This window comes from Actinomadura sp. NPDC048955, assembly GCF_040649435.1.
In the GTDB taxonomy this organism is placed as follows: Bacteria; Actinomycetota; Actinomycetes; order Streptosporangiales; family Streptosporangiaceae; genus Spirillospora; species Spirillospora luteofluorescens.
This window is the reverse complement of record NZ_JBEZJI010000021.1, coordinates 55,073-110,950: the sequence shown is the minus strand read 5'-3', so window position 1 is coordinate 110,950 and position 55,878 is coordinate 55,073. Positions and strand designations below refer to the sequence as shown.

At 71.3% G+C, this 55,878-nt stretch carries 51 protein-coding genes, 4 tRNA genes and 1 pseudogene; 21 read left to right on the top strand and 35 right to left on the bottom strand.

Annotated features, from left to right (window positions below):
• Window positions 1-178: 178 nt before the first annotated feature.
• The 3 genes from nusG to AB0C84_RS21355 form a co-directional block, all read right to left on the bottom strand.
• Entirely contained in the window at window positions 179-1,039 is an 861-nt protein-coding gene (gene nusG, locus AB0C84_RS21365) for a transcription termination/antitermination protein NusG (RefSeq protein WP_339155499.1), read from the bottom strand.
• 80 nt (window positions 1,040-1,119) lie between these two features.
• Window positions 1,120-1,374, bottom strand: coding sequence for a preprotein translocase subunit SecE (secE, locus tag AB0C84_RS21360; protein WP_179845898.1), 255 nt, complete (start codon window positions 1,372-1,374; stop codon window positions 1,120-1,122).
• Between the two features lie 122 nt (window positions 1,375-1,496).
• Window positions 1,497-1,569: transfer RNA gene (locus AB0C84_RS21355), tRNA-Trp, on the bottom strand.
• Between the two features lie 255 nt (window positions 1,570-1,824).
• Between AB0C84_RS21355 and AB0C84_RS21350 the strand changes: the two genes are divergently transcribed.
• The gene (locus AB0C84_RS21350) at window positions 1,825-3,036 is read left to right on the top strand and encodes a pyridoxal phosphate-dependent aminotransferase (RefSeq protein WP_361068870.1); all 1,212 of its coding nucleotides are present in this window, start codon (window positions 1,825-1,827) and stop codon (window positions 3,034-3,036) included.
• A gap of 184 nt (window positions 3,037-3,220) precedes the next feature.
• On the opposite strand, the gene AB0C84_RS21345 is transcribed toward AB0C84_RS21350, so the two are convergent.
• From AB0C84_RS21345 to AB0C84_RS21335, 3 genes are all read right to left on the bottom strand, one after another.
• A complete protein-coding gene (locus tag AB0C84_RS21345; RefSeq protein WP_361068867.1) occupies window positions 3,221-3,979 on the bottom strand; it encodes a hypothetical protein in 759 nt (252 codons plus the stop codon).
• A 3-nt stretch (window positions 3,980-3,982) separates the two neighbouring features.
• Window positions 3,983-4,492, bottom strand: coding sequence for a SigE family RNA polymerase sigma factor (locus AB0C84_RS21340; protein WP_179845895.1), 510 nt, complete (start codon window positions 4,490-4,492; stop codon window positions 3,983-3,985).
• 132 nt (window positions 4,493-4,624) lie between these two features.
• Window positions 4,625-5,611: a hypothetical protein gene (locus AB0C84_RS21335; RefSeq protein WP_361068862.1), complete on the bottom strand. Its 987-nt coding sequence runs from the start codon at window positions 5,609-5,611 to the stop codon at window positions 4,625-4,627.
• 281 nt (window positions 5,612-5,892) lie between these two features.
• On the opposite strand from AB0C84_RS21335, the gene AB0C84_RS21330 reads away from it, so the two are divergent.
• Complete coding sequence (locus AB0C84_RS21330; protein ID WP_361068859.1) at window positions 5,893-6,954, top strand: adenosine deaminase; 1,062 nt, start codon at window positions 5,893-5,895, stop codon at window positions 6,952-6,954.
• 28 nt (window positions 6,955-6,982) lie between these two features.
• On the opposite strand, the gene AB0C84_RS21325 is transcribed toward AB0C84_RS21330, so the two are convergent.
• From AB0C84_RS21325 to AB0C84_RS21300, 6 genes are all read right to left on the bottom strand, one after another.
• A complete protein-coding gene (locus tag AB0C84_RS21325) occupies window positions 6,983-7,696 on the bottom strand; it encodes a GntR family transcriptional regulator (RefSeq protein WP_361068856.1) in 714 nt (237 codons plus the stop codon).
• Window positions 7,697-7,776: 80 nt separating this feature from the next.
• The gene (locus AB0C84_RS21320) at window positions 7,777-8,358 is read right to left on the bottom strand and encodes a TMEM165/GDT1 family protein (RefSeq protein ID WP_179845892.1); all 582 of its coding nucleotides are present in this window, start codon (window positions 8,356-8,358) and stop codon (window positions 7,777-7,779) included.
• A gap of 219 nt (window positions 8,359-8,577) precedes the next feature.
• Window positions 8,578-9,645, bottom strand: coding sequence for a UDP-N-acetylmuramate dehydrogenase (locus tag AB0C84_RS21315; protein ID WP_258943698.1), 1,068 nt, complete (start codon window positions 9,643-9,645; stop codon window positions 8,578-8,580).
• Window positions 9,646-9,762: 117 nt separating this feature from the next.
• Window positions 9,763-10,188, bottom strand: a complete 426-nt coding sequence (locus AB0C84_RS21310; protein WP_179845890.1) for a MaoC family dehydratase — start codon at window positions 10,186-10,188, stop codon at window positions 9,763-9,765.
• Window positions 10,188-10,625, bottom strand: coding sequence for a MaoC family dehydratase N-terminal domain-containing protein (locus tag AB0C84_RS21305; RefSeq protein WP_179837730.1), 438 nt, complete (start codon window positions 10,623-10,625; stop codon window positions 10,188-10,190). The genes AB0C84_RS21310 and AB0C84_RS21305 overlap by 1 nt, the downstream gene beginning before the upstream one ends.
• A gap of 378 nt (window positions 10,626-11,003) precedes the next feature.
• Window positions 11,004-11,708, bottom strand: coding sequence for a TIGR00730 family Rossman fold protein (locus AB0C84_RS21300; protein ID WP_361068851.1), 705 nt, complete (start codon window positions 11,706-11,708; stop codon window positions 11,004-11,006).
• A 298-nt stretch (window positions 11,709-12,006) separates the two neighbouring features.
• Between AB0C84_RS21300 and AB0C84_RS21295 the strand changes: the two genes are divergently transcribed.
• Complete coding sequence (locus AB0C84_RS21295; RefSeq protein WP_361068848.1) at window positions 12,007-12,573, top strand: NUDIX domain-containing protein; 567 nt, start codon at window positions 12,007-12,009, stop codon at window positions 12,571-12,573.
• A 368-nt stretch (window positions 12,574-12,941) separates the two neighbouring features.
• Here AB0C84_RS21295 and rpmG read toward each other — a convergent pair whose 3' ends face one another.
• The 4 genes from rpmG to AB0C84_RS21275 form a co-directional block, all read right to left on the bottom strand.
• On the bottom strand, window positions 12,942-13,106 hold the full coding sequence (gene rpmG, locus AB0C84_RS21290; protein ID WP_026404241.1) for a 50S ribosomal protein L33: 165 nt from the start codon (window positions 13,104-13,106) through the stop codon (window positions 12,942-12,944).
• Window positions 13,107-13,223: 117 nt separating this feature from the next.
• A tRNA-Met gene (locus AB0C84_RS21285) sits at window positions 13,224-13,297 on the bottom strand.
• 293 nt (window positions 13,298-13,590) lie between these two features.
• Window positions 13,591-13,663, bottom strand: a tRNA-Thr gene (locus tag AB0C84_RS21280).
• Between the two features lie 80 nt (window positions 13,664-13,743).
• Window positions 13,744-14,871, bottom strand: a complete 1,128-nt coding sequence (locus tag AB0C84_RS21275; RefSeq protein WP_361068845.1) for an acyl-CoA dehydrogenase family protein — start codon at window positions 14,869-14,871, stop codon at window positions 13,744-13,746.
• 79 nt (window positions 14,872-14,950) lie between these two features.
• Between AB0C84_RS21275 and AB0C84_RS21270 the strand changes: the two genes are divergently transcribed.
• Window positions 14,951-15,982, top strand: coding sequence for a hypothetical protein (locus AB0C84_RS21270; RefSeq protein ID WP_179845886.1), 1,032 nt, complete (start codon window positions 14,951-14,953; stop codon window positions 15,980-15,982).
• 42 nt (window positions 15,983-16,024) lie between these two features.
• Here the strand turns inward: AB0C84_RS21270 and AB0C84_RS21265 are convergent, their stop codons facing one another.
• On the bottom strand, window positions 16,025-16,753 hold the full coding sequence (locus AB0C84_RS21265; RefSeq protein WP_361068841.1) for a hypothetical protein: 729 nt from the start codon (window positions 16,751-16,753) through the stop codon (window positions 16,025-16,027).
• 567 nt (window positions 16,754-17,320) lie between these two features.
• Here AB0C84_RS21265 and AB0C84_RS21260 point away from each other — a divergent pair.
• The 4 genes from AB0C84_RS21260 to AB0C84_RS21245 are packed head-to-tail and all read left to right on the top strand — an operon-like array spanning window position 17,321 to window position 20,231.
• Entirely contained in the window at window positions 17,321-17,968 is a 648-nt protein-coding gene (locus AB0C84_RS21260) for a class F sortase (protein WP_361068837.1), read from the top strand.
• Window position 17,969: 1 nt separating this feature from the next.
• Window positions 17,970-19,400 carry a glycosyltransferase family 2 protein gene (locus AB0C84_RS21255; protein WP_361068834.1) on the top strand — a complete coding sequence of 477 codons (1,431 nt, stop codon included), beginning with the start codon at window positions 17,970-17,972 and terminating at the stop codon, window positions 19,398-19,400.
• Window positions 19,401-19,403: 3 nt separating this feature from the next.
• Window positions 19,404-19,568 carry a hypothetical protein gene (locus AB0C84_RS21250; protein ID WP_179845884.1) on the top strand — a complete coding sequence of 55 codons (165 nt, stop codon included), beginning with the start codon at window positions 19,404-19,406 and terminating at the stop codon, window positions 19,566-19,568.
• 54 nt (window positions 19,569-19,622) lie between these two features.
• The gene (locus tag AB0C84_RS21245; protein ID WP_361068830.1) at window positions 19,623-20,231 is read left to right on the top strand and encodes a cadmium resistance transporter; all 609 of its coding nucleotides are present in this window, start codon (window positions 19,623-19,625) and stop codon (window positions 20,229-20,231) included.
• 122 nt (window positions 20,232-20,353) lie between these two features.
• Here AB0C84_RS21245 and AB0C84_RS21240 read toward each other — a convergent pair whose 3' ends face one another.
• The 3 genes from AB0C84_RS21240 to AB0C84_RS21230 form a co-directional block, all read right to left on the bottom strand.
• Window positions 20,354-20,521 carry a hypothetical protein gene (locus tag AB0C84_RS21240; protein ID WP_258943688.1) on the bottom strand — a complete coding sequence of 56 codons (168 nt, stop codon included), beginning with the start codon at window positions 20,519-20,521 and terminating at the stop codon, window positions 20,354-20,356.
• A gap of 743 nt (window positions 20,522-21,264) precedes the next feature.
• Window positions 21,265-22,053 carry a GNAT family N-acetyltransferase gene (locus tag AB0C84_RS21235; RefSeq protein ID WP_361068826.1) on the bottom strand — a complete coding sequence of 263 codons (789 nt, stop codon included), beginning with the start codon at window positions 22,051-22,053 and terminating at the stop codon, window positions 21,265-21,267.
• A gap of 1,288 nt (window positions 22,054-23,341) precedes the next feature.
• Window positions 23,342-23,860, bottom strand: a complete 519-nt coding sequence (locus AB0C84_RS21230; protein WP_361068823.1) for a hypothetical protein — start codon at window positions 23,858-23,860, stop codon at window positions 23,342-23,344.
• A gap of 910 nt (window positions 23,861-24,770) precedes the next feature.
• On the opposite strand from AB0C84_RS21230, the gene AB0C84_RS21225 reads away from it, so the two are divergent.
• Both AB0C84_RS21225 and AB0C84_RS21220 read left to right on the top strand, forming a co-directional pair.
• A complete protein-coding gene (locus AB0C84_RS21225; protein WP_361068820.1) occupies window positions 24,771-24,941 on the top strand; it encodes a hypothetical protein in 171 nt (56 codons plus the stop codon).
• A gap of 415 nt (window positions 24,942-25,356) precedes the next feature.
• Window positions 25,357-26,562, top strand: a complete 1,206-nt coding sequence (locus AB0C84_RS21220; RefSeq protein WP_361068817.1) for a phospholipase D-like domain-containing protein — start codon at window positions 25,357-25,359, stop codon at window positions 26,560-26,562.
• A gap of 140 nt (window positions 26,563-26,702) precedes the next feature.
• On the opposite strand, the gene AB0C84_RS21215 is transcribed toward AB0C84_RS21220, so the two are convergent.
• Window positions 26,703-26,787: transfer RNA gene (locus AB0C84_RS21215), tRNA-Tyr, on the bottom strand.
• Window positions 26,788-26,914: 127 nt separating this feature from the next.
• Here AB0C84_RS21215 and AB0C84_RS21210 point away from each other — a divergent pair.
• Window positions 26,915-27,403: a YajQ family cyclic di-GMP-binding protein gene (locus AB0C84_RS21210; protein WP_179845865.1), complete on the top strand. Its 489-nt coding sequence runs from the start codon at window positions 26,915-26,917 to the stop codon at window positions 27,401-27,403.
• 95 nt (window positions 27,404-27,498) lie between these two features.
• Here the strand turns inward: AB0C84_RS21210 and htpX are convergent, their stop codons facing one another.
• The 7 genes from htpX to AB0C84_RS21175 all read right to left on the bottom strand — a co-directional run bounded on the left by htpX (window position 27,499) and on the right by AB0C84_RS21175 (window position 34,842).
• Window positions 27,499-28,353, bottom strand: coding sequence for a zinc metalloprotease HtpX (htpX, locus tag AB0C84_RS21205; RefSeq protein ID WP_179845864.1), 855 nt, complete (start codon window positions 28,351-28,353; stop codon window positions 27,499-27,501).
• A gap of 77 nt (window positions 28,354-28,430) precedes the next feature.
• Complete coding sequence (locus AB0C84_RS21200; RefSeq protein WP_361068812.1) at window positions 28,431-29,915, bottom strand: NADH-quinone oxidoreductase subunit N; 1,485 nt, start codon at window positions 29,913-29,915, stop codon at window positions 28,431-28,433.
• On the bottom strand, window positions 29,915-31,423 hold the full coding sequence (locus tag AB0C84_RS21195; protein ID WP_361068809.1) for an NADH-quinone oxidoreductase subunit M: 1,509 nt from the start codon (window positions 31,421-31,423) through the stop codon (window positions 29,915-29,917). The genes AB0C84_RS21200 and AB0C84_RS21195 overlap by 1 nt, the downstream gene beginning before the upstream one ends.
• Window positions 31,420-33,300 carry an NADH-quinone oxidoreductase subunit L gene (locus AB0C84_RS21190; RefSeq protein WP_361068806.1) on the bottom strand — a complete coding sequence of 627 codons (1,881 nt, stop codon included), beginning with the start codon at window positions 33,298-33,300 and terminating at the stop codon, window positions 31,420-31,422. Before AB0C84_RS21190 ends, AB0C84_RS21195 begins: the two co-directional genes overlap by 4 nt.
• The gene (nuoK, locus tag AB0C84_RS21185) at window positions 33,297-33,698 is read right to left on the bottom strand and encodes an NADH-quinone oxidoreductase subunit NuoK (RefSeq protein WP_361068803.1); all 402 of its coding nucleotides are present in this window, start codon (window positions 33,696-33,698) and stop codon (window positions 33,297-33,299) included. The genes AB0C84_RS21190 and nuoK overlap by 4 nt, the downstream gene beginning before the upstream one ends.
• Window positions 33,698-34,261 (bottom strand): NADH-quinone oxidoreductase subunit J, encoded by a 564-nt coding sequence (locus AB0C84_RS21180; RefSeq protein WP_361068800.1) that lies wholly within the window; start codon window positions 34,259-34,261, stop codon window positions 33,698-33,700. Before AB0C84_RS21180 ends, nuoK begins: the two co-directional genes overlap by 1 nt.
• Window positions 34,258-34,842: an NADH-quinone oxidoreductase subunit I gene (locus AB0C84_RS21175; protein ID WP_361068796.1), complete on the bottom strand. Its 585-nt coding sequence runs from the start codon at window positions 34,840-34,842 to the stop codon at window positions 34,258-34,260. Before AB0C84_RS21175 ends, AB0C84_RS21180 begins: the two co-directional genes overlap by 4 nt.
• A gap of 258 nt (window positions 34,843-35,100) precedes the next feature.
• On the opposite strand from AB0C84_RS21175, the gene AB0C84_RS21170 reads away from it, so the two are divergent.
• The gene (locus tag AB0C84_RS21170; RefSeq protein ID WP_258943660.1) at window positions 35,101-35,775 is read left to right on the top strand and encodes a helix-hairpin-helix domain-containing protein; all 675 of its coding nucleotides are present in this window, start codon (window positions 35,101-35,103) and stop codon (window positions 35,773-35,775) included.
• 20 nt (window positions 35,776-35,795) lie between these two features.
• Here the strand turns inward: AB0C84_RS21170 and AB0C84_RS21165 are convergent, their stop codons facing one another.
• The 4 genes and pseudogenes from AB0C84_RS21165 to AB0C84_RS21150 all read right to left on the bottom strand — a co-directional run bounded on the left by AB0C84_RS21165 (window position 35,796) and on the right by AB0C84_RS21150 (window position 38,807).
• On the bottom strand, window positions 35,796-36,749 hold the full coding sequence (locus tag AB0C84_RS21165) for a complex I subunit 1 family protein (RefSeq protein WP_179845857.1): 954 nt from the start codon (window positions 36,747-36,749) through the stop codon (window positions 35,796-35,798).
• Entirely contained in the window at window positions 36,742-37,308 is a 567-nt protein-coding gene (locus AB0C84_RS21160; RefSeq protein WP_258943659.1) for an NADH-quinone oxidoreductase subunit C, read from the bottom strand. Before AB0C84_RS21160 ends, AB0C84_RS21165 begins: the two co-directional genes overlap by 8 nt.
• 617 nt (window positions 37,309-37,925) lie before the next feature.
• A pseudogene (locus AB0C84_RS21155) lies at window positions 37,926-38,369 on the bottom strand (NADH-quinone oxidoreductase subunit B family protein); the annotation flags it as partial.
• 66 nt (window positions 38,370-38,435) lie between these two features.
• Complete coding sequence (locus AB0C84_RS21150; RefSeq protein ID WP_179845854.1) at window positions 38,436-38,807, bottom strand: NADH-quinone oxidoreductase subunit A; 372 nt, start codon at window positions 38,805-38,807, stop codon at window positions 38,436-38,438.
• 356 nt (window positions 38,808-39,163) lie between these two features.
• On the opposite strand from AB0C84_RS21150, the gene AB0C84_RS21145 reads away from it, so the two are divergent.
• The 5 genes from AB0C84_RS21145 (at window position 39,164) to AB0C84_RS21125 (ending at window position 46,611) form a co-directional block, all read left to right on the top strand.
• Entirely contained in the window at window positions 39,164-40,231 is a 1,068-nt protein-coding gene (locus AB0C84_RS21145; RefSeq protein ID WP_361068790.1) for a hypothetical protein, read from the top strand.
• Between the two features lie 258 nt (window positions 40,232-40,489).
• The gene (locus AB0C84_RS21140; protein WP_361068786.1) at window positions 40,490-42,031 is read left to right on the top strand and encodes a hypothetical protein; all 1,542 of its coding nucleotides are present in this window, start codon (window positions 40,490-40,492) and stop codon (window positions 42,029-42,031) included.
• A 427-nt stretch (window positions 42,032-42,458) separates the two neighbouring features.
• On the top strand, window positions 42,459-44,300 hold the full coding sequence (locus AB0C84_RS21135) for a 2-oxoacid:acceptor oxidoreductase subunit alpha (protein ID WP_179845851.1): 1,842 nt from the start codon (window positions 42,459-42,461) through the stop codon (window positions 44,298-44,300).
• A 70-nt stretch (window positions 44,301-44,370) separates the two neighbouring features.
• Window positions 44,371-45,402: a 2-oxoacid:ferredoxin oxidoreductase subunit beta gene (locus AB0C84_RS21130; RefSeq protein WP_218906824.1), complete on the top strand. Its 1,032-nt coding sequence runs from the start codon at window positions 44,371-44,373 to the stop codon at window positions 45,400-45,402.
• Between the two features lie 438 nt (window positions 45,403-45,840).
• Window positions 45,841-46,611: a hypothetical protein gene (locus AB0C84_RS21125; RefSeq protein WP_361068782.1), complete on the top strand. Its 771-nt coding sequence runs from the start codon at window positions 45,841-45,843 to the stop codon at window positions 46,609-46,611.
• A 10-nt stretch (window positions 46,612-46,621) separates the two neighbouring features.
• Here AB0C84_RS21125 and AB0C84_RS21120 read toward each other — a convergent pair whose 3' ends face one another.
• On the bottom strand, window positions 46,622-47,449 hold the full coding sequence (locus tag AB0C84_RS21120) for a YceI family protein (RefSeq protein WP_361068779.1): 828 nt from the start codon (window positions 47,447-47,449) through the stop codon (window positions 46,622-46,624).
• A gap of 71 nt (window positions 47,450-47,520) precedes the next feature.
• Window positions 47,521-50,115: an MFS transporter gene (locus AB0C84_RS21115; protein WP_308206537.1), complete on the bottom strand. Its 2,595-nt coding sequence runs from the start codon at window positions 50,113-50,115 to the stop codon at window positions 47,521-47,523.
• Between the two features lie 120 nt (window positions 50,116-50,235).
• On the opposite strand from AB0C84_RS21115, the gene AB0C84_RS21110 reads away from it, so the two are divergent.
• The 4 genes from AB0C84_RS21110 (at window position 50,236) to AB0C84_RS21095 (ending at window position 55,567) form a co-directional block, all read left to right on the top strand.
• Window positions 50,236-50,844: a TetR/AcrR family transcriptional regulator gene (locus AB0C84_RS21110; RefSeq protein ID WP_258943653.1), complete on the top strand. Its 609-nt coding sequence runs from the start codon at window positions 50,236-50,238 to the stop codon at window positions 50,842-50,844.
• Window positions 50,845-50,933: 89 nt separating this feature from the next.
• Window positions 50,934-53,408, top strand: a complete 2,475-nt coding sequence (locus AB0C84_RS21105) for an alpha/beta fold hydrolase (RefSeq protein WP_361068775.1) — start codon at window positions 50,934-50,936, stop codon at window positions 53,406-53,408.
• Window positions 53,405-54,235, top strand: coding sequence for an ABC transporter permease subunit (locus tag AB0C84_RS21100; RefSeq protein WP_179845845.1), 831 nt, complete (start codon window positions 53,405-53,407; stop codon window positions 54,233-54,235). The genes AB0C84_RS21105 and AB0C84_RS21100 overlap by 4 nt, the downstream gene beginning before the upstream one ends.
• A 699-nt stretch (window positions 54,236-54,934) precedes the next feature.
• Window positions 54,935-55,567 (top strand): hypothetical protein, encoded by a 633-nt coding sequence (locus tag AB0C84_RS21095; protein WP_179845844.1) that lies wholly within the window; start codon window positions 54,935-54,937, stop codon window positions 55,565-55,567.
• A gap of 3 nt (window positions 55,568-55,570) precedes the next feature.
• Here the strand turns inward: AB0C84_RS21095 and AB0C84_RS21090 are convergent, their stop codons facing one another.
• Window positions 55,571-55,753: a DUF397 domain-containing protein gene (locus AB0C84_RS21090; RefSeq protein ID WP_361068927.1), complete on the bottom strand. Its 183-nt coding sequence runs from the start codon at window positions 55,751-55,753 to the stop codon at window positions 55,571-55,573.
• Window positions 55,754-55,878: the final 125 nt, after the last annotated feature.

The following is a 55,878-nucleotide window of genomic DNA, read 5'->3' as shown; positions in this document are numbered from 1 at the left end:
CCCGCGTGCGCGGGCGCGAATCCGCGTTCTCACGAGCGCGGCGACATCGTCGGGGCCATCCCCCGCGTCGCGCGGGGGTCGTCGATGTCCCGCGTCCGAAGACCGGGACAAGGACCTGAGCGTCCCCGCGTGCGCGGGGACGACCCGTTCAGGATACGACCTGATCGAGGCGGCTCGGTCAGATCTTGGAGACCTGGTTGAACGAGAGCTCGACCGGCGTCTCGCGACCGAAGATCGAAACCAGCACCTTGAGCTTCTGCTGCTCGGCGTTGATCTCGTTGACGGTCGCGGGGAGGGTGGCGAACGGACCGTCCATGACGGTGACCGACTCGCCGACCTCGTAGTCGACGGTGGCGGGGGCCTTGGCCTGCTCCTTGGCGGCCTTGGCGACGCCCTCCTCCGGCTCGGGGGCCAGCAGGTTGGCGACCTCGTCCAGGCTGAGCGGGGACGGCTTGTTCAGCAGGCCGACGAACCCGGTGACGCCGGGGGTGTTGCGGACCGCGGCCCACGACTCGTCGGTGAGCTCCATGCGGACGAGGATGTAGCCCGGCAGGACCTTCTCGTTGACCTTCTGGCGCTTGCCGCCCTTGATCTCGGTCACCTCGTGCTGCGGGACCTCGATCTGGAAGATGTAGTCCTCCATGTTGAGGGTCTGCGTCCGGGTCTCGATGTTGGTCTTGACCCGGTTCTCGTAGCCCGCGTAGGAGTGCACGACGTACCAGTCGCCCGGCTGGAGCCGGAGCTGCATCTTGAAGTCGGCGTAGGGGTCGACCGGCGGCGCGGCGGCGGCCTCGTCCTCCCCGGCCTCCTCCTCGGCGTCCTCGCCCTCGACGGACTCGGCGAGCTCGGCGGCGCCCTCGGCCGCGTCCGGCGCGGGGCCCTCGCCTTCGAGCTTCGTGTCCGCGGGCTCGGCGTCGCCGGCGGAGACGACCGCCTCGGCCGTCTCGTCGGCGGGCTCAGCCGCCTGGTCGGCCGCAGCAGCCGCAGCGGACTGGGCCTCTTCAACGGCCTCGTCGTAGGGCTGTGAGGACTCGGACACGGTCAACTCTTCTCTCGGTCTGCGGTGATGGACTTGCGAAGGTACGGCGGGGCCCGGCGCCCGGGCCGGGCGGCGCGGCGTCAGCCGAAGAGCTCGTAGATGCCCTTCTGCAACCCGTAGTCGACGCCGGAGACGAGCGCGACCATGACCAGCACGAACACCAGCGAGACGGTCGTGTAGGTGACCAGCTCCCGCCGCGTCGGCCAGATGACCTTGCGCAGCTCGGCGATGATCTGGCGCACGAACAGCGCGGGCGAGGTCCGCTTGGAAGGGGCCTTCTTCTTGCCCTTGCCCTCGTCCTTGGCCTCGGGCTCGTCGCGAGTCTCAGTCGCCATTTGCCGCCGTTCACCTCATAGGTCGTGATTCAACCACCCTGTGGTTGCCGCGCGGTCCCGTGCCGCGGAGTGCCACGGCGACGCCATGGCGCGGCCGGTACGGGTGCGCGCACCGCACCTCGCAGGGCAGGAGGGACTCGAACCCCCAACCGCCGGTTTTGGAGACCGGAGCTCTACCAATTGAGCCACTGCCCTTCACTTCTCCGGCTAAGGAGAAACCCGACCACAGGACCGGGTGGTGCCGGGTCCCAGCTTACGGCCTGATCGGTGCCCGCGTGCGGACAGGCTCGTATACCGGCGACACGTCACTTGGAGGAGGAGTCTACGTGCCGGAGGGGCCCGCGTCGAACCGGATATCGGGGGGCCGCCGGGAGGCCGCGGCGGCGACCCGTCCGACCGGCCCGGATATATGGCTGCGGGTCCCGGTGCGCCGTCTGTAACGATAGGGGCATGAGCATCGACCGTCCTCGCATCTCCAAGCGCATCGCCGCGATATCCGAGTCCGCCACGCTGGCCGTCGACGCCAAGGCCAAGGCGCTGAAGGCGGCGGGCCGCCCGGTCATCGGGTTCGGCGCGGGCGAGCCCGACTTCCCGACGCCCGACTACATCGTCGAGGCCGCGGTGACCGCCTGCCGGGTGCCGCGCTTCCACAAGTACACGCCCGCCGGCGGGCTGCCCGAGCTGCGCGCCGCGATCGCCGAGAAGACCGAGCGCGACTCCGGCTACCGGGTCGACGCGTCCCAGGTCCTGGTGACCAACGGCGGCAAGCAGGCGGTGTACGAGGCGTTCGCGGCACTGCTCGACCCGGGCGACGAGGTGATCGTCCCGACGCCGTACTGGACGACCTACCCCGAGTCGATCAAGCTGGCGGGCGGGGTGCCCGTGGACGTCGTCGCGGACGAGACCACCGGCTACAAGGTGAGCGTCGAGCAGCTGGAGGCGGCCCGCACCGACCGGACGAAGGTGCTGCTGTTCGTCTCGCCGTCCAACCCGACGGGCGCGGTCTACAGCCGCGACGAGATCGAGGCTATCGGGCGCTGGGCCGACGGGCACGGCCTGTGGGTCGTCACCGACGAGATCTACGAGCACCTCGTGTACGGGGCCGCCGAGTTCCACTCGATGCCCGTGGTGGTGCCGGAGCTGGCCGACCGGACGCTCGTCCTGAACGGGGTCGCCAAGACCTACGCGATGACCGGCTGGCGGGTCGGCTGGCTGGTCGGCCCGGCGGACGTGGTGAAGGCCGCGCAGAACCTCCAGTCGCACGCGACGTCCAACGTGGCGAACGTGTCCCAGGCCGCCGCGCTCGCCGCGGTGACCGGCGACCTGTCGGCGGTCGCGGAGATGCGCAAGGCGTTCGACCGGCGCCGGCAGACGATGGTGCGGATGCTGAACGAGATCCCGGGCATGGTGTGCCCCGAGCCGGAGGGCGCGTTCTACGCCTACCCGTCGGTCAAGGCGCTGCTCGGCAAGCAGCTGCGCGGCAAGCGCCCGGAGACGTCGGTGGAGCTGGCCTCGCTGATCCTGGAGGAGGCCGAGGTCGCCCTGGTGCCGGGCGAGGCGTTCGGCACGCCGGGCTACTTCCGCCTCTCCTACGCGCTGGGCGACGACGACCTGGTCGAGGGCGTCTCGCGCGTCGCGAAGCTGCTGTCCGAGGCGAGCTGACCTCGACGGGCACGCCGCCCGCGCGGAACCGCGAACACGGCGTACACGAAACCGGCCCCGGGCGCACAAATCCCGGGGCCGGTTTCGTGTGGGACGGGTTCCGCCGGTTCCCGTCCCAGGAGGTCCGGCGGGACGTCCCGCGCACGGCCCCTCTCCGCCGTGGGACGCCCCGCCGGAACGGGGTTCAGGGGCGCACGCCCTCGGCGATGCGCATGAGCCGGTCCTTCGCCGGGCCGGAGGCGGTCACGGTGACGCCGACGCCGTGCCGCGCAAGCCAGGAGATCTGCCGCGCCGAGTCGGCGCGGTCGCCGGTCAGCGCGGGCATGCCGTGGACGGACGTGCGGCGGGGGATGCCGGTCACGCGCAGCAGGTCCTGCGGGCCGGTCAGCTTGCCGCCCTTCACCAGGGCGATCTCCACCCAGCCGTCGGCGCCGCGCCAGGTGCACGTCGTGGTCGTGCGGTCCGCGCCGCCGCCGCCGGAGACCACGCACGGACCGGCGGCGGCCAGGCCGTCCGGCAGGTACGTGATCCACTTCGGCAGCGCGTCCACGATGCCGCCCGCGCCCGGCGTGGCCGGGGTCTCCCCCGGGGCGGACGAGCCGCGCGGCTCCGGCTTCTGCGAGGCTCCTGCCTCGGACCTCCCCTTAGGAGACGGGGACCCGGGGAGGCCCGAGGCGGGAGGTCGCTCCGGCAGCCGGAGGGCCGAGACGGTGTTGCTGGGACGGGTCGTCTCGGTGTCCCCGGCGGGTGTGGCCCGGAACGACTGATAGGTGGGCACGAGGGCCAGGGCCGCGACCGAGGCGGCCGCGACGCCGGCGGCCGCGTGAAGGCGGGCCTTGCGGCGGCGGTGGCGCCGCTTCACGTCGGTGACGAGCGACGAAGACGCGGTCGCCCCGGCCACCTGCTCGGCCATGGCCTTCCGCAGTTCACTCTCCAGATCCATCGCTCATCTCCCCAGTGGAGCCAGGTTCTTGCCGAGGCGCTCCCGGAGCCTGGCCAGCCCCCGGGACGCCTGGCTCTTCACCGTTCCGACCGAACAGCCGAGAGCCTGGGCGGTCTCCGCCTCCGAAAGGTCCTCCCAGAAGCGCAGGACCAGCACGGCGCGCTGCCGCGGGCCGAGCTTGCGCAACTCCTCCATGAGGGTCCCCCTCAGTTCGACGGAATGGTTCGGCGAGTCGGTCTGCGTCTCCGGGAGCCTCGCCATCTGGATCTCCCGGAGCACCTTCCACCGCCGGGACCGGCTGATCACCAGGTTGACCAGGATCCGGCGGACGTAGGGTTCGGGATCGCTGCCCGCCTCCAGCCGGCCCCAGTGGCGGTAGGCCTTCTCGAGCGCGGTCTGCAGGATGTCCTCGGCGTCCTGCCGGGCCCCGCACATCAGTGCCGCGGTGCGCAGCAGGGCATCGCCGCGTGCCGCCACGAACTCCACGAACGACTCGTCGTCTCGACGCCCCACAGTGCTCCGTCCCGGCTAGAGCGGTTCCGGCAGTTTCGTGCTGTCGGGGCGGGCGGCCTCCGCGCCAGGGCCGCCCGCCCACGCCTGTGTTGTGTTAGCTGAGTTGCTGTTGTCCTGGTTCGCTACCGGGTGTCAGCCGGCCTTGTGCAGGGCGGCGGCCAGGTCCTTCGTCCCACCGGCCAGGACGGGGCTGCCGTTGACGAACAGCGAGGAGCCGTTCGGGTCGAACAGCAGCACGCCGTTGCCGTTCGGGCTCTGCCAGGCGGCCACGCCGGCGATGGTCAGCGGGGTGCCGCCCTGGGGCAGGCCGAGCGCCTGGCGCAGCTGCTCCTGCGTCATGCCGGCGCGCGTCTTGATCGTCTCGACGGTGAGCCACTGGCCGGCCTTGCCGGTCCACTTCTGCGTGACGGCGCAGATCTGCGCCTTGCGCAGGTCGGCGGAGCCGGGGACGGCCGACACGTAGCGCAGGCCCTTGGCGGTCATGACGGTCTTCTCGACGGTGCTGCCGACCTTCACGGCTGGCTTCAGCGTGCTGCAGTCGAGCTTGGGCAGCGCGGGCAGGGCGGGCTTGGCGGGCGCGCCGGGCACCTTCGCGTTCGGCTTGGCGGCGGGGGCGCCGCCGGGCAGGTCGCCGGTGGACGGCACGCAGGTCGGCAGGTCCGCCGGGACGCCGGGCTTGGCGGGAACGCCGGGCTTCGCCGGAACGCCGGGCTTGGCGGGGAGGGTCGTGCCGTCCGGGAGCTTCGCGCCGGGGAGCTCGGCGCCCGGGATGCCGGTCTGCGGCAGGTCCTTGCCGGGGACGCCCGTCTTCGGCAGCTGGCCCTGCGGCAGGTTCTTGGTCGCCGGGTTCTGCTTGAGGTGCTGCTCGACCTGCTTCTTCACCCCGTCGGCGGGGACCTTGGGCAGCTCGGGCTTGGCGGGAAGCTTCGCCGGGATGCACGTCGGGAGGCCCTTGGGCGCGGCGTCCTGCAGCTTGCGCTCCACGGCGGGGGCCTTGGAGCCGCTCGACTGGAGGCCGGCCTCGTGGTGGGAGCCGGTCATGGCCCACGTCGCGCCGCCGCCCACGGCCACGGTCCCGACGGCGGACGCTGCGATCAAGGCGGCCTTCAGCGTGATCATCGTGATTCCCTTCTGACGGGGGGTCTTGCTCGGGGGGTGTTGCTCAGGAGTGCCTGTCTCTCTCTGGCGCCCCTCGTATACGCACGGTGCCGGTGGGGGGTTGCACGGGATTCCAAACTTTTTTCGGGGATGCCCATGGGGCGTGATGGCCGCCGCGTGTCATGCGAGGTAGTCCGGTGTGGTGATCCTGCCGGGGCGGGCGTTCGAGGAGGACGATGATCCGGCAACATTGGCTCATGGAGGCCCGTACCGTTTCAGCCCGTCCGGCCGAGGACCGTTCCATGCCGGACCCCCGGGAGCCCGTGCCCGCACGCGGTCCCGCCCGCCCGGACGTGGCCCTGCTCCCCAAGGCGCATCTGCACCTTCACTTCACCGGGTCGATGCGGCACTCCACGCTAGTGGAGCTCGCCGACCTGCACGGCGTCCATCTGCCGGACGCCCTCGTCGAGGACTGGCCGCCCCGGCTGCACGCCACCGACGAGCGCGGCTGGTTCCGTTTCCAGCGCCTGTACGACATCGCCCGCTCGGTCCTGCAGACACCGGACGACCTGCGCCGGCTGCTGCGCGAGACCGCCGAGGACGAGGCCGCGGAGGGATCGGGCTGGCTGGAGATCCAGGTCGATCCGAGCGGGTACGCGGCGCGCTTCGGCGGGCTGACCCCGACCGTGGAGCTGGTGCTGGACGCCGCGCGCGACGCGTCGGAGGCGACCGGCGTCGGGATCGGCGTGGTGATCGCGGCGAACCGGACCCGGCACCCCCTGGACGCCAAGACCCTCGCCCGGCTCGCCGTGCGCTACACCGGCAAGGGCGTCGTCGGGTTCGGCCTGTCCAACGACGAGCGGCGGGGCCGCGCTTACGACTTCGAGGGCGCGTTCCGGATCGCCAAACGCGGCGGCCTGCTGTCGGACCCGCACGGCGGCGAGCTGCTCGGCCCGGCGAGCGTCCGCGAGTGCCTGGAGACGCTGGAGGCCGACCGGATCGGGCACGGGGTCCGCGCCGTGGAGGATCCGCGGCTCCTGGAGCGCATCGTGGACCGCGGGGTCACGCTGGAGGTCTGCCCGGCGTCGAACGTGGGTCTCGGCGTGGCGGCGACGGCATCGGACGTCCCGCTGCGGCGGCTGTTCGAGGCGGGCGCGTCGATCGCGCTCGGCGCCGACGACCCGCTGCTGTTCGGCTCGCGGCTGGCGCGCCAGTACGAGCTGGCCCGCACCGACCACGCGTTCACCGACGCCGAACTGGCGGAGCTGGCCCGGCAGTCGATCCGGGCCTCGGCGGCGCCGGACGACGTGCGGCGCCGGCTGCTGGCGGGCGTCGACGCCTGGCTCGGCGACGGAACCGCGTGACCGGCCGCGTGACCGGTCGCGTGGACCGTCACTGCGGCGGTCGCGTGGCCGGGCGCCACAGGCCCCGGCGGTCGAGGTGGGATACCAGCAGTTCCCCGGCCCGGACGATGTGGGCGCGCATCTCCTCGCCGGCCGTGCGGGCGTCCCCGTCCCGGAGCGCCGCCAGGATCCGCCCGTGGTCGCGGACGGCGACGTCCGGCCAGTCGGCCAGCCGCCCGTACAGGCCGCGCGGCACGTACCGGGCGGCCGTGCCGAGCGACCAGGCGAGCTTCGGCGAGTCCGCGGCCAGGTTGATCTCCCGGTGGAAGTGGTGGTTGCGCTCCTCCATCAGGTCGGGGCGGCGCGCGGCCTTGTCACGTGCCAATGCCTGCTGGAGGCCGTCCAGCCGCCCCAGGGCGGCGGGGCCGATCCGGGACGCGGCGCGCACGGTCAGCTCGGCGGCGATGCCCGCCTGCACCCAGAACAGGTCCTGGACGTCGCGTTGCGACAGCGGCGCGACGACGAACCCGCGCCGCGGCTCCAGGACGACGAAGCCCTCGCTGCGCAGCGACTTCAGCGCCTCCCTGACGGGTGTGACGCTGATGCCGAACTCCAGGGCCAGCCGTTCCAGCCGCAGGTGGTCGCCGGGCCGGATGCGCCCGTCCATGATCAGTTCGCGGATGCGGGCGGCGGCCTCGTCGCTCAGCTGGAGCCGCGCGCCGAGCGCCTGCCGCGGCGGGGGGAGGGAGGCGGGTAGGGCCACGGTGGTAACTCCCGTCCGGCCCCTGCCGCGGTGGAGCCTCACCGTCGCTCAGGGGCCCTGGAAAGAGTGTTCCCGCCGCGTCACGCGGTGATGCCCTCGATCAGCAGCAGCACGCCGAAGACGGCGAACCCGGCGGCGGCGCCGTACTTGATGACCCGCTCGGGCAGCCTGCGGCCGAGCATCTGGCCGACGACGATGGCGAGCGCGTCGGCGGCGACCATCCCGACCGTCGAGCCGAGCCACACGCCGGTCAGCCCGGCGAGGCCGCCGTGGTCGGCGGCGAGGGTGACGGTGGCGAGCATCGTCTTGTCGCCCAGCTCGGCGAGGAAGAACGCCCCGCCGACGGCGAGGATCGCCGATCCGGTGGCGCGCCGCGCCTTGTCCCGCTCGTCGTCGTCCAGCTTGTCGCCGCGCAGCGTCCACAGCGCGAAGCCGAGGAACGCGACGCCGGCGATGATCGAGATCGGGCCGGTGGGGAGCGCGGCGCCGAGAGCCGCGCCGAGGGCGACGCTGGCCAGGTGGACGATCGCGGTCGCGGCCGTGATGCCGATCAGCACCGGAAGCGCCCGGAATCGGGTGGCGAACGTCATGGCCATGAGCTGGCTCTTGTCGCCCAGCTCGGCCACGAAGATCACAGCCAGGCTGATGAGGAAGGCGGTCACCGGTTCCCTTTCGCTCGTGCTGCCGGGCGAAAGGGCGGGGGCTCGCGCGCACGACCTCGGCCCGGCATGACTGCCAGGCCGAAGGTCTCGTCCGCCGCGATGTGAACCGGGCCCGCGTGACCGGGCGCCGTCGGCGGCGCCAGTGTGTCGACCACGCGATTGGGACTACTCCCCCTCGACGCCGTCCACCCTACCAACGAGGCCGGGGCGGCCCCGCGGTCAGAGGGTCACACCGACCATGACGGGCTCGTTGACCAGCTCGACGCCGAACGCGTCCTTGACGCCGCCGCGGACCTCGCGGGCCAGCGCGAGCAGGTCGGCGGTGCTGGCGCCGCCCGGGTTGGTGAGGGCGAGGGTGTGCTTGGTGGAGATGCGGGCCGGTCCGCGCGCGTGCCCCTTGGCGAACCCGGCGCGGTCGATGAGCCAGGCGGCGGACGTCTTCACCCGGCCGCCCGCGTCCGGGTAGCGCGGGAACGTCGCGTCCGGGCCGAGGCGCTCGGCCACACGGCGTTCGAGCCCGGCGAGCTGGTCCGGGTCGAGGATGGGGTTGGTGAAGAAGGAACCGGCGCTGCGGGTGTCGGGGTCGGCCGCGTCCAGGACCATGCCCTTGCCCCGCCGCAGTTCGAGGACGGCGTCGCGGGCCTCCTTCAGCGTGACCCGGTCCCCCGGCTGGACGCCCAGCCTCCGCGCGAGCTCGGCGTAGGCGATGGGCTGCGACTCCTCCGCCTCGTACAAGGCGTACGTCACGTCGAGGACGACGTACCGGTCGTTGCCCTTGAAGGCGCTGTGCCGGTAGGTGAACCGGCAGGCGTCGCGGTCGAGGGTGACGCAGGCGCGGGCCTCCCGGTCGTAGGCGCGGACCTCCACGATCGTCTCGCTGACGTCCTGCCCGTAGGCGCCGACGTTCTGGATCGGCGTGGCGCCGACGCGGCCGGGGATGCCGGACAGGCACTCGACGCCGGCGAGGCCGTCGGCGACGCAGCGGGCGACGAACGGGTCCCAGTCCTCCCCCGCCTGGACGCGCAGGCGCACCCTGCCGCCCTCGGCGGCGACGCGTTCGGTGCCGCGCGTCCCGATGTGCACGACGGTCCCGGGGAACCCGTCGTCGGACACCACGAGGTTGCTGCCGCCCCCGAGCACCAGGACCGGTTCGCCCTCGTCGTCGGCCTTGCGGACGGCGGCGACCAGCTCCGTCTCGGTCGTCGCCTCGACGAAGCGCCGCGCGGGACCGCCCAGCCGCAGCGTGGTGTAACCGGCCAGGTTCACGTCCTCGGCGAACACCGCCACGTCGTCTCCCTCTCCTGCCGTGCCCCGCGCCGCCGGGCCGGCCCGCCCCGCCTCACGCCGCCTCGTCCGGTGACGCGCGCACCGGCCGGGGCGGCCCCGGCCGGTGTGCCGCCGCGCTCAGGCGAGCCTGACGACCGCCTTGGCGCGCGTGAGGACCTTCTGGTCGTTGGACCTTGCGGTGAGCGCCACGACGACCTTGTTGTCGTCGAGCTTCTCCTCCACCTTGCCGCTGATCTCCAGGGTCGCGCCGCCCTCGTCCGGGACCACGACCGGAGAGGAGAACCGTACCCCGTAGTCCACGACGGCGCCCGGGTCGCCGGCCCAGTCGGTGACGAACCGGCCGCCCTGCGCCATCGTGTACATGCCGTGCGCGATCACGTCCGGGAGGCCGACGGCCCTGGCGACGCCCTCACGCCAGTGGATCGGGTTGAAGTCGCCGGACGCGCCCGCGTACATGACGAGGTTGGCGCGGTCGACGGCGTAGGTCTGCTTGGGGATCTCGGTGCCGACCTCGACGTCGGCGTAGTTCACCTTGGCGGTCATCAGGCACCCCGCTCCACGATCGTGTTGTAGGACTTGCAGACCGGCTCGCCCTCGACGGTCGCGATCTCGGTCTCCACGACCATCTTCTCGTTGTTGCCGATCGACCTGATCTCGGTGATCGTCGAGGTGCAGGTGATGACGTCCCCGGCGCGCAGGGGGCGGGTGTACTCGAAGCGCTGCTCGCCGTGCACGACCATCGCGTAGTTGAGGCCGAGGTCGGGGTCGGCGAGGCCGGGGTTGCCGAGGGAGACCACGATCGGGAAGGTGGGCGGCGCGATGACGTCGGGGTACCCGGCCGCCTTGGCCGCCTCGCGGTCGCGGTAGAGCGGGTTGCGGTCACCGATCGCGTCCGCGAACTCGCGGATCTTCACCCGGCTGACCTCGTAGGGCTCGCTGGGCGGGAAGCTCCGCCCGATGAAATCACGGTTGAGTGCCATGCAGTCCGTTCCCTCCAGATGGACCAGGGCCCCGCGGACCCGCCGGCCGCACCGCTCCGCCGGCCGGGGCGTCCGGGCGCCTTCTGAGCGCGCTGGTTCCGCCTCTTCGGACGGACGGTAACAGAACGGCATTCACACCGTCCGCGCGGGTCTCACCGCCAGAACGGACAGGCCGCGACTACCTGGACGGCCTGTGGAATGAGCGGCCTAGGGAAGAGCGACGGACGGCGGGATTCGGGGCTCCCACCGGGGGCGGTGGCGAAAGTGCCGGCACATACGTGAAACTCCCGGTCGGGCAGCGAGACGCTGCCCGACCGGGAGTCCAGTGACGCTCATGGATCCCGCCTGGAGAGCGGGACCCCTACTTCACGCCGCCTCCTAGGAGACGACGTGCTTGGGCATCAGGGCCGCGACCTGCTCCGCCGTGTCGACGACGTGGTACAGGTCGAGGTCCTCCTCGGAGATCATGCCCTCGGCGAGCAGGGTCTCCTTGATCCAGGTGATGAGGCCTCCCCAGAACTCCGTGCCGACCAGCACGACCGGCCGGCCGGGCACCTTCTTGGTCTGGATGAGGACCAGCATCTCGAACAGCTCGTCGAGGCTGCCGAAACCGCCCGGCAGCACGACGAACGCGCACGAGTACTTCACGAACATCACCTTGCGGACGAAGAAGTACCGGAACCTGCGCGCGATGCGGTGCCACAGGTTGGGCCGCTGCTCGAAGGGGAGCTCGATGTTCAGCCCCACCGACACGCCGCCGGCCTTGTGCGCTCCTTCGTTGGCGGCGGCCATCGCGCCGCCGCCACCGCCCGTCATCACGCCGAACCCCTGCGCGACCAGCGCCGCGCCGACCTCGACGCCGCGCTGGTACTCCTTCGTGTCGACCTTGGTCCGAGCGCTTCCCATCACCGCGACCAACGGCACGTCGACGGGGTCGAGGAGCTGGAAGCCCTCGGCGAACTCGGCCTGCGCACGGTGGCCCAGGGTCGAGCTGGACTCGACCAAGGCCGGCTCGACCGCCTCTGAGGCGGGCAGGGCCCTGCCGCGCTCCTCCGCACCGGAGGAGCAAATCGGTTCTGTCATGTTTGTTCTCCGTTGAACCTCCTTGCGCCGTCCGAGACGTCGCAAGGGCACCCGGATCTCGGGCACGGTCTTGATCGTCCGGCGATCTGGGCCGTCCGCAACCCCTGTTGGGGACGAGTTACCGCCGGGCGGTGACCGGTGTGCGCACCGCTCTGATCGGCCTGCGCACCGCGCCGAAAAGGCCGGCCATCAGGCTCCCCGTCCATTGCGATGAGCGGCCGATCCTGGACAGTCCAAAGTGCGGCATAGTGCCGCGCCAAAAATCCGACAAACAAGAAACAGAGGGAGTGAAGCAGCGATGAACGCTGCCCCCAAGAAGAAGGAGTGCGACGGTTATTCCGTCGCTGTCATCATCATCGATCCGCAGCTGGGCATCCTGATCGGCGACATCTCCGACGGCCGCGGCGCCTCCGGTGTGGGCGGGCACGTCATGGACGACTTCAAGAGCTACGTCGCAGCGGCTCACGGGGAAGTCCGCGAGGAGACGGGCCTGACGGTCACATCACTGACGCCACTGTTCGACGACGAGGTGTGGCGTCCCAACCCCTGCAAGCGAGGAGACGGTCCGCACGGACCGGGCCACTTCTGGCAGGTGTACGTCGCCGAAGCGGAGGGGTGCCTCAAACCCGACAAGGGCTCGTTCAACAAGATGCGATGGGTCTCCAGGGCCGATCTGCAGAAGCTGGTCGAGCGCACCCTGCTCCGCGTCAGGGGCGAGCTCACCGACGAGGAGTGGGTCAGCGAGCCCGGGATCACGTTCTCCTGGGTCCGGTGGCTCGCCGAGGCCGGCCTGATCACGGTGACCGGGCCGGAGCTGGAGGAGATCGAGGAGTTCATGCTCACGGACGAGACCAACCGTCCGTGAGCCAAGCCTGAGCATGGACCAGGTGAGACTGCCTGGGAAGTGACCGGGTGAACCCGCCTGGGGATCGGTCGGCGGCTGAACCGCCGACCGGTCCTCGGGACCTGACTCGGTGTGATGGTCCGCTGCCGGGCCGTCGACAGGACGGCACCAGGACGACGTTCAGCCCGCCCTCGCCGGTATCACTGCGAGAACGGGCTGATGCGTGTCAGTGGCAAGCGTGCGAAGAAGTCTGCGCTGCGGAGCGGACTCGCACCGTGGCCGGGTCTCCCGGGCATGGGACCGTGGGTCCGTGGCCGACGGGCGTCCCGATGTGGACGGTGGGTCCTGGCCCTGCGGTCAGGGCAGTACTTCTCCGTCCGGGACCTCGGTCAGCGGGTCTCCCGGTGCGGACGGTGCGTCCGGCAGTTGGGGCAGTACTTCTTGATCTCCAGGCGGTCCGGGTCGTTGCGCCGGTTCTTCCGCGTGATGTAGTTGCGGTGCTTGCACTCCTGGCAGGCCAGCGTGATCTTCGGCCGGACGTCGGTGGCAGCCACGATGGAGTGCCTTTCTGAGCTAGGGACATGGACTTTCGGACCTCGGCCGCCCCAGGGGACGGCCGGCGATTCGACCCAGCCTGCTCACCCCCGTCGGGGGGTGAGAGACCTGGGTAGTAGCGAGGGCCGGACTTGAACCGGCGACACAGCGATTATGAGCCGCTTGCTCTGCCTGACTGAGCTACCCCGCCGTGATGGTCGGTGTGGACCGGATTGCCAGGATACCGGATGCGCACCGAGCCCTGGGAACACGAGAACCCGGATGAAGATCGGGGAACCGGTTCCGCGGGCTCCGCGGGACCGTCTCCCAGGTTACCGGGTGCGCCGATGAGCTGCGAAACGTCCTGCTGGAACCGGTGGGACGGTACCACAGGGCCAGGTATGGAGCGAATCAGGGCGGTCGGCGCCGCGGGGACGGCGGCGGCCGTGCCCCGGGACGACGAAGGCCGCCCTCCGGAATGCGGATGGCGGCCGGTGTGCCGTGAGCCCCTTTACGGAATCGAACCGTAGACCTTCTCCTTACCATGGAGACGCTCTGCCGACTGAGCTAAAGGGGCCTGCGTCGTTCGCGCAGTGAAACCATACACGGCTAGGGCGCGTGGTGCGAACCGGATTCCCGTGCCGGTGTCCGCGCTGGTCAGCGCAGCAGGTTGCGGGCGATGACGAGCTGCTGGATCTGGCTCGTCCCCTCATAGATGCGGAAGAGACGGACGTCGCGGTAGAAGCGCTCGACGGCGACACCGCGCATGTAGCCCATGCCCCCGTAGACCTGGACGGCGCGGTCGGCGACCCGTCCGACCATCTCCGAGCAGTAGTACTTGGCGCAGGACGGGCCGAGCTTGGTGTCCTCGCCCGCGTCGTAGGCGCGAGCCGCTTCCAGGACCATCGAGCGTCCCGCGTACAGCTCGGTCTGCGAATCGGCGATGAGCCCCTGGACGAGCTGGTATTCGCCGATCGTCTTGCCGCCCTGGCTGCGTTCCTTCGCGTACGCGACCGTCTCGTCCAGGATCCTTTGGGCGAGACCCACGCAGACGGCGGCGATGCTGACCCGCCCATGGGCGAGCGACGCCATCGCGGTGCGGAAGCCCGTCCCCTCCGTCCCGACCATGGCGTCGGCGGGGACGCGCACGCCGTCGAAGAAGACCTCGGCCGTGTGGGCTCCGCGCTGGCCCATCTTCTCGTCGGGCGGGCCGACGCGCAGGCCGTCCGTGCCCTTCTCCACGAGGAAGGTGGAGATGCCGCGCGAGCCGGGGCCGCCCGTCCTGGCGAAGACCATGAAGACGTCGGCCTCGGGCGCGTTGGTGATGAACCGCTTGGCGCCGTCGATGACGTAGGCGTCGCCGTCGCGGGCCGCGGTCGTGGTCAGCGCGCTCGGGTCGGACCCGGCCTCGGACTCGGTGAGCGCGAACGCCCCGACGACCTCGCCGGACGCGAGCCTCGGCAGCCAGGCGTCCTTCTGCGCCGCCGTTCCGGCGTTCACCAGGACCTGCCCGGCGATGCCGTTGCTGGTGCCGAACATGGAGCGGAACGCGGGGCTGGCGTAGCCGAGCTCGAAGACCAGCCGCACCTCCTCGCTCAGCGAGAGGCCGAGCCCGCCGTACTCCTCGGGCAGCGCGTACCCGAACAGGCCCATGTCGCGGGACGTGCGCCGCAGCCGCTCCGGGATCGCGTCGGTCTCCTCGATCTCCTCCTCGCACGGGACGACCTGGTCGCGGACGAAGCTGCGGACGGCCCTGAGCACGTCGGCGAGATCCTGTGGCTCCATGACGTCATTCTAGAATCAGATTCCAGGATCGTGCCGCGGGTTCCCTCCCGGCGCACCCGATATGCCAAGGTGATCGATTATGTCGCTCCAGCATCTCGTCGATCAGATCGTCCGGGCCGCGGTGGTCGAGGACCGCTCCTTCGGCGACCTCCTCCCGCAGCTCATGCAGGTGTTCCAGACGGCCTCGCCCGCCGAGATGAACGCCGCGATGCCCCGCCTCGCGGAGGGCATCGCCGAGGCGCCCCCGAACCTCGGCGGCTGGCTCGCCATCGTCTCCGGCGCCTGGGTCGAGAACGGCGCCGACCCCGCCCCCGTCGGCGGGCCCCTCGTCCACCGCCTCTCCGAGGTCACCGCCGCCGCGCTGGCGTTCGCGAACGCGTGGGACCAGGCCGCCGGCGGCAAGCCGCCCCCGGACATGCAGGAGGAGCAGCCCTCCCAGCAGGTCTTCGACACCGTCGCGCCGCACCTCGGGGACGGCGCCGTGACCGCGATGATGTCGTGGTTCGCGCTGCCGCAGTTCACGATGGCGGGCTGCACCGTCCTGCAGATGGGCCCCTCGGTGCGGGCGGGCCTCGCCGAGCGCGACTTCCTCGCCTTCGCCGCCGGGCAGGCCGCCCAGTACCTCGGGCAGATGGAGCACTACCAGGCGCTGCTGCGCGTCCTGGACGGCGAGCGCCTCCTCGTCCTCGACCGCGCGAGCCGCAAGGGCTGGACGGTCACCATCGGCGGGATCGGCGACAACTTCCAGCTGCACGTCCTGCTCGGGGGCGCGCTCATCGGGCGTCCCGGCGGGCTGACCGGCGACCGTCCCGCCCCCGAGATCATCGCCTGCTTCCTGAACGCCGACACCCCGCCCGGGCGCCCGATCATCTCCAGCCCGTGGAACCTCGTCGACGCGCACGGCGAACCGATCTGGAACGAGGGCGTCCCGGCCGACATCCCGGTCGTGAACGGCACCCGCGTCGTCGTGATCGATCCGCCGTCCTACGAGCGCACGTTCCCCGCCGGACGGCGCTTCCCCCTCATGCCCGCCACCCTCCGCCTGGACGGCATGCACCTGCCGGAGGACCTGGACGCCTGGTGGCCGCACATCAAGGCCCCGACGCGCTGACGCAGGGCGGCCCCGACGCGTGAAAGGCGGGTCGGGCCGCGGTCAGGGGTCGAAGCGGACGAAGACGGCGGTGGCGTCGTCGTACCTCTTCCCGCGGGCCGCGGGCGCCTCCGCCTCCGCGGCCCGGGTCCTCCTGACCAGTTCCCGCGGACCCTCCTCCTCAAGGAGCCGGAGCAAGCCGCCCCACTCCATCCGGCCGAACCGCTCCACGAGCCTGGACGCGCCGTCGCTCAGCACCGCCGCCCTCCGCAGCCCCTCGACCGGCACCTCCCCGGTCAGCCCCTCGTACGCGGCCTCCGGCCTGGTGCTCGCCACCCAGAACCCGCCGGGGCTGTTGCGCGACCGCCGGACGCCCTCCAGGGTGTAGCTCGGCAGATGGTCGACCCGGTCGTCCCGGAAGACCCTGATCTCGCCGACGTCCACCACGATCGGCGAGTCGGCGAGGACGTACCACTCCACGGCCGCGCCGCGGCGGCGCAGCAGCGACACGGTCGCGGACGGGCTGTCCGGATTCTCCAGGTCGCACGTGTCGGTGTGCGCCTCCCCGGTCACTTTGATCGCCTCGGCGACCAGGTCGGGCAGCGGCTTGCCGTCCTCCAGCGCCAGCAGCGCCGCGATCCGACCGCCGAGCCTGCGCACCAGCCACGCCGGATCGTGCCGGCACCCGCTGTCCACCCCCTGCGGCGCCGTCGCGCCGTCCAGCAGCACCACCCATCCGGGCCCGGCCGCCACGAAGTCCTCGTTCTCCCGTCCCGGCGTCGCCACACTCACATAACTCACCTGCACGGATGCAGGTCTACCCGCTGAACAGCCCTCCGCGGGCCGCTAGACCAATTCCCCCGCCCCGCGTCCTGAAGTGGTCGCCAGTGGGACGGTCACGCTCGGCCCGCCGCCGAGCATGGCCCGAGCCGCACGCACGTTTTCGGGCACGGCGAGTAGGCCATGGCTCCAGTCCTGTGACCTGCGAAGGTCATTTTTCGGCTGAGAGATGGGCCACTTTCGGACAGCGATCTTTGTATCCGCTTCATGGCCATCCGGGCGCGCTTGCGCGCCCGCACCGGCGACCGTCCACCACCGTCCAGATCAACGTCTTCGCAGGTCAAGAAGCGCATGCCGGAGCTCTCAAGCGGCCCCCTGGTCTGCGGCAGCCGGTGCGGACGGGCTGCTTGACAGGACCAATGACTCCCCAATGGAACAAGTCACCTCAACTGTCACAGGCCGTTCATCTGCGACTTCACCGTCTTCAAGCCCCAATCGTTAACTGTGGCCCATTACCGTTCGAGCATCGCCGCGATCCGTGGCGCCCCCACCACCGAGCGGCGAAGGAGAGCGACCCCCGTGACGCCTCGCAGTCAACGCGCGCGTGTCCTCGCCGCCGTCGTCGTGGGCGCGTCCGCCCTGCTCGTGGCCGCGTTCCTGGCCTTCCATGCCTTCCGCGCGGACCCGGCGACCGCCGCTCCGCCGATGCCGTCGCCCGACGCGTCCCGTCCGGCCGAGCCCGCCACCGCGGCGGCCCTGAAACCCGCGGCGCCGCTCCGCCTCGAAGTGCCGCGGATCGACGTCCGGACATCGCTCATGAAACTGGCGAAGAACCCGGATCGGACCGTCGAGACGCCCCCGCTGAGCCGCGCGCAGGAGGCCGGCTGGTACCGCCTCGGCGCCGCGCCCGGCAGCCGGGGCGCGGCCGTGATCATCGGACATGTGGACTCGGCGCACGGCCCGGCCGTGTTCTACCGGCTCGGAGAGCTGCGCCCCGGCGACCGGGCGAGCGTCCTGCGCGCCGACGGCCGCACCGCCGTCTTCCGGGTCGACTCCGTCGAGAGGTTCGGCAAGGACCGCTTCCCCACCCGCCGCATCTACTCCGACCCCGGCTACGCGGCGATCCGCCTGATCACCTGCGGCGGGCGGTTCGACCGCGCCACCGGCCACTACGTCGACAACGTCATCGCCTTCGGCCACCTCGTGCGCACCGAAGGGACCCGCTGACATGCGTCCCGCCTCCGGAACCCCCGACGGACCCCGCCCCCGCCAGGGCCGGCACCGTCTCCCCCGCACGGCCCACCCGGCACCCCTCGGCGGAACGTCACCGGTCCGGCGGGCGCCCGGCTCAGGACACCTGGCGTCCTCGGCGGCGTGGGGAGGCCCGGCCCCCCACCACGCCCCGTCCCCGACCGTCACCGTCCCCGACCGGACGGCGGCCGCGCTCATGCCCCCGCCGGTGCGGCGCCCCTCGGCCCCACCGCAACCCCCGCCCCAGCGCCCGCGCCCGTCCACCCGCGTCCGGCAGCCGCCCGTTCCGGCACCGCCCGTGCCGCAGAAGCGCGACGTCAAGCGCGACGGGAAGCGTGACCTGCCGGCCGTGCGCGCGGACGCGATGCGCGTGACCGTCCTGATCCCGGCGCACAACGAGGCCAAGCAGATCACCGAGACGATCGCCTCGCTGCGCCGCCAGGAGCGCCCCCCGGACCACATCATCGTGATCGCCGACAACTGCACCGACGCCACCGCCGCGTTCGCGCAGCTGTGCGGCGTCGAGATCGTCGGCACCCGCGGCAACAGGCACAAGAAGGCGGGCGCGCTGAACCAGGTCCTGGACCGGCTACTGCCGATCTTCGGCCCGGACGACGCGATCATGGTGATGGACGCCGACTCGGCGCTCGACCCCGGGTTCATCCGGCACGGCGTCGACCACCTCGCCACCGGCCGGTACGCCGCCGTCGGCGGCACTTTCACCGGCAAGCCGGGCGGCGGCGCCGTCGGCATGTTCCAGCGCAACGAGTACGCGCGCTACGCCCGCGACGTCCGGCGGCTGCAGGGCAAGGCCCTCGTCCTCACCGGCACCGCCACGATTTTCCGGGCCGCCACGCTCCAGGAAGTGATCGCCGCACGCCGGGACCGGCGCCTCCCAGGCCTGCCGCACGTCTACGACGTCCGCGTCCTGACCGAGGACAACGAGCTGACCCTCGCGATCCTCCACCTCGGCTTCCGCATCCTCTGCCCCAAGGAGTGCACGCTCACCACCGAGGTGATGCCGACGTGGCGCGAACTGGCCCAGCAGAGGCTCCGCTGGAAGCGCGGCGCGCTGGAGAACCTCGTCGACTACGGCTGGACGCCCGTCACCCGCCCCTACTGGGGGCGGCAGCTGCTCTCCCTCGTCGGCATCCTGGTGATCAGCGCCTACCTGCTCTCGCTCACCTACTCGGTGATCTGGCTCGGCGGGATCCAGTTCAGCCCGCTGTGGGCCGGCATCACAGTGATCTTCATGGTGGAGCGGGTGGTGACCGTCCGCCGGCGCGGCCCGGCGCAGATGGCGATCGCCGCCACCATCGTCGTCGAGATGGTCTTCGACGTGTTCCTCCAGATCGTCCAGGCGCGTGCGTTCTGGCAGGCCGCCTGGCGCAAAGAAAGGAAATGGTGATCCATGTACAACAATCCCCCGATCGGCGGGGTGGCCGCCGGCTTCGGCGGCGCCGCCGCCGCGTCCCCCTGGCTCGGCATGCAGGCCCTCTGGCTCGGCCTCGCGCTCTTCACCCTGGTCTCCGCGGGCCTCGCGGTGAAGCGCATCCTCCCGGCGCGCAGGGGCTGACGGTGGAGGCCGGGGCCTCCCCGGCCTCCGCTCCCCTCCGGTAGGTTCCGGCGGGTGGACGGAATCGCTGGCACGATCACGGCGGCGTGCGGCATGTTCGCGGCGACGAACGTCGACGACCTCATCGTCCTGACGGTGCTCTTCCTTTCCGGACGCGCGACCGGCTCCCCCAGGCCCTGGCAGATCTGGGCGGGCCAGTACACGGGCATCGCCGCCCTGGTCCTCGTCTCGGTGGTCGCCGCACTGGGCCTGACGATCGTCCCGGACGCGTGGGTCGGCCTGCTCGGCCTGGTCCCGCTGGCTTTGGGAATCCGCGGCGTCGTCGCGGCCGTCCGTTCCCGCGGCCACGACAGCCCGCCCGCGGTGGCCTCGGGCCTGCTTCCGATCGCCGGCGTGACGATCGCCAACGGCGCCGACAACATCTCGGCCTACACCCCGGTCTTCCGCGCCATCGGCCCGGAGTCCACCCTCGTCACCGTCGCGGTCTTCGCCGCCGGCGTGGCCCTGTGGTGCCTGGCCGCGTCCTGGCTCGGCTCGCACAAGAAGGTCATCGACCTCCTCGACCAGCACGGGCGCTGGCTCGTCCCGATCGCCTTCATCACCATCGGCACCCTGATCGTCCTGCAGTCGGCCCCCGACCTCCGCCAGGCTTTCGGCCCCTGACGCCGTCAGGGATCGGTACGGCGGGAGAATCGCCGCGAGACGAAGCGACGGGCCACCCTGCGGAACGAAGGGAGGGCCGGGGCCCCTCTCAGAGAGGGGCCCCGGCCCGGGAGCGTCACCGATCAGTTGGTCGGCTGCTGTTGGGTGTTCTGGCCGGAGTCGGGAGTCTCCTCCGTGCCGCCGGGACCGCGCTGGTCGTCGCCGTCGCAGTCTCGGGTCACCGCAAGGATGACGCCCGCAGCCGCAGCCAGGCCCAGCTCGCGCCGGGTGATCTTGCCGTCTTTCGCCATCGTTCTGCTCCGTTCCTCGGTTTGTCGTTGCTCACGGGACTGAGGCCCGCAATCTGGACAGTCCGGGATCGGCGCCGAGTAGCAAGCACAAGAGGCTCGGACCGGCTCGCTGCCACCGAAGGCGACTCGACCCAACTCCCCAGGCGTCCGAGCCGATCGACCCCTTACGGAGAAAAAGCCGAAGCGCCGTATCGGCCGGCCGGCACAGGGCACGCCGAAGGCACCAAAGTCGAATTCATCTGCCCGACGGTCATTCGACTGTGGCCGAGCAGCCGCCGCTCCCTTGCCCTCCCGACCCCTGGCAGTCCCCTCGGGCGCCTCCCGTGGGATTCGAGGTGACTGAGGCCGAGCATTTACCGTCCCCCCGCCACACACAGCCGGCTTTGGGACGGGCCTTGCGCGACGGAGGCGGCGTCACGGGCGACCCCACAGGCGTGGATGACGGGCTCTCAGTGCTCGGGAGCACTTCCGGCCGTCGAGGACTCCTCGAACCGGAGTGGCCATTGATCAGGGCCCCGGAGACGACGGCCGTCGCAGTGATCACCGCCGCCGGCAGAGTGGCACTCGACGCGCCGAGCCTCCGCCGACGAGACCGCCCAGGCCCCGATCGCCTTCCCGAATACCGCGTCCTCCCCATTGCACTCACCCCCGTCGACGACTACTGCAAGTAGACGACAGATTACGGGAAATCAATTAATCAACTGCGGAATTCGATTCTCCGGAAAGATGACCTCGATCTTGCGTCAGGCGGAGCGGGAGTACGTCACGTAGTCGGCGACAGGTTGGAAGCCGAGACGTTGATAGACGGCGGGGTTCGCAGGGGTCGTGACGTGCACGACCTCCGTCGCGCCGGCGGCCAGCAGCGAGCCGGTGACGGCGGCCACCAGGGCGGTCGCGTAGCCGTTCCCCCGATGCTCGTACGCGGTGTAGATCGGGTCGAGGCGCACCACCGAGCCGAACCGGGGCCCGTGTCCGGCCACCGCCACCACGCGGCCATCGGTCTCCCAAAGGTGCAGGTCACCGGAAGCGAGGCGGCCCGCCACCGCGCCAGGCGAGCCGTGTCCCCGGGTGACGGCCTCGTACCAGCGGTCCAGCAGATCGTGGTCCGCCGACGTCGCCGGCCTCGGGAAACCGTCCGGCGTCGAGTACGGCTGGAGCGTCTCCAGCCGGTGCAGCCGCGATCGGTGGCCGACCGGCCGCCCAGGGCACTCCGACGCGAACGCCTCGACGACATCGCTGCGGCCCTCCCACGCGTGGGGCGCGCCGTCCAGATACCCGGGCAGCGCAGCGGCGGCTTCCACCGGCATGTCACCGAGAAGCAGCGGACCAAAAGACGGACGAACGAACGCGCCCCCGACCGTCCCCTCGGGGCCCGTCCACCAGCCGAACAATGGAGGCGCCCCGCCCCCCGAACGGCGGACGGCGGACAGCGCGATCAGCAAGGAAAGATTGGTCGCAGCCCGTCCCAGTAGGAACTCCTCGCCCACGACGAACCCGTCCGGGTCGCCCACCAGCGTCCACCCAGAGCTCACCGCCACCTCCCGCAGCGCACGGAAAGACCCGTCACCCGCTCATGATCTCGTGCCGAACAGAGCCCGGGCGCCGCCCCTCCCCCGCATGAGCAATGCGCGCTACCAGCGCCGCTCAACAGTGCCCCCGACCGCGACACGTGCGGTGGGGAGAGTGCGGAGCCTGCCCCGCCGGCCACGCCGCCGAACCCGGGCCAGACGTCGCTCATCGGCCTGACCGTCACCTTCCGACCGGAGACGCCGCTGCAACCTGCTCTCGACCCAGTCCCCCAACGGCAGACCGGGCTCCTTGCGCCACGTCTTCGGCCTCCGACGTGCCAGACGCTCCTCAACCTCAACCGCCTTCGCCACGTCGGGACTGCCCGCCGCCTCCTGAAGAAGCTGATGAAGGCGATGGCGGTTGGCACGATTAGGAAACCGCTTGTTCAGCCGAACAGCGTTCCTGGAACTCTTGTCATTCTCCGCATAGGCATTGCGACGGTCCTTGGCATAGCTGAGCCGCTTCTTCTCCTGAGGGCTCCTGCTCTTCATGGACCGCCCACCTTTCCAAGGCCCGCCAGGAGCGCACTGTACCTGAACGGGAAGCACCGCAGCCCCTATTGAGTTCCGGCTTCGGCAGGCATTCCTCAACGGCAGTGATGCCGCGTTCGTCCTGTGGACCACTGCGAACTATCCCCAGCATCGCGTACCTCGGACCGACCCCCCGTTGGCTACCTCGGTGGATTGCGCCTCAGCAACCCTGGCAACCGGCGGCCCATCTGCTGTTCAACAGCCCTGACCTGCGACCTCGTCACAGGAGGATGGGAGCCTCACGAGGGACGTCCTCGAAGAACTGCACCGCCTCGTGGACTCCAGCAGGCAGAACCACCTCCTCCGCCCGCCTCTCCGCTTCACGGCCTCCTGTACCGCCTAGGCACTCAGCGCGAGCCGTGCACCAAAAACGCACGCCTCGTCCAACCGCTTGGCGGGGTCATACGCACGCCAGCCGAGCCTCTCAAGAAGCCCACTGTCTGACACGCGCCAGATCATCCCGTGCCCCCACCTCCGCGGACACCCAAGCACCAGCACTGACCACGTTCACGCCCTCGCACCGATAGCCGAACAGCTTTCAAACTCTGGCACTGCCCCACCTGGACGGCGCCCATCCCCGAGCCACCCGACCCGCTAACTCGGCACCCGTGACACCGAAGGACGCCCTGCCTGCCAGAATCCGGCCGCCATCCTCAACGGCGCAGGGTCGAAGAGAGCCCCACGCCCATCCAGCCCGCCCCCGAGCAACCTGCATGACCTGTCAGTCGGCATTACCAAGTACGCCGCGAGCTTGGACACGAAACTCACTGACAGCCCGGTAGAGCCGTCGCTCTCTCACTGAGGCGGTAGCGGCGTGCTCCATCCTCTCGCTGGTGTCTGCTGCGTGAGCATCCTTCACCATCCGCTGCATGACCTCGGATAGGCCGCTGGAAGCCTCGGCGATGCGGTCGATCGCCTCCACGATGGATGGAGGACCTTCAATGATGACGACTTCTGCGGCGCGGTGGACATCACGAGCCAGGGTGATGAAGTGCTGCACTGTCCGATCCACCTCGGCCAGGTCGGGAGAAGCCGCCTGCAGGGCCTTGAGTATCGCGTCCATGGCGATATCGCGGTCATGGAGAGCACCGAGGTAAGCGGCATAGGCATCGCGTCGATACTGACGGCGCCATTGGGCGCGTTGTGTTCGTGCTTGTGTCCTACCGTTCACGACAGCTGCACCCAGAGTGCTGAAAGAGCCAACAGCGGCACCAAGAAGAGCGGCGACTCCTGCATCCATGGCCACATTGTGGCGTCACAAGACCGACCCTCGTGAATCTCACGTCCTGCCAGGCAGCACGCCCGCACACCGAGCGGCCCCAGCCGAGAACCGGCCCGCCAAACGCCCGGCGCGACCGCTGGAGCCAGCCGGCGGCTGCCGCTCGGTCAGAGAATCCGGCGCCCACTCATGATCTAACGCGACCTGGACTCGCCAGCACACCGAACTGCACTGGATCCGGCCGCCATGGCTCGCCCCGGCGACCGTCGTCCCGAGCCGCCGAGAGTGGGACGACGAAACCGATGAGGCACTCGAACCGCGACGTAGCCACTTCGGAACCCCGCGAAGGCCTTGGGTGTCGCGTTCCTCAAGGGAGATCCCTGACTCGAAACCTTCCCGGCCCGTCCCCCGCTGCCGCAGACAAGCTGGAGGTCCTCCTGTCCCTGGCCAAGATGGCCCCCGAGAGCCCGACGGCTGCAAAGCTGGCCGACTAGCTGCTCCGGGAGCTCCTCCCAGACGTGATCCACATGCTGGGCGGGATGATCATCTTCAGCGCATACGAGACCCTCCGCGCCGAGCTCGCGAAGGAGAACTTCTCCCGGCGGGCACCGCCACGCAGGGCATCCGCAAGCCCTCGACCAAGGACCGACGACCACTCGGTCACCCCATAGAGAACCATCGAAGAAGCATCAGCAAGCTCAAGCCATGGCTCGCTGACCATGGGACGGTCCGGCATGACCACGCCAGACCGTCCAGCCGACCAGGCCCCAGGCCCCAGGCCCCAGGCCCCAGGCCCCAGGCCCCAGGCCCACCGTGCCGGCCCCCTTCGTCACCGGTCCAACGATGCGACAAGGCCGCAGGCCCAGACCCCAAGCACGCACCGATACCACGCGCGGTCCAAGCGCCGATCACAAAGCCACGCAGCAAGACCATGAGCGACCGACCGCACCTCGCCCCTGTGCGCCCTGGAACCAGGCCACATCACCACGCGGCGCCGGTCAACGGCGTCGACGTGCTGCTACAGGTCTACGCCGGGTGCATCGACGGCCACGAGCACATGTGGAACGGCCGTATCGAGGACGCTCTCAAGGACGACGACTAGCTAGGAGTGCGATGCCCGCCAGGACGACCGGAGAGGACCGGCGAGGTCATCGACACCGGTGAGCTGCGCGGGGGCGTTCTGGCTGTCCTGTGCCAGATGGCTCAGTGGCAGCGCTGGTGTTTGGGCATGAGGTGTTCGGGTTGGGGTCCCCGCTGTGCGGTCCTAGGGCCCTAGGGCCCTGGTTGAGGGTTCGGAGGGTTTTTAGCCTCACTGGCAAGACAGCGGATGTGACATCGGTCAGAAGGCATCCAACAGCGAGGCTCGGATCCCTACCGGAAGGCTGAAGATGTCCAGCAAGCTCCCCCTCAAGGTGCCCGTCGCTCTCAGTGCGCTCGCTTTCGCGAGTGCCGCGCTCCCGGCCGGTCCGGTGCACGCCGATCCGCCGAATGAGGCGATTCCCATCGCTCTCGATCAGGTGGACGACTATGTGAAGTTCACCGAGGACGACAACACGGTGATCTCCGATCACGCCAAGGCCCTCATCGACGCCGCGCCGAGGGGGGCGACGATCCGGCTCCCGCTGTACTACTTCAGCCAGAGCAAGATCGTGACCTCTCTCAGCAGGGCGAAGGGGCGGGGCGTCAAGGTCAGGGTCGTCATCAACGGCAGCGAGATCGGCATGCCGCAGTACCAGGAGCTGACGGCGGCGTTCGCCGGCTCGCCCGGTGCGGTGCGGACCTGCGGGCAGCGGGTCACGGACGGCGCCGGCGGGTTCCCGAAGCAGAGCGGGCGCTACATATCCACTCGCGGATGCGCCGCCAACCGGAAGGTCGGCGACAACTACTCGCGCATGCACAACAAGTTCATGACGATCGACAAGGTCGCGAAGAAGGGGGGAGGCGTCGCGCGGAACGTCGTTTACGTGGCGTCCGCCAATCTGCACGAGTGGACCTCGTACGAAAGTGCCGTCACGGTGCGGGACGCCGGGCTGTACAGGTTCTACAGCAGATATTTCGACGACATGTACCGTCTCGCGAACAGGTCGGGGCGGCTCGACAACTACGGATCGAGTCACGTGTACAAGCCGTCCGGCGGGAAGTATCAGGTCTACACGTTCCCTCGGAGAGAGGCCGCCGGGAAAGCACGCACGAGTGCGTCCAACGATCCGGTCGTGGCGGACGTGAAGGCGGCGAGGTGCTCGCGCAGTGCCAGCGACGACGTCATCAACGTGGCGAACGTCAGGGTCGTCCGGATGGCGGTGGCCAACGCGCTCATCGATGCTGGGAAGCGCGGCTGTACGGTCCGAGTGCTCACCGGGGACATCGCCTATGAGGACGGTGGGGCGGAGCTGATCTACGCGGCGGTCAACAAGCTCGCGTACAGCTCCTACATCGAGGGCGGCGTCAGGTACTGCGGGCCGGTGAACAACATCTCGTGGATGCACGAGAAGTTCATGCAGATCAGTAAGGGCACGTCGTCCGGCCTGTACGTGGGCAGCCACAACCTCACCGTCCAGGCACTGCGCCAGCAGGACGAGAACATCCTCCGCGTGCGGAACGCCAAGCTGTACGCGGCCTACACCGGGCGTTTCGACTCGCTCCACACCTACTGCTCGCAGTGGAAGCCGAAGGTGCCTCCTCACACGGGTCCGGGCGACAACGCGGTCGAGGACGTCGACTAGAGGGCGCTCGGACGCCCCGGCCGTGTTCCGTGACTGTTCCGCGAACACCCGGCGATGGCCGGTAGGAGTGGGGAGCCACCGGGAAACAACGAGAACGGCCCCTGACAGCGTTCTAGCTGGTCAGGGGCCATTCTACGTGGTGGTGGCGGGTGCAGGGTTCGAACCTGCGTAGGCTAAGCCGACGGATTTACAGTCCGCTCCCATTGGCCACTCGGGCAACCCGCCGTGGTGTTTCGCTGGAAAGGATAGCGGACCGTCGGGGTGGGTGTGACATCGAGGCGGGGCGTGCGGGGCGTGGGGAGTCGATACGCTCTGTAGATCGTGATGCTGCTGCTGAGGGGATGTGTGGGCGATGGCCGACTCGTCGTTTGACATCGTGTCGAAGCTCGACCGGCAGGAGGTCGACAACGCGGTGAACCAGGCCGCCAAGGAGGTGGCGACCCGGTTCGACTTCCGGAACGTGGACGCGGGGATCAAGTGGTCCGGGGAGTCGATCGAGATCCAGGCGAACACCGAGGAGCGGGCGAACGCCGTGCTGGACGTGCTGAAGGACAAGCTCGTCAAGCGGGGGATCTCGTTGAAGGCGATCGACGCGGGTGAGCCGAAGCTGTCGGGCAAGGTGTACAAGCTGGGCGTGGGCCTGAAGGAGGGCATCGCCCAGGAGGACGCGAAGAAGATCGGCAAGATCATCCGGGATGAGGGGCCGAAGGGTGTGAAGGCCCAGATCCAGGGGGACGAGCTGCGCGTCAGCTCGAAGAAGAAGGACGACCTCCAGCAGATCATCGCTTTGCTGAAGGGCAAGGACCTCGAGGTCGCGCTGCAGTTCATCAACTACCGGTAGGACGAGGGGAGCGCGCCGGCCCCATCCCCCGCAGAAGTGGCCGGCGCGCTCTTGTGTGTTATGACGCGGCGGCGTCCGGAGTGGTTCGGTCGAATCTAGCGGCGGCCGGCCATGCGTTCCAGGCGGGCGATGCGGTCGGCGGTCGGGGGGTGGGTGGAGAACAGCTTGCCGATGCCGGCGCCCTGGAACGGGTTGGCGATCATCAGGGAGCTGGTGGTGGCGAGCTCGGGGTCCTGCGGCAGGGGGAGCGCGCGGGTGCCGGCGTCGATCTTGCGGAGGGCCGAGGCCAGGGCCAGCGGGTCGCCGGTGAGGCGGGCGCCGGCGGCGTCGGCGGAGTACTCGCGGGTCCGGCTGATGGCCATCTGGACGACCGCGGCCGCGACCGGGCCGAGGATCAGCATGAGGAGGGCTCCGAGGATGCCGGGGCCGTCGTCGTCCTCGGAGCGCCCGATCGGCAGGAAGATCGCCAGGTGGGACAGGTAGGTGATGACGGTGGCGATCGCGGCGGCGACGGACGAGATGAGGATGTCGCGGTTGTAGACGTGGGACAGTTCGTGGCCGAGGACGGCGCGCAGTTCGCGCTCGTCCAGCATCTGGAGGATGCCGCGGGTGCAGCAGACGGCGGCGTTGCGCGGGTTGCGGCCGGTCGCGAACGCGTTGGGCTGTCGGGTCTCGGAGACGTACAGGCGCGGCATGGGCTGGCGGGCGGAGGTCGACAGCTCCCGGACGAGCCGGTAGAGCAGCGGCGCCTCGACCTCGCCGACCGGGTGGGCGCGCATCGAGCGCAGCGCGATCCGGTCGCTGAAGAAGTACGCGACGCCGTTGGTTCCGAGGGCGATGACCAGCGCGATCGTCAGGCCGGCCCCGCCGCCGAACGTCCAGCCGGCGACCAGCATCAGTGCCGACAGCGCAGCGATCAATGCTGCCGTCTTGACGCCGTTGAACTGCACCTGCGTTGCCTCCCCGTCGACTCCGGCATGAACATCAACGGTTTGACCTGGGGGAACGTTCCCAAACGTTTCCCCAGTCAGGTGGCCAGCGCGATCGTCCGCAGGACGATCTGCGGCGCGGCCGACAGCACGATCGCGCCGGCGGCCGCCGCGGTGATGGCGACGCGGACGCCGAGGCCGGGCGCCGCGTCGTAGTCCTCGCTGGTGGCGGACGGGGTGAAGAGGCGGACCGCCCACGCGAGGTAGTAGTAGAGGCCGATCACCGTGTTGATCGCCATGATGACGGCGAGCCAGGTGACGCCGCCGGCGAGTGTGGCGCGGAACACGACGACCTTCGCGAACAGCCCCATGACGCCGGGGGGCAGGCCGGCGAGGCAGATGAGGAAGAAGGCGAGGGCGGTGGCGACGGCGGGGCCGCGGTGGGCGAGGCCGCGGTAGTCGTCGAGGGTGTCCCAGCGTTTCGTGGTGCCGCGGCGGTGAAAGCCGATCACGACGGCGAACGCGCCGATGTTCATGACGGCGTAGAGGGCGACGTAGGCGGTGGTGGCGGCGACGGCCTCGGGGAGGCGGTGCGAGCCGACCGCGAGGGGCGCGAGCATGTAGCCGGACTGGGCCACCGACGACCAGGCGAGCAGGCGGATCGCGGTCCGCTGGCGGAGCGCGGCGAGGTTCCCGAGGGTCATGGTGAGCGCGGCCAGGACGGCGACGACGGGGCCCCACACGTGCCCGTAGGCGGGCAGGCCCAGGGCGAGGACGATCGCGAGCCCGGCGAATCCGGCGGCCTTGGAGACGACGGCGAGGAACGCGGCGACGGGCAGCGGGGAGCCCTGGTAGACGTCCGGGGCCCAGAAGTGGAACGGGACGGCGGCGACCTTGAACGCGAACCCGGCGAGGACGAGCACGGAGCCCAGCGCGGCGACGGGGTCGAGGTCGGCGGGCAGCCGGGCGAGGGCGGGCGCGATCCGGTCCAGGTGCATGGCGCCGGTCGCGCCGTACACGAGGCTGATGCCGAACAGCATGACCGCGGTGGACACGACGGAGACGAGGAACAGTTTCAGCGCGGCCTCGGAGGACGTCCCGTCGTAGCGGCGCAGCGCGGACAGCGCGAACACCGGCAGGGAGAGGGTCTCCAGGGCGACGACCAGGAGGATGAGGTCGCGGGCCGCGACCAGGGTGAGGGCGCCGATGACGGCGGCGAGCAGCAGGAAGTGGTACTCCCCCACCGGGATCTTCGAGTCGGTGATCTCCTGGAGGGACAGCAGCACGACGATGACGGCGGCGCCGAGGATGATCCCCTGGAACAGCAGGGTGAAGTCGTCGGCGACGTAGGAGCAGGAGGCGGGGCCGCCGGAGCGCAGGCCGTCCGGCAGGCAGAAGGTGGCGCGGCGGTCCCCGGCGGCGAGCGCGACCACGGCGGCGAGCGCGGCGGCGAGCGACCCGCCGGACAGCAGGGACAGGACGCGGCGGGGCGCGTCGAAGGCGTCGGCGAGCAGCAGCACGATCGCGGCGACGGCGAGGATCAGGGGCGGCGCGACCGCCGCGTAGTCGATGTCCTGGATCATCAGCCGCCTCCGAACAGCGCGCGGACCGGACCCGTGGTCACGTCCAGCAGGGTCTTCGGCCAGAGGCCGACCAGCAGCGTCAGCGCGATCAGCGGCACCCAGGCGGCGTACTCCTGGAGGGAGACCCGCGCGACCGGTCCGCGGGGGACGGCGACGCCGTCGGACGGCCCGTGGGTGAGCCTGGCGAGCATCCGCAGGAAGTAGGCGGCGGTGAGGACGGTGCCGAGCGCGGCGACGGCCATGAACGTCACGAACGTCTCGCGGGGCAGGTCGGCGTGCGGCCGGTACGCGCCGATCAGCGCGAGCACCTCTCCCCAGAACCCGGCGAGGCCGGGGAGCCCGAGGGACGCCACGGCCGCGAAGGTCAGGATGGAGGCCAGCCGCGGGGACGTGCTGAGCATGCCGCCGCCGAGGGCGTTCATGTCGGCGGTGCCCCAGCGTTCCTTGACCGCGCCGGCGAGGAAGAACAGCAGGCCGGTGATCAGGCCGTGCGCGATGTTGCCGAACAGGGCGGCGTTGACGCCGACGGGCGTGAGGGTCGCGATGCCGAGCAGGACGAACCCCATGTGCCCGACGGACGAGTAGGCGATCATCCGTTTGAGGTCGCGCTGGGCGAGGCAGGCGAGCGCGCCGTAGACGATCCCGATGACGGCGAGGAGGCCGAGCCACGGCGCCCAGACCCGCGCGCCGTCCGGGGCGAGCGGGAGCGCGACGCGGACGAGGCCGTAGGTGCCCATTTTCAGCAGCACCCCGGCCAGCAGGACGGACCCGACGGTGGGGGCCTCGGTGTGCGCGTCCGGCAGCCAGGTGTGCAGCGGCCACATCGGCGCCTTGACCGCGAAACCGATCCCCATCAGCGCGAACGCCGTGACCTGGAGGCCGTGCGAGAGGCCGGACCCGTGCCGGGCGGCGAGGTCGGTCATGTCGAGCGTGCCGGCCTCGGCGCCGACGAGCAGCATCCCGGCGAGCAGGAGCCCGGAGCCGAGGAGCGTGTAGAGGATGAACTTCGTGGCGGCTGCGCGGCGTCCCGTCCCGCCCCACAGCATGATCACCACGTACATGGGGACCAGGACGGTCTCGAAGAACACGAAGAACAGCACGAGGTCGAGCGCGACGAAGGTGCCGAGCATCCCGACCTCCAGGACGAGCAGCAGCGCGGTCAGCAGCCGGATCCGGCCGCCTTCCGGGGGGTGCCGCAGCGTGTAGAGGAAGCACAGGAACGTCAGGAGGGCGGTCAGCACGACGAGCGGCAGCGAGATCCCGTCGACGCCGAGGTGGAACCGCAGGCCGATGGCGGGCGCCCAGGCCCGGTCGACCTCCAGCTGCATGCGGGACGTGTCGCCGAAGTCGAACGCCGTCATGGCCGAGATCGCGACGAGGAGGGTCGCGGCGGACACGGCCGTCCCGAAGGCGCGGACGGCGAAGCCGGTGCGCAGGAACCGGTTCGCCGGGACGAGCATCGCCAGCGCCCCGAGCAGCGGGATCGCCATCATCAGCACGAAGATCACTGGAAGATCACCACCGCGGCCGCGATGAGGGCGACACCGGCGAGCAGGCCGGTGAGGTAGGTCTGCGGGTTCCCGTTCTGGACGAATCTGACCAGGCCGCCGAGCCGGGCCGCGGCCCGTCCGGTGCCGAGGACGGTGGCGTCCACGCGGCGCTGGTCGAACTGGACGACGTGACGTGCCAGAGCCTGGACGGGCCGGACGATGACCACCGCATAGAGCTCGTCCACGAAGAAGGCCCGCGCGAAGACGGTACGGACGGGCCCGAGCGCGCGCGCGGGATCCAACGCCGGGTCGCGGTTCCAGGCAAGGAACGCCCCGCCCGCGCCCACGGCGAGCAGCAGGACGCTGAGCAGCGAGGCCCCGACTTGGGGCCGCAGTTCCGGAGCACCGAGGCCGAAGAATCCGAGGATCGCGGCGGGGACGGCCAGCGCCACCACGGTCCACGTCAGGATCCGTGCCGGATCGCGGACTTCGTAGGTTCCGCGCCGCTCACCGAAGAACGTCATCAACCACGCACGCATCGCATAGGCGGCCGTCAAGACGACCGTGACGAGCAATCCGACATAGACCAGCCACGCGATCCCGCCCGATGTGACCTCGCCGCCATGCAGGGCGGCGTGCTGGGCGGCCTCTATGACGGCGTCCTTGCTGAACCATCCGCTGAACGGCGGGACACCGGCGAGGGCGGCGAAACCCACGGTCATCGACCAGAAGGTGAGGGGCATGCCGCGCCGGAGGCCGCCGTAGTGGGCGAGCATGTTCGACCCCGCGGTCACGATGACGCACCCGGCGGCCAGGAACAGCAGCGCTTTGAACGCCGCGTGCGTGAGCAGGTGGAAGACCGCCGCCGATTCCGCGCCCACCGCGAGCCCCGCGGCCATGACGGCGAGCTGGCTGATCGTGGAGTACGCCAGGACGCGTTTCAGGTCGTCCTGGGCGAGGGCCGCGCACGCCGAACCGACCATGGACACCACGGCGACGACGCCCAGCACGGCGAGCGCGGTCGGGGCGGCGAGGAACACCCCGTACAGGCGCGCCACGACGTAGATCCCCGCCGCGACCATCGTCGCCGCGTGGATGAGGGCGCTGATCGGGGTGGGGCCCGCCATCGCGTCCGGGAGCCAGGTGTGCAGCGGGAACTGGGCGCTCTTGCCCGCGACACCGGCGAGGAGCAGCAGCGCGGCCGCCGTCACGGTGGACTGCGGGAGGTCGCCGGCCGTCCGGACGATCCGGTCGATCTGGAACGTCCCGGCGCCGACGCCGAGCACGATCACGCCGAGGAGGAAGCCGACGTCGCCGAGCCGCGTGACGAGGAACGCCTTGACCGCCGCCCGCGAGCTGGACCGCTCCTCCCAGTGGTGCCCGATCAGGAAGTACGAGCAGATGCCCATGACCTCCCAGCCCACGTACAGGACGATCAGGTCGCCGGAGTAGACGACCAGCAGCATCGCGGACGTGAACAGCGAGATGAACGCGGCGTAGGAGGAGTAGCGCCGGTCCCCGGACATGTACGCGACCGAGAACACCTGGACGGCGAGCGCCACGCAGCACACCATGAGGCCGACGACCGCGGCCAGGCCGTCCACCTGGAGGCCGACGCTGATCGGCACCGACCCGGTGTCGACCAGCGTGAGCGCGCCGGTGCGCGTCCCCGGGTCCCGCCAGACGGCGACCGCGACGATCGCCGACAGGACGAGCGACACCGCGACCGGCACGCACGCGATCAGCGCCGGGCCGTTGCGCGGCGGCGAGCCGGCGCCGGGCGGCGAGCCCGCGGGGGCGCCGCGCAGCAGCCGGGTCAGGGACGGGCCGGACAGCATCCCGGCGAACGCGGCGAGGAACGGCGGCAGCGCGACGAACGACGCGAGCCAGATCACGGCGACGCCTCCTCGGGCTCGGGTGCCGGTTCGGCGCCGGCTACCCGGTCCGCGGTTCCGCCTTCGGCCGGACGGGGCGCCGCGTCCGGCGCCTCCTCGGCGAGGGCGCGCAGCCGGTCGACGTCGATCATCTGCCGGTTGCGGAACACCAGCAGCACGATCGCGAGGCCGAGCCCGATCTCCGCCGCGGCGATCACGATGGTGAACAGCGTGAGGACCTGGCCGCCGTGGAGCCGGTCCCGGTACCAGACGTCGAACGTGACGAGGTTGAGGTTCACCGCGTTCAGCATCAGCTCGACCGACATCAGGACGAGGATCGCGTTGCGGCGCGCCAGCACCCCGTACACCCCGACGGAGAACAGCAGCGCGGCGACGACCGTCGGGTAGGCGAGATGCATCAGGCGTCGCCCTTCCCGCCCGGCTTCGCGTCCGGCTTGGCTTCGGGCTTCGCGGCCGGGCGGGCCCGGATGTCCGACCGCGACAGGACGATCGCGCCGACCAGCGAGGCGAGCAGCAGCACCGACAGGACCTCGAACGGCAGCACCCACGTCCGGAACACGGCGCCGCCGAGCTCGTCCGCCGATCCGCCGCCCGCGCGCAACGGCGTCCGGGCGTCGCCGAACCCCATGACCATCACCGTGACCAGGACGGCGGCCGTGGCGGCGGCGACGGCCAGCGCGGCCCACCGGTTCCCCGAGTCCAGGTCGGCGGACTCCCCGATCGGCGCCCGCGTCAGCATGACCCCGAACAGCAGCAGCACCACGACGGCGCCGACGTAGATGAGGACCTGCACCCAGGCGACGAACTCCGCGGTGAGGACGAGGTAGCCGCCCGCGAGCGCGCCGAACGACACCACCAGCCACAGCGCCGCGTGGACGAGCTGCCGCGTCGTGACGACGAGGATCGCGGAGACGACCGCCACCACGCCGAGCAGCGTGAACACGATCTCCTGGCCGCTCATCCGCGCTCGCCCGGCTCGCCGGGCGGACCCGTGCGGGGCGAACCCGCGCCGGGCGACCGGGCGGCCCGCGCGGCGGCCTTCTCCGCAGCGGCCACCTCCTTGGGCGGCTCGGCGGCCGGGTCGTGCGCCTGCGGCGGCGGGACGGTCCACATCCACTCCCGCAGGCGTTCCTTCTCGTGCGTCAGCTCGGCGATGTCGTACTCGGCGTACTCGAACTCCGGCGACCAGAACAGCGCGTCGAACGGGCACACCTCGATGCAGATGCCGCAGTACATGCACAGCGCGAAGTCGATCGCGAACCGGTCGAGGACGTTGCGCGTCCGGGGGCGTCCACCGCCCTCGGCCGGGAGCGTCTCCTTGTGCGAATCGATGTAGATGCACCAGTCGGGACACTCACGGGCGCACAGCATGCACACCGTGCAGTTCTCCTCGAACAGCGCGATGACACCCCTGCTGCGCGGCGCCAGATCCGGTTGCACTTCGGGGTACTGGCGCGTTATAGACCGCCGCGTCATCGTCCGCAACGTGACCGCCAGCCCCTTGGCCAGCCCGCCTCCTGGTAGCCGTCCCACGCGCCCCATGATTGCGCACGATCGGCGCGGGGGGAACGCGGCGGGTTCCGCGTTCGTCCAACGAGGTATAGGTCGTGTGCCAGAGAGCAGGGTTGCGGCCGGGGAGGGCATGTGGGTCATCACGCGGAGCGCCCCTACGATCCCGAGCCCGAGCATGCCGCTCGGCCGACGTCCGACCAGCCTCGTCCCCCGTTTCGGTACCCGGCGCCGCCTCCGCGGCGTCCGCCCGCGGCGGCCGGTTGGCGTCCCCCGTACCCGGGTCCGCCCATGCCCCCGCAGCCGCCTCTGCCGTCGCCCGTCCCGGCGATCACTCCGCAGACCGCCCGCGGCGTCCTGTGGGCTTTCGTGCCGTTCGTCACTCTCGGCTTCGGGACGCCGCTCACGTTCCTGTACGCGGCCGTCCGGCGGCAGTCCCTGGCGCTCGGGGGCACCGCCGCGGGCTACGGCGCCGGCACCGCCGCCGTGCTGATGATGCTCCAGTCCGGCAACCCGTTCTTCCTCGTCTTCGGCTCGTTCATGATGCTCCTGCTGTGGATCGCCGGGACGGGGCACGCGTTCGCCGTCCGGTCGTCCGTCTTCCCCCGCGAGAAGCCCGGCCACGCGCTCAACGAGCACGCGATCGAGGTCGCCAAGTACCGGCGGTCGCTGCGCGAGCAGGCCCGCGCGCTCGCCGCCGAGGACCCGGCGCTCGCCCGCGAGCTGCGCATCGGCCGCCCCGACTCGCCGCGCGCCTACGACGACGGCGGGCTGGTGGACGTCAACCACGTGCCCCGCGAGATCCTGGAGGCGCTGCCCGGCATGACCCCGGAGATCGCCGACCGGATCGTCCGCCGCCGCGGGGAGACGGGCGGGTTCGTCTCCGTCGAGGAGATGGCCGTGGACGCCGACGTCCCGCCGGACGTCCTCCCCCAGCTGGCCGACTTCACGATCTTCCTCAGGTGACGTCCGGGCGCCGCCGGCGCTCAGAGGGCGACCCTGAGGACGCCGGTCAGCGCGAGCTGGGCCAGTGACAGCGGGACGAGCCACGCCCACGCGAGCTTCTGCAGCTGGTCCTCGCGCATGCGCGGGTAGCTGACCCGCAGCCAGATCACGCAGAACGCCAGCACGGCGACCTTCAGCAGCGTCCAGAGCCAGCCCAGCTCGGTGTTCAGGAACGGGCCCTTCCACCCGCCGAGGAACAGCACGGCCGTCAGCGCGCACAGCACGACGATCCCCGCGTACTCGGCGAGGATGAACAGCGCGAACCGCAGCCCGCCGTACTCCGTGTACGGGCCGAAGATGATCTCCGAGTCGGCGACCGGCATGTCGAACGGCGGGCGCCGCAGCTCCGCCAGGCCCGCGACGAAGAAGACCACGCCGCCGACCGCCTGCCACGGCAGCCACCACCAGCGCCACTCCTCCACGACGCCCTGCAGCGACAGCGTCCCCGCCGCCATCGCCACCGACGACGCCGCGAACACCATCGGCAGCTCGTAGGACATCAGCTGCGCCGCGACCCGCATCCCGCCGAGCAGCGAGTACTTGTTCGCGCTCGCCCAGCCCGCCATGATCGCGCCGATCACGCCGACGCCCATCACGGCGAGCGCGAAGAACACCCCCGGGCCGAGGTCGAGCGCGACCTGCCCGCCGGGCCCGACCGGGATCACCAGCAGCACCAGCAGGTACGGGACGATCGCCACACCCGGCGCCAGCTTGAACACCCACCGGTCGGCGTCGCGCGGGACCACGTCCTCCTTCTGCGCGAACTTGACGCCGTCGGCGACGAGCTGCGCCCAGCCGTGGAACCCGCCCGCGTACATGGGGCCGAGGCGGCCCTGCATGTGCGCCATCACCTTGTGCTCGGCCTGCCCCACCAGCAGCGGGAGCACCGCGAACGCGCCCGCGACCAGCACCAGCTTGACCACGACCTCAAGCATGGGGCCCCCAGCCCTCCGGGACTCCCGGCGGACGGACGCGGCGGCGGCTCGGCGCCCCGTGCCCCGACTCGCCCGGTTCCTTGGCGCCCGGCCACGGCTTGGCGACGCGGGCGGCGAGCACGAAGTCCTTGCGCAGCGGGTGGCCCTCGAACCCGTCCGGCAGGAGCAGCGGGACGAGGTTCGGGTGGCCCTCGAACAGGATGCCGAACATCTCCGACGTCTCCCGCTCGTGCCACCCGGCGCCCCGGTAGACGCCCGTCGCCGTCGCCAGCACGGGCGCCCGCTTCGTCACGCGCGTACGGACCAGCAGATGGTGGCGGCGCTCCAGCGAGTACACGTGCACGACGACCGCGAAGCCCTCCTCCAGCTCGTCCACGCCGGTCAGCCAGTCGAAGAAGCCGCAGGCCAGGTCGTCGCGGGCGAAGGTGAGCGCCTCCACCCAGAGTTCGGGCGACACCCCGACGGCCAGCCCGCCGAAGGTCTCCTCGGTGGTGACCTCGTCGCCGAAGCGTCCCGTCCAGGCGTCCGCGAGTTCCGCTCCCGGGGAGTGGGGACTCATCGGTCACGTCCGATCTGGTCGTCGTGGTCGTCGTCCACCAGCCCCGGGATGATCGACGGATCGTGCGACGGGTCCGCGTCGTCGTCCTCCACTATCGGGACGGGCGCGGTGACGTAGTGGTCCTCGACCATGTGCACGGGCTGCGTGGTGTCCGCCGGGCCTGGCTCGGGCTCCGGCTCCTGCTCGGGCTCGGGCTCGGCGAGGTGCCGGACGGGCTGGGTGATGTCGGTCGGATCGACGGGCTGCTCGGGGGCGGGCGCCGGCGTCCCCGCGGCCTCGGCCTCATGGAGATGCCGGACAGGCTGGGTCGTGTCGGTCGGCTTGACGGGTGGCGCCCCGCGCTCCGGCGCGCCCTCGGCCACGGTCCCTGTATCGCCAAGGTGCTGGACGGGCAGCGTCTCGTTCTCCGCCGCCGCGTCCCCCGGGGCCTCGCCCTTCGGGGCCTCGGCCTCCCCGCCGCCGTCCTCCAGGCTGTTCCAGTGCTCGAAGGTCTCGTGCCGGTCGGGCGCGGGCGGCGGCTGGAGCGGGCGGCGCAGGACGGTGGCCGGGAACGGACGCGGCGCCGGGGGCGGGGTGACGGGCTCCGCGCCGCCGTTCCCGCCGTAGCGGTCGCCGAGCGACTCGGCCGCGATCTTCTCCTGGAGGTGGACGATGCCCTGCAGCAGCGCCTCCGGGCGGGGCGGGCAGCCGGGCACGTAGACGTCCACCGGGATGATCTGGTCGACGCCCTTGGTCACGCAGTAGGAGTCCCAGTAGGGGCCGCCGCAGTTGGAGCAGGCGCCGAAGGAGATGACGTACTTGGGTTCGGGCATCTGCTCGTAGAGGCGGCGCACCGCGGGGGCCATCTTGTCGCTGACGGTGCCGGAGACGACCATCAGGTCGGCCTGGCGCGGGCCGGGCGCGAACGGGATGACGCCGAGCCGGATGAAGTCGTGCCGGCTCATGGACGTCGCGATGAACTCGATGGCGCAGCAGGCCAGGCCGAAGTTGAAGACCCAGAGCGAGTAGCGGCGGCCCCAGTTGAGCACGAACCTGATCGGCTTGGGCGCGAGCCGCGACAGCGGCCCGACGCTCGGCGGGGGAAGATCGATGGTGCCCACGACGCCATTGTTACAGCGCCCGGGGGGTCAGACCCAGGACAGGACGCCCTTCTTGCCCGCGTATGCGAGCCCCGCGGCCAGGAACGCCAGGAAGACGAACATCTCGCCGAGCGTCGTCGCCCCGTAGCCGGGGGCGGAGAAGACGGTCGCCCAGGGGAAGAGGAACACCGCGTCCACGGCGAACACCACGTAGAGGTAGGCGAAGACGTAATAGCGCACGTAGGAGTGGGCCCAGCCCTCGCCGACCGGGTCGACGCCGCACTCGTACGTCGTCAGTTTCTCGACCGTGGGACGATGGGGGCGCAGCAGCCGGTTCGCCGCGAGCGCTCCCCCGACGATCCCGGCGCCCACGAGGAGCAACACGACCAGAACGACATATGTGTCGAAATAGTTATGCACCAGATCCTCCTCGCGTGCGTCACATCCAGTATCTCGCGAAGCAGCGGCGATGAGTGTGACGTCCTACCTCCACCCTGGAGGATCACAATGTCATGCTCTTGCTGCACACTAGGTTCGCATGGGTCGGTTTTGACCTGGAAGGACGTGACCGGATGAGCAACCCCCCGCCTCCCCCGGGCTGGGAATCCCCGGGTGGGGCCTCCTGGCCGCCTCCGCCGCCGCCAGCGGGCCCGGGCGGGCCCGGTCCCGGCGGACCCGGCGGCCCGGGCGGGCCGCCCCCGCCCGGCGGCTTCGGAGGCCCCGGAACACCACCCCCCTTCTTCCCCCCGCCCCCCGGCGGCCCGATGGGCCCGCCGATGCCGCCGCCGAGGCGCGGCGGTGGCGGCGGCCTGGTGATCGGCCTCGTCGGCGGCGGCGTCCTGCTCCTTGTGATCATCGCGGTCGTCGTGTTCGTGGTGGCCAAGGGCGGCGGCAAGTCCCCCGAGGAGAAGCTGACCGCGGCCGCGACCAACATGGACGCCGCCAAGGCGGTCACGCTGAAGGGCACCTTCGGCGGCAGCGAGACGCTGCGCGGCGAGCTGAACGTCACCAAGGGCGGCCGCGCGATGGGGCCCGTCACCTGGAACACCGACCAGGTCACCGTGCTGTCGGCCGACGGCAAGCTGTTCGTGAAGGGCGACAAGTCCTACTGGACGCGGCAGATCTCCTCCACCGAGACCCCCTACTACCTCACCTCGGGTGAGCAGTGGGGCCGGCTGAGCGCCGACGAGCTCGACCTCGACTTCAAGGAGCAGCTGTCGCCGACGGCTCTGGCGAGCAAGATCCGCTCGGCCCGGCTGTCGCGGGTCAAGCCGATCGAGACGACGTGGATGGGCAAGAAGGCGCTCAAGTTCAGCACCTTCTCCTCCACGCTCTACATCACCGACGACGACGACGCCGAGCTGATCCGCTACGAGGCGACCACGCCGCGGGTCACGCTGGACGTCACCCCGAAGGACTCCGGCGACGCCTCCTCCCTCATCTCGGACATGCGCACCAGCATGGGCGAGCTGAAGGACTCCTTCAACGCCTCGTCGAAGCCGACGGTCGACGAGTGGAAGAAGGGCAACTGCAACGGCAACTCCGGCTGCACGGTCGAGGCCAAGATCCGGCCGCCGTACGACGTGGAGAAGCCCGTCACGATCGACGTCCGGTTCCGGCTCACCGCCGGCACGCTGACCGGCCGCGACCTCGGCAACTGCACCGCGCACGTCACGCTCACCAGCAGCCTCTCCGAGTGGACGAGCTGCCGGGTCGTCAGCAGCGCGTGGACGAGCTGGGCCAAGGCCACCGGCGGCACCTTCTACAAGCACGCGGAGTACAAGGTGATCGGCGCCACCTCCGAAGAGGTGTCCGGCCTGCAGAGCGGCCTCGACAGCGAATGACGCCGCAGGTGAGGCGCCTCGCGCGCTGATCCGCGACCGCAAGGGTGCCCGGCGGTGCCCCTCCTTTCCGGGGAGGGGCGCCGCCGGGCACCCTTATGCTCTTGGTGGACGGCCCCTCCAGGGCCCGGCGGCCGCCCTTCCCCCCGGAACGTTCTCGAGCCCGTCGGCACCCACCGGGGGACGCCTCCATGATCCCTTGCTTTGTGTCTGACGGTCGGGCCGGTACCTGGCCCCGGAAGTGAGCAGAGTGAGCCCCGAGTGAGCGCTGAACAGGACGAGCCGTCACCGACGGCCTCTTCCCGCCCCCCGTCCCCGGACGGCCGCCCGCAGCAGGGCGCCCCCGTCCCGCAGGGTCCCCACCCCGGGGACGTCCGCGTCGCCGGCGGCCAAGCCCCACCCGGGGCGGACTCTCCCGCCGGTCCTGACGCGGCTCATGCGACCGACCCGGGCGCGACCCCCACCGATCCGCGTGGCACGCCCTCCTTCGTCCCCCCGGGGCCCGACTCCGGCGCTCCGCCCGGCGCGGGCTTCCCGCCCGAGCCGGGAGCGGCGTTCTCGCCGAGTGGTCCGGTCCCGCCGGGCGCCCCGGGACGGCAGCGCGGGCCTCGGAGCCGGCGCGTGGTGGCCGTCGCCGGGGCGGCGGCCGTCGTGCTCGTGGTCGGCGCGGTCGCGGCCGTGGCGCTCACCGGGGGCGAGGAGCCCCCGAAGAAGGAGCCGAAGGCGGCCGCGGCGGCCCCGCCCCCGGCGTGGACGGTCGCGGCGGGCCAGGCCCTCACCTCCGGGACGGGCCTGCGCTACGACGGCAGCCTGACGATCAACGGCCGGCCCGTCCAGGCCCGGTTGCGCGTGACGCCGGCGGGCGCGGCGAGCGGCACGCTCACCGCGGGCATGCTGACGGCGGAGGTCGTCGCGATCAGCGGCGTCACCTACGTCAGGGCCGGGACGGCGTTCTGGCAGACCTACGCGAGCGGCGTCGCGCATCCGGAGTACTACGCGGGACGCTGGGCCAAGGCGCCGGCGTCGCTGCCCGGTTTCGACGTCCCGGACGTCCTCGGCCCCAAGGCGATCGCCAAGGCGCTGAGAAAGGCCCCGGCGAAGCCGCCCACGGAGAACGTGAACGGCGTCCGCGCCTTCAAGGTCAAGGCGTCCGGCGCGGAGTACGTGCTCACGGCGGAGGCCCCGTACCGGCTGCTGGCGGTGCGGCCGGACGGGCGGGCGGCGCAGCGCTTCACCGTCGCGCCCGTGGCGACCCCGGCGCCGCTGTTCGCCGAGTTGCGTCCGCGGGTGGCCCGGCTCGGCGGGGCGTTCGATCCCGGCCTGCGCTTCACTCCGGGGAAGCTGGCGTTCAGCAACTGCGAGCAGAACACCAGCGGCTGCACAGTGAACGTGCCCGCCACGCTCACCGAACCCGCGACGGTGCCGGACGGCGCGCGCGCGGCGCTGCGGGCGGCGATCTCGTCCAAGGGCGAGCCGCTCGGGACGTGCACGGGGTCGGGACCGGTCCCGGCCAACCGGTCGCTCGTCCTGCGCTGCACCGTGACCAGCAAACTGTGGCGGCACTGGATGCGCGCCGCGCTCGACAACCCCGGCTCCTACCCCTACGAGGCGAAGGCGCGCGTCGTCGGCGAGGCCGTCGACGTCGCCGACGTGCCGAAACTCCTCGCCCGCGTCGACCGCGAGCGCAAGGCGGTGATGAAGGCGGCTCAGGGCACGCCGGGCCCGACCGTGTCGGGCGAGCCGTCCGTCAAGCGCTCGGAGCGGCCGGAAATCGCCACATCCCAGACACCAGGGACACCGTGAACCCCACGTTCAGGGGCGGTGCGGTCGAACGGGATTCCGGCTGTCTACACTTCGGGTCGTGAACTCCACGCCTCTGGGGAGCGGATGCTCCTCGACGAGTCCCGCGCGGTTGCTGGTCCGGCGTCTGCATGTCGACCTGTGCCGCCAGCGCAGCTGCCTGTGTTCGGGATGAACCCGGGGACCCGTCCAGGTCGTATCGCCCGATAGGACCTGCGGAGCGTTCGCCGCCCGTCGCACGCCTCCATGACGCGCGGCCACCGGCACCGGACGAGGACAGCGCGCTCTCCTTGCGCGGTCATCCCTGTGTGCGGCCCGTCACCGCCAACCCATCCCGTCCCGGACATACCATGAAGGTAAGCCTTAGTAGCATCACGATCCTGGGTGCCTCCCCCAGGACGGATGCTGCGCGTCGAGGAGGTCTTCCTCTGTGACCAAACAGGTCCAGCAGCTCGACCGCGTCATCATCCGCTTCGCCGGAGACTCCGGCGACGGCATGCAGCTGACCGGCGACCGCTTCACCCAGGAGACCGCGGCGTTCGGCAACGACCTCTCCACGTTGCCGAACTTCCCGGCCGAAATCCGCGCCCCCGCCGGGACCCTCCCCGGCGTGTCCAGTTTCCAGTTGCACTTCGCCGACCACGACATCCTGACGCCGGGCGACGCGCCGAACGTCCTGGTCGCGATGAACCCCGCCGCCCTCAAGGCGAACCTCGGGGATCTTCCGCACGGCGCCGACCTCATCGTCAACACCGACGAGTTCAGCAAGCGCAACCTCGCCAAGGTCGGCTACGCGGCCAGCCCCGTCGAGGACGGCTCGCTGTCGGAGTTCCGGGTCCACGCCCTGCCGCTGACCTCCATGACGGTGAAGGCCCTCGAAGACTTCGACATCTCCAAGAAGGACGCCGAGCGCGCGAAGAACATGTTCGCGCTCGGCCTCCTGTCGTGGCTGTACCACCGTCCCACCGAGGGGACGCTGGCCTTCCTGGAGCGCAAGTTCGCCAGCAAGCCCGAGATCATGAAGGCCAACATCGCGGCCTTCCAGGCGGGCTGGTCCTACGGCGAGACCACCGAGGCGTTCTCGGTGCAGTACGAGATCAAGCCGGCCGAGCACGAGCCGGGGCTCTACCGCAACATCACCGGGAACCTCGCGCTGGCGTACGGGCTGGTCGCGGCGGGCGTGCAGAGCGGGCTGCCGATCTTCCTCGGCTCCTACCCGATCACGCCGGCGTCCGACATCCTGCACGAGATCTCCAAGCACAAGCGGTTCGGCGTCCGCACCTTCCAGGCCGAGGACGAGATCGCCGCGGTCGGCGCGGCGCTCGGCGCCTCGTTCGGCGGGTCGCTCGGCGTCACCACCACGTCGGGGCCCGGCATCGCGCTGAAGAGCGAGACGATCGGGCTCGGCGTCTCGACCGAACTCCCGCTGCTGGTCATCGACGTGCAGCGGGCCGGCCCGTCCACCGGGCTGCCGACCAAGACCGAGCAGGCCGACCTGCTGCAGGCCATGTTCGGCCGCAACGGCGAGGCGCCCGTCCCGGTGATCGCGCCGCAGTCCCCGTCGGACTGCTTCGACGCGACGATCGAGGCGGCGCGGATCGCGGTGAAGTACCGCACGCCGGTGATCCTGCTGTCGGACGGCTACCTCGCCAACGGCTCCGAGCCGTGGCGGCTGCCGGACGTGGCGACGCTGCCGAAGATCGAGCCGAACTTCGCCGAGCCGTCGCAGGAGGGGTTCCAGCCGTTCGAGCGCGACCCGGCCACCCTCGCCCGCCCGTGGGCGGTCCCCGGCACGGCCGGGCTGGAGCACCGGATCGGCGGCCTGGAGAAGGCCGACGTCACCGGCAACATCTCCTACGACCCCGCCAACCACGACCGCATGGTCCGGCTGCGCCAGGCCAAGGTCGACGGGATCGCGAACGACATCGAGCCGCTCGCCGTGGACGACCCGTCCGGCGCGGCCCGCGTCCTGGTGATGGGCTGGGGCGGGACGTACGGGGCCATCTCCGCGGCCGTCCGGCGGGTCCGGGCGTCCGGGCGCCCCATCGCGCAGGCCCACCTGCGGCACCTCAACCCGTTCCCGGCGAACCTGCCCGAGGTGCTGCGCTCCTACGACAAGGTGATCGTCCCTGAGATCAACCTCGGCCAGCTCGCGCTGCTGCTGCGCGGCCGGCTGCTCATCGACGTGATCGGCTACAACCAGGTCCGCGGCCTGCCGTTCAAGGCCGAGGAGCTCCAGGGCGTCATCCAGGATGTGATCGACAGTGAGTGACAACGGTGCCAACGGCGCCGCCAACGGCAACGGCAACGGTGCCGGCAATGGCGTCGCCGACGGCCGCGGCCTGCTCTCCCTCGTCCCCAAGGCGGACGGGAAGCAGACGATGAAGGACTTCAAGACCGACCAGGAGGTGCGCTGGTGCCCCGGGTGCGGTGACTACGCGATCCTCGCGGCCGTCCAGTCGTTCCTTCCCGAGCTCGGGCTGCGCCGCGAGAACATCACGTTCGTCTCCGGCATCGGCTGCTCGTCGCGGTTCCCGTACTACATGAACACCTACGGGTTCCACTCGATCCACGGCCGCGCGCCCGCGATCGCGACGGGCCTCGCCACGTCCCGCCCTGACCTGTCGGTGTGGGTGGTGACGGGGGACGGCGACTCGCTGTCCATCGGCGGCAACCACCTGATCCACGCGCTGCGCCGCAACGTCAACCTCAAGATCCTGCTGTTCAACAACCGGATCTACGGGCTGACGAAGGGCCAGTACTCGCCGACCTCGGAACTCGGCAAGATCACCAAGTCGACGCCGATGGGCTCGCTCGACGCCCCCTTCAACCCGCTGTCGCTCGCGATCGGCGCGGAGGGCACGTTCGTCGCCCGCACCATCGACTCCGACCGCAAGCACCTGCAGTCGGTGCTGCGGGCCGCCGCGCAGCACCGCGGCACCGCGCTCGTCGAGATCTACCAGAACTGCAACATCTTCAACGACGGCGCGTTCGACCCGCTGAAGGACGCGGCGGTGCGCGACGACGTCACCGTCCGGCTGGAGCACGGCGAGCCCATCGTGTTCGGGGCGGACCGTGCCAAGGCGCTGCGCCGCGCCCCGTCCGGGTCGTTCGAGGTCGTGAACGTCGCCGACGTGGACCCGGCCGAGATCGCCGTGCACGACGCCCACAACCCGGACCCGTCGCAGGCGTTCGCGCTGTCGCGGCTGGACCAGCCGGCGTTCGAGCACACCCCGATCGGCATCTTCCGCGACGTCGACCGCCCATCCTACGACGAGCTGATGCGGGCCCAGCTCGACGACGCCGTCCAGGCGCAGGGCGAGGGCGACCTCGCGGCCCTGCTCGGCAGCGGCGACACCTGGCGCATCGACTGACGGCGGCCTTTCCGGCGTCTCCGCAGGCCCGGCCCCGCGTCACCGGGGGCCGGGCCTGCGCGCGCTTGGAAGCCCCGCGAACGGGGCACGGTTCTCACGTGCCGGGAGTCCGGCGATCCGCGGTGGTCTTCCGGGCGGGACGTCGTGCGCGGCGGCGTCCCCGCCTGACAGACTGAGGAGATCATGGACCGGGAGGTGGCGATGCGGGTCGTACCGCGCCGTAACAAAGGCCGTCAGCGGGACGAGGAGCCCGCACCCGCCCCGGCGCCTCCCGCCCCGTCCGCCGAACCGGCGACCCCCGGCCCGGCCCTGAAAGGGCCGCCTCCGCCCGCCCCGCTCATCCCCGAAGACGCCACCGCGACGACAGCGCCTCAACTAGCGCCCCCGCCCCCGGCCTCCGTCCCGCCAGGCGAGACCGCGCCCGGACGGACCCGCCCCATGAAGGCCGGGCCTGAGCCGGGGCGCGACCCCGCGGAGGCGCTGGGCCAGGAGAGCCTGCGCGACGGCGGCCGGCGCCCCGAGGCCACGACGGCGGTCCTGCCCGCGGCCACGCGGCCGCTCGGCACGGAGGCCGAGAGGCGCCGGGCGCGAGCGGCCCAGCGGCAGCGGGAGGCCGCGGAGATGAAGCGGAGCCGGGCGGCGCGGCGGCAGGGCCGCGCGTACCGGGAGGCCGCGCCCGCGAGGGCCGCCGACCAGCACCGGTCGGCGCTGCTGGTCATGGTGCTCACGCTGGGCCTGCTGATCGCGGCCGTCGCGGTGACCGGCGGGATGATCGCGTCCTCGATGCGGACGCGGCCCGTCGCGCTGGCCGCGCCGCTGCACATCTACCCCGTCGCGCAGGTGCTGCCGGGCCAGTGCCCCGCCGGGACGCAGGGCATCACCGGGCAGGCCGCCACCGGGGCGACCTGCTACCGGCTCACCCAGGGGATCGCGATCCACAAGGTCGCCGACCTGCGCGTCCAGAAGTCGCGGGTGAAGCCGGGCGGCTACGACGTGGCGGTGACGCTGCGCCCCGCCGACCGCCGCGCGTTCGCCCAACTGACCCGCGCGACGGTCGGCCGCGACCTCGCCTTCGTCGTCCGCGACCGCCTGGTCACCCTGCCCCGCGTCGACATGGCCATCACCGACGGAAAAGTCATCGTCACCGGCTCCCCCGACCGCCCCTCAGCAAACGCCCTGGTCCGCCAGTTGAAGGGCCGTGCGGGCTAGAGCCGGGTCGTCAGGTCGCTGGGAGTTCTTCCCCCTGGACGGCTTGGATCTCCAGTTCGACCTTCAGGCTTTCGCCGACCAGGGAGATGCCCGCTTCCAGGATCTGGTTGAAGCGGATGCCGAAGTCGGTTCGGGGGAGCTCGGCGGTCGCGCGGAACGCGGCGCGGAGGCCGCCCCAGGGGTCGGAGCCCATGCCGAGATAGATCATGTCGAGGTCGACCGGCTGGGTGATGCCGTTGAGGGTGAGACGGCCGTGCACCGTCCAGCGGTCGGGGCCCGCGCCGGTCAGCCCGTCGCCCTCGTAGGTGAGGACGGGGTGGACGTCGGCGTTCAGGAAGTCGGCCGAGCGCAGGTGGTCGTCGCGCGTCTTGTTGCCGGTCTCGATGGACGCCGCCTCGATGCGCGCCGTGACGCGGGACTCCTCGACCGGCTCGGCGATCTCGATGCGTCCCTCGAAGGCGGCGAACCGGCCGCGGACGCTCGACAGGCCGAGGTGCTGCGCGACGGCGCCGATGTTGGAGTGCGCCGGGTCGATCGTCCAGACGCCGGGGGGCGGGAGCTCGGTGCCGCCCGCCCGGCCGAGGATCATCTTCCCGATGTCGGCGGTGCCCGCGCTGGACACGATCATCGTCGAGGCGGCCGGCTGGAACCCCATGGCCGTCACGATCACCGTGTAGGTGCCGGGGGGCAGCGGACCGGCGGCGAGCACGCCGTCCTCCCCGGTCTGCTCCCGCGCGACCTGGTCGCCCGCCAGGTTCGTGACCGTGACGATGGCGTGCCGCACCGCCCAGCCGTCCTTCGTCCGCACCGTCCCGCGCAGACCTCGGTTCGCATCCATCAACGACCCGCACTCCAGGTTCCGTGTCTCGTGGCCGCCGTCGTGCGGGCGGCCCGGCTCGCTCGCGTCCGTCACTCGTCCGGGTAGCCGAGCTTGAGGTCGTGGTCGTCCAGCCCGCCGCCGGAAAGCGACAGACCCGTTGCGACCGGAGGATATCCGGACGCGATCACCGTGTACTGGCCGCCGGTGAGGTCGGTGAAGGCGTACTCGCCGTCCGGGCCGGTGATGACCATCGCGACGACGTTGCCGGCGGCGTCGACGAGCGTGACGCGCGCGTCCCCGACCGCTTCGCCCGACTCGTTGCGGACCGTTCCGCGGATCCGGGCGCCGGGCGGCATCTCGACGTCCAGCCGCGTCTGGCCGTTCCCGGTCACCTCCACCGGCATCGCGACCGGGCGGTGGGCGGCGGCGCTGACGGCGAGCGTGTAGCCGCCGGCCACGATGTCCTTGAACGTGTAGCGGCCGTCGGCGTCGGTGCGGCCCGTGCCGACGACGTCGCCGCGCACGTCGGTGACGACGACCATCGCGTTCACGATGGGGGTGCCGTCGGCGCTGCGGACCGTCCCGACGAGGCCGCCGCTGCCGGCCAGCAGCAGGTCGAACTCGACCGGCCGGTCCCCGACGACGAGCGTCGCGGCCTGCGGCTCGTGCCCGCCGGTCGCGGCGATCAGCACGTAGCTGCCGGGGCCGGGCGTCGGCAGCGCGTACCGCCCGTCCTCGCCGGTGATGGCGCGGGCGAGCTGGTGGCCGTCCACGCCGATGAGGGTGAGGGCGGCGGACGGGACGGGCTCCCCGTCGCGCGTCCGGACGACGCCGCGCACCTGGACGCCGCCGCCGTGGGCGTTCTGCTCGATCTGCTGGGCGAGGAGCTTCGCCTGGGCGGCCAGCTCCGCGGCGGCCGGGGTCTCCGCCGTGTGGGCGGGAGGGGCCGGCGGCGCGGCGACGGTGGCGTAGCGGCCGTCGTCCAGGTGGCCGTTGCCGCGCGCGTGCCTGCCCGCGCCGACCGCACCGACGGCGCCCGTCCGCACCCCCGCGGACGGCGGGCGCACGACGCCGCTCTCCGCGGGGACGTCGGTCGCGGGCGCGGGTGGCGGCGCGCCCTTGCCGCGGTGCGCCGAGCCGCGCAGCGGGAGCTCCTTCAGCGCCAGCATCGCGAGGAAGCCCACCAGGGCGACGGGGATGCCGACGAGGAAGACGGTCTGCAGCGAGTCGGTGAAGGCGTCCTGGATGATGCCCCTGACCTGCGGGTCGAGCTTGCTGATCTCCTCCGGGGAGCCGAGGTTGGTCGCGCCGCCGCCGGCCGGCACGGGGATGCCCGCCGAGCGGAAGCCGCTGATGATCTCGTCCGCGACCCGGTTGGTGAGGATCGCGCCGAACGCGGCCACGCCCATCGCGCCGCCGAGGTTGCGGAAGAAGGAGACGCCGGACGTCGTGGAGGCGAGGTCGGCGGGAGCGGCGGCGTTCTGCGCGGCGAGGATGAGGATCTGCAGGCTGAGGCCCATCCCGACGCCGAGGACGGCGAGGTCCGCACCGACGATGATCTTGGGCGAGTCGGTGTGCAGCAGCGACAGCAGGTACAGCCCGCCGGCGACGCACAGCAGCCCGACCACCGGGAAGATCTTGTAGCGGCCCGTCCGGGTGACGAACTGGCCCGAGCCGGTGGAGGTGACGAGCATCCCGACGACCAGCGGCAGCGTCATCAGGCCGGACGCCGTCGGGCTCATCCCCTTGACGATCTGCAGGTACTGCGGCATGTAGATCATCACGCCGAACATCGCCATGCCGACGCAGACGGAGACGAACGAGGTCAGCAGGAACGTGGGGTTGCGGAACAGCCGGGGCGGCAGGATCGGGTCGCGCGCGATGCGCTCGGCGACGATCGCCAGGACGAGTAGCACCGCGGCGGCGCCGAGCAGGATGTAGGTCCACTGGGAGTTCCACTCGAACTCCGTCCCGCCCATGGACAGCACCAGCATCAGCACGGCGGCGCTGCCGGTGATGGTGAACGCGCCGAAGACGTCGATGCGGGTGTCGCGGCGCACCTTCGGCAGCTTGAGCACCTTCTGGATGACGAGGAACGCGACGACCGCGAGCGGCACGCACACGTAGAAGCACCAGCGCCAGCCGAGGCTGTCGGCGTCCACGATGAACCCGCCGAGCAGCGGCCCGGCGACGGTCGAGACGCCGAACACCGCGCCCATGAACCCGGCGTAGCGGCCGCGCTGCCGGGGCTCGACGACGTCACCGAGGATGACCTGGGCCAGCGCCGACAGGCCGCCGACGCCGAGGCCCTGGAACGCGCGGGCCGCGATGAGCTGGCCGATGTTCTGCGACAGTCCCGCGCCCACCGAGGCCGCCACGAAGATGATCAGGGCGGTCTGGAACATGAGCTTGCGGCCGGCGATGTCCGACAGCTTGCCCCACAGCGGCGTGGACGCCGTCATGGTCAGCAGCGACGCGCTCGCGACCCAGGAGAGCTTGTCCTGGCCGCCGAGGTCACCGACGATCGTCGGCAGCGCGGTGGCGACCACCGACGTCGAGATCATCGACGTCAGCATCGCCATCATCAGGCCGGCGAGGATCTCGAGGATCTGTCGGTGCGTGTAGTGCGGTCTCGCTTGCTCTGGCGCCGCCGGGCCGTGCGACGCCACGCTCGCCTGAGCCACATTGCCCCCACAACTCAGATGAATTACCTGTGTTTTGCATATATCTTATGTAGACGCTTGTTTACTTGCAACTCGGTACATAATAGACACGGACTGTAACGTTGACCGGGGGCTGGCGGAATGCGGTTCGAGGAACAGACCGAGGCCGCGGCGGCGCGGCGGCGCAAGCGCGACCGGGAGGCGACCCGGCGCCGCATCCTGGACGCCGCCCGCGACCTGTTCGGCGAGCACGGCTACGACGGCGTCACCGTCCGCATGATCGCCGGGCGCGCCGAGGCGAACACGGCACTGGTCCACCGCTACTTCGGCTCCAAGGCGGCGCTGTTCGGCGAGGTGCTGGCCGGGGAGTCGGTGATCCGCGGCGTCATCGCGGGCGCCCCCGAGGGGCTGCCGCGCCGGCTCGCCGAGCACTTCGTCCGGCAGGTCGACCAGCGCTCGGTCACCGCCATGTCCCGGATGCTCGACCGGTCGGCCGGCCACCCCGAGGTCAAGGAGATCCTGCTCCGCTACCTGGAGGACGTGATCGTCGAGCCGATGGTGGCGCAGCTGGACGGGCCCGACGCGCGGGCCCGGGCGCTGCTCGCGTCCACGATCATCATGGGCGGCGGTCCGGTACGGCGCCTGGTCGGCCTCGGCGACCTGCGCGCCGCCGACCCCGCCGACCTCACCGACCGCCTCACCGCGATGTTCAGCGCCGCCCTCGCCACGCCCGTCCACCGCGGGACGTAGCGCCCCGGGGCCGCGTACCCCGGCGGGAGCAGGCGGGATCGGCTTCGAGGCGGAGCGGGCGGGCACGAGGCGCGCATAGGGTTCTGGTCATGGGGCGGGCGGGCGCTTTCAGGGCGCGGTGGGACAGGACGGGACGGCCCGCACGCTGGGCGTCGGCGGCGGTCGCCGTGGTGCTCGCGGGCGGGGCCGCGGCCTGGGGCGCGGCGGCCGGCGGAGAGGCCCGCGTCCGGACGTCCGAACAGCGCATCACCGTTGTCGACGGGCCCAAGAACGACCAGCGCGTCACGCTCGACACGACGTTCTACAAGCCGGTCGGACGGTCGAAGGGCCCGGCGGTCCTGCTCGGGCACGGCTTCGGCGGCGACAAGCGGGACGTCGCGGGCGAGGCCCGCGACCTCGCCCGCGACGGCTACGCGGTGCTCGCCTGGTCGGCGCGCGGATTCGGGCGCTCGACCGGCGAGATCGCCCTCAACTCGCCCGACTACGAGGTGAAGGACACCCGGCAGCTGATCAACTGGCTGGCGCGGCGGCCGGAGGTCCGGCTCGACGGGCCCGGCGACCCGCGCGTCGGGATGGCGGGACAGTCCTACGGCGGCGCGATCGCCCTGATGACCGCCGCCTACGACCGGCGGGTGGACGCCATCGCCCCGCAGATCACCTGGAACAGCCTGCCCGGCGCGCTCTTCCCCGATGCCGCCTCTGGCGCGAAGCCCACGGACGGCGTCTTCAAGAAGCTGTGGGCGGGGCTGTTCTTCACGGGCAGCGCGACCCGGTCGGCGTGCGGGCGTTTCCTGCCCTCCGTGTGCGAGATGTACCAGGAGGTGGCGGAGAAGGGCCGTCCCACCGAGTCGGCGATCGCGATGCTGCACCGGTCGAGCCCCGCATCCGTCGCCGGCCGGATCAAGGTGCCGACGCTGCTCGTCCAGGGGCAGTCCGACTCGCTGTTCCCGCTCGACCAGGCCGACGCCAACGCCAACGCGATCGCGCGAAACGGCGCCCCGGTGTCGGTGGTGTGGTTCCAGGGCGGGCACGACGGCGGCGACCCTGAGACCGCGCGGGTCGAGGGGCTCGTGCGCGACTTCTTCGACGCCCGGCTCAAGCGGTCGTCGGCGCCTTCCTCGGACGGCTTCACCGTGACGCGGGCGGGCGGCCTCGACTCCTCGACCCAGGCGGTCGTCGTGGACGAGGCGTCGACGCGGCGGTATCCGGGGCTTTCCGGGGACACGTCGGCGCTGCCGCTGACCGGGAGCGAGCAGACGATCTTCAATCCGGCGGGCGGATCGCCCACGTCGATCTCCGCGCTGCCGGGTCTCGGGGCGCTCGGTTCCCTGGGCGGGTCGCTGGGCGGCTCCCTGGGCGGGCAACTGCCTTCGGACATGCCAGGACAGACCGCCACTTTCGACACGCGTCCGCTGGACCGTCCGCTGTGGCTGACGGGCGCCGCGACCGTCCGGCTCAAGGTCAGCGGGGACGGGCCGCTGTTCGCGAAGCTCTACGACGTCTCGCCGGGAGGGCCGGCCGCACCGGCGCGGCGGCTGGCGGCGCCCTTCCGGGTGTCCGGCGGCGAGGTCGAGGTGACGCTCCCGGCGATGGACTACCGCTTCGACCGCGGGCACCGGCTCCGGCTGGTCATCGCCACCACCGACATGGGATTCGCGACACCCGCCGAGCCGTCGTCGTACAAGGTGCAGGTGGTGTCGCCGCTGACCGTCCCGTCCGTCCCGGCGTTGAAGGCCGCACCGGCGCCTCTGCCCGCCTGGGTGTGGGCTCTGCCTGCCGGCGCCGTCGCATTGGCGCTCGCCATCCTTCTCCCTGGGCGCCTTAGGCACGGCGCCGAAACGGACAGCGACGTGCCCCTGGAGATAACGGGGCTAACGAAGGCGTACAAGAACGGGCACCTCGCCGTCTCTGACCTGTCGTTCCGGGTGGAGAAGGGTCAGGTGCTGGGGCTCCTGGGTCCGAACGGTGCAGGGAAGACGACGACGCTGCGCATGCTGATGGGCCTGATTCATCCGGACTCCGGCTCGATCCGCATCTTCGGGCATCGCGTGTACCCGGGCGCCCCTGTACTGTCCCGCCTGGGCTCCTTTGTAGAGGGGCCGGGGTTCCTGCCCCACCTGTCCGGTCGCGACAACCTGGACCTCTACTGGCGCGCTACAGGACGTCCCCTGGACGAGGCCCACCTGGACGAGGCCCTCCAGATAGCCAACCTGGGGTCGGCCCTGGACCGCGCCGTCCGCACCTACTCGCAGGGGATGCGGCAGCGTCTCGCCATAGCGCAGGCCATGCTCGGGCTGCCCGACCTCCTCGTCCTGGACGAACCCACCAATGGCCTCGACCCGCCCCAGATCCGCGAGATGCGTGAGGTGCTCGTCCGGTACGCGGCCGCCGGGCGGACGGTCATCGTCTCCAGCCACCTGCTCGCCGAGGTCGAGCAGACCTGCACGCACGCCGTCGTCATGGCGGGCGGCCGCCGCGTCGCCGCCGGCCCGGTCGCCGAGATCACCGGGTCCGGCCGCCGCCTGGAGGACGCGTTCCTGGAGATCATCGGGGAGGGCTCATGACCGCCTACCACGTCCGGCGCACCCTTCCGCTGCGGGTCGAGGCCGTCCGGCAGTTCCGGCGCCGCCGCACGCTGGTCGCCTTCGCGTTCCTGCTCGTGCTGCCCTGGGTGCTCGTCGCCGCGTTCAAGATCGGCGGCGATCCGGGGCCGGACGGCGTCCCCAGCCTGGTCGACGTCGCCACGTCGTCCGCGCTGAACTTCGCCCTCTTCGCCCTGTTCGTCTCGACGGGGTTCCTGCTGGTCGTCGCTGTCGCGCTGTTCTGCGGCGACACGGTGGCGAGCGAGGCGGGCTGGTCGTCCCTGCGCTACCTGCTCGCCGCGCCCGTGCCGCGCGCCCGTCTGCTGCGCCAGAAGCTGATCGTCGCCCTCTCCTACGCGGTCGTCGCCGTCGTCAGCCTGCCGCTGATGTCGCTCGTCGCGGGAACGGCCGGGTTCGGCTGGGGCGACGTCGAGCTCCCGACCGGCGGCACCGTCCCGGTGAGCACCGCACTCGGCCGCATGGCGATCATCATCGGCTACTCCCTCGTCGCACAGCTCGTCGTCGCCGCCCTGGCCTTCCTGCTCTCGGTGACGACCGACTCCCCCCTCGGCGCGGTCGGCGGCGCGGTGGGCCTGGTCATCGTCAGCAACATCCTGGACGCCGTCACCGCGCTCGGCTCCTGGCGCGACTTCCTCCCGACGCACTGGATGTACTCCTGGATGGACGCCCTGCAGCCCGAGATCCAGTGGGCCGGCATGGCCAAGGGCGCCGCGATCTCCGTCTCCTACGCCGCCGTCCTGTTCGCCCTGGCCTTCCGCCGCTTCCGCACACGCGACATCGTCTCCTGACCCCCGGGCACGTTCCGCGGTCCTCCGGACGCGGAACGTCGATCAGGACTCCCCGAAAACCGGTCGAACGGGCAGTGTCGGTGACATAAGCTCAGCGAACCTCGTCCGGCCCGGCCGCGTCATACGAGGTAACGGCTCGATCCTCGGGTTTTAAAGGCAGCCCGGCGGGGGGAGATGATCACCATGGCACGGCAGCAGCTCATCAAGCGCCCCAGGCCCCCACGTCAACCGAGCCCGCCCGACCTGCGGACCCCTTCGGGCCGCCTCCTGCCGTACTGACCCTCACCGGGAGAGCCTCGCAGGAGCCTCTCCCGCTCGACGACGGTCCGTTCGAGGCCGCCACGCCCTCGCCGTGGCGGCCCTGTCCGGCGCGAGCGGTTTGAGCGCCGCCGCCACGTCCCACCGACCCCACGCGCGCATCGCGTACGCCTCATGCACGGCCGTCACGCGCGCGTTGGTCGCCATAGAGCGGCCGGCAGACTGCCACCTGGCAGACCGAGAGGTTACTTTACGCCAGTAGCCAGATCACCATGCTGCATGGCATCCGCATCAACGCAGGTCAGCGGTCGAGTGCCCGGAGAGGCGACCCGGGCAGGAAGCTACCGGCAAAGTGCCATGTTGCTAACCGACCTATGTTTCTCTGCACAGAGCATCACGCATCGGGCAGAATCGAACCGACGGCGGTTTCGAGGACGGCAGATGATGCTTCGACGACCCTGGTCCACCGGCGGAACGCGGCTCGTGTACCGCCTGCTCCTCGCCGTGGACCTGGAGAAGTACAGTCACCTGGACGCGCAGCGGCAACTCGCCGCCCAGAAGGACCTCCGCAGGCTGCTCAACGGCTGCGCGAGACGGACCGGCCTGCGCACCAACGACTGGTACCGCCAGCCCGGCGGGGACGGGGAACTCGTCGTCATGCCCGCCGACGTCGACATCCCCCACGTCGTGGGCGCCTTCACGTCCGACCTCGAATGCGCGCTCGCCGAGCTCAACAGGGAGCGGGCCACCCGCCTGCGCATGCGGCTCGCCCTCCACCACGGCACCGTGATCGACGGGCCGCTCGGCCCGGCCGGCGACGCCCCCGTCGTGGTCGCCCGGTTACTGGACTCCGCGCCGCTGCGCGACCACCTCACCGAGCACCAGGACCGCGACCTCGCCCTGGTGGTGTCCGACACCCTGTACAAGGACGTCGTGGGCAGCGGCTTCTGCGCCCTGAAGCCCACGGACTTCTCCCGGCTGGAAGTAGTGATCAAAGAGAAGCCGTACAGCGGCTACATCCACCACGACCGGCTGCCGCCACGAGAGCTCCCACTCCCGGCGCCCGCCGCATGACCATCAGTCCGCCCCGTCTCCGTACCGTCTGCGTATGGAGCGCCGCAGGAGCAGCCACTCCACGCTCGAAATCGTCAGGACGGCGCTCAGGCGATCCGTGGAATCCCGCATCAGAACGGATTCCCCGTCACAAGCGATCTCGACGCAGTTGCCTCCACCGCTGCGACTGCTCTTTCTCCAGACCACCCGCGATCGTTTCGTCCTGTCCACACTGGCCCCTTCCAACCGCCGGCCTTCACGGCGCGGCTGTCAGAATTTCGGGGCACAACCTTGGAGGCGTCCTCGCAGGCCAATCAGGATGCGAACGGCGA

Excerpts from the sequence above, each read along its gene's own strand:
- secE (WP_179845898.1), bottom strand. The coding sequence starts at position 1,374 with ATGGCGACTGAGACTCGCGACGAGCCCGAGGCCAAGGACGAGGGCAAG.
- AB0C84_RS21350 (WP_361068870.1), top strand. The coding sequence starts at position 1,825 with ATGAGCATCGACCGTCCTCGCATCTCCAAGCGCATCGCCGCGATATCC.
- AB0C84_RS21345 (WP_361068867.1), bottom strand. The coding sequence starts at position 3,979 with ATGGATCTGGAGAGTGAACTGCGGAAGGCCATGGCCGAGCAGGTGGCC.
- AB0C84_RS21335 (WP_361068862.1), bottom strand. The coding sequence starts at position 5,611 with ATGATCACGCTGAAGGCCGCCTTGATCGCAGCGTCCGCCGTCGGGACC.
- AB0C84_RS21330 (WP_361068859.1), top strand. The coding sequence starts at position 5,893 with ATGCCGGACCCCCGGGAGCCCGTGCCCGCACGCGGTCCCGCCCGCCCG.
- AB0C84_RS21310 (WP_179845890.1), bottom strand. The coding sequence starts at position 10,188 with ATGACCGCCAAGGTGAACTACGCCGACGTCGAGGTCGGCACCGAGATC.
- AB0C84_RS21305 (WP_179837730.1), bottom strand. The coding sequence starts at position 10,625 with ATGGCACTCAACCGTGATTTCATCGGGCGGAGCTTCCCGCCCAGCGAG.
- AB0C84_RS21300 (WP_361068851.1), bottom strand. The coding sequence starts at position 11,708 with ATGACAGAACCGATTTGCTCCTCCGGTGCGGAGGAGCGCGGCAGGGCC.
- AB0C84_RS21295 (WP_361068848.1), top strand. The coding sequence starts at position 12,007 with ATGAACGCTGCCCCCAAGAAGAAGGAGTGCGACGGTTATTCCGTCGCT.
- AB0C84_RS21275 (WP_361068845.1), bottom strand. The coding sequence starts at position 14,871 with ATGGAGCCACAGGATCTCGCCGACGTGCTCAGGGCCGTCCGCAGCTTC.
- AB0C84_RS21270 (WP_179845886.1), top strand. The coding sequence starts at position 14,951 with ATGTCGCTCCAGCATCTCGTCGATCAGATCGTCCGGGCCGCGGTGGTC.
- AB0C84_RS21255 (WP_361068834.1), top strand. The coding sequence starts at position 17,970 with ATGCGTCCCGCCTCCGGAACCCCCGACGGACCCCGCCCCCGCCAGGGC.
- AB0C84_RS21250 (WP_179845884.1), top strand. The coding sequence starts at position 19,404 with ATGTACAACAATCCCCCGATCGGCGGGGTGGCCGCCGGCTTCGGCGGC.
- AB0C84_RS21240 (WP_258943688.1), bottom strand. The coding sequence starts at position 20,521 with ATGGCGAAAGACGGCAAGATCACCCGGCGCGAGCTGGGCCTGGCTGCG.
- AB0C84_RS21230 (WP_361068823.1), bottom strand. The coding sequence starts at position 23,860 with ATGGATGCAGGAGTCGCCGCTCTTCTTGGTGCCGCTGTTGGCTCTTTC.
- AB0C84_RS21225 (WP_361068820.1), top strand. The coding sequence starts at position 24,771 with ATGAGCGACCGACCGCACCTCGCCCCTGTGCGCCCTGGAACCAGGCCA.
- AB0C84_RS21210 (WP_179845865.1), top strand. The coding sequence starts at position 26,915 with ATGGCCGACTCGTCGTTTGACATCGTGTCGAAGCTCGACCGGCAGGAG.
- AB0C84_RS21200 (WP_361068812.1), bottom strand. The coding sequence starts at position 29,915 with ATGATCCAGGACATCGACTACGCGGCGGTCGCGCCGCCCCTGATCCTC.
- nuoK (WP_361068803.1), bottom strand. The coding sequence starts at position 33,698 with ATGCATCTCGCCTACCCGACGGTCGTCGCCGCGCTGCTGTTCTCCGTC.
- AB0C84_RS21180 (WP_361068800.1), bottom strand. The coding sequence starts at position 34,261 with ATGAGCGGCCAGGAGATCGTGTTCACGCTGCTCGGCGTGGTGGCGGTC.
- AB0C84_RS21175 (WP_361068796.1), bottom strand. The coding sequence starts at position 34,842 with ATGGGGCGCGTGGGACGGCTACCAGGAGGCGGGCTGGCCAAGGGGCTG.
- AB0C84_RS21170 (WP_258943660.1), top strand. The coding sequence starts at position 35,101 with ATGCCCCCGCAGCCGCCTCTGCCGTCGCCCGTCCCGGCGATCACTCCG.
- AB0C84_RS21165 (WP_179845857.1), bottom strand. The coding sequence starts at position 36,749 with ATGCTTGAGGTCGTGGTCAAGCTGGTGCTGGTCGCGGGCGCGTTCGCG.
- AB0C84_RS21160 (WP_258943659.1), bottom strand. The coding sequence starts at position 37,308 with ATGAGTCCCCACTCCCCGGGAGCGGAACTCGCGGACGCCTGGACGGGA.
- AB0C84_RS21145 (WP_361068790.1), top strand. The coding sequence starts at position 39,164 with ATGCCGCCGCCGAGGCGCGGCGGTGGCGGCGGCCTGGTGATCGGCCTC.
- AB0C84_RS21125 (WP_361068782.1), top strand. The coding sequence starts at position 45,841 with ATGAAGGCCGGGCCTGAGCCGGGGCGCGACCCCGCGGAGGCGCTGGGC.
- AB0C84_RS21120 (WP_361068779.1), bottom strand. The coding sequence starts at position 47,449 with ATGGATGCGAACCGAGGTCTGCGCGGGACGGTGCGGACGAAGGACGGC.
- AB0C84_RS21110 (WP_258943653.1), top strand. The coding sequence starts at position 50,236 with ATGCGGTTCGAGGAACAGACCGAGGCCGCGGCGGCGCGGCGGCGCAAG.
- AB0C84_RS21105 (WP_361068775.1), top strand. The coding sequence starts at position 50,934 with ATGGGGCGGGCGGGCGCTTTCAGGGCGCGGTGGGACAGGACGGGACGG.
- AB0C84_RS21100 (WP_179845845.1), top strand. The coding sequence starts at position 53,405 with ATGACCGCCTACCACGTCCGGCGCACCCTTCCGCTGCGGGTCGAGGCC.
- AB0C84_RS21095 (WP_179845844.1), top strand. The coding sequence starts at position 54,935 with ATGATGCTTCGACGACCCTGGTCCACCGGCGGAACGCGGCTCGTGTAC.